A 56,966-nucleotide genomic window follows, 5' to 3' on the forward strand; every position below is an offset into this window, starting at 1 on the left:
GGTGACCCGCGGGTCGGAGACGTGCCCGGCCACGGTCTTGCGGGCGACGCCGAGCCGGGCCTCGATGTAGCCGAACTCGCGGTCGCCGTGGGCGGCCTGGTTCAGGTTCATGAAGTCCATGTCGATCGACGCCCAGGGCAGCTCGACGTTGGCCTGGGTGTGCAGGTGCAGCAGCGGGGTGCGCAGCGCGTCGAGGCCGCTGATCCACATCTTGGCCGGCGAGAACGTGTGCATCCAGGCGATGACACCGATGACCCGGTCGTCGTCGTTCGCCTGCCGCGCCGTCGTCAGGATGTCGGCCGCGGAAGTGAGCACCGGCTTCCAGACGATCTTGACGTCGAGCGTAGCACCCAACTCCCGCGCGATTTGTCCGGATTGTGCGGCAACCTGATCAAGGGTCTCGGGTCCGTACAGCCCCTGACTACCGGTCAGGAACCAGACCTCGTACTCGCTCATTACTGTCCCTCCATCAGGGGTTGGCCGTAGACGTTCTGGTACCGGTCGAACAGGCTGTCCACGGCGGTGGCGGGCAGCCGGTCGACGGGACCGAGCTGCCGGGCCAGGTGCAGGGTGCGTGCGACGTCCTCGCACATGACCGCGGCCTTCACGGCGGCCTTCGCCGTGGGGCCGATCGTGAACGGGCCGTGCTGGCGCATGAGAACCGCCGGCGAACGGGACCCGCGAAGCGTTTCGACGATGCCGCGGCCGATGTCGTCGCTGCCGATCAACGCGAACGGCCCGATCGGGATGTCACCGCCGAATTCATCGGCCATCGCGGTGATCGAGCACGGGATCGGCTCACCCCGGGCGGCCCAGGCGGTCGCGTACGGGCTGTGGGTGTGCACCACCCCGTTGACCTCGGGCATGTGCCGATAGACGTACGCGTGGGAAGCGGTGTCGCTGGACGGCGAGTGCTCGCCGTCGACCAGGTTGCCGTCGAGGTCGCAGACCACCATCGACTTGGCGGTGAGTGAGTCGTACTCGACGCCGGACGGTTTGATGACCAGAAGATCCTTCCCCGGTACGCGGGCCGACACGTTCCCGGCCGTCCAGGTGACCAGGCCCCACCGGGTCAGGTGCCGGTGCAGGTCGCACACCTCGGCGCGGATGTCCTCGATGCTCACAGGGCCTCGTTCCTGATGCGGCGCAGGCGGTGCAGGGTTCCCGACGTGCGCCCGAAGTAGTCGTGCAACTCCTCGTACTCCGCGTAGAGCCGGTCGTAGACGTCCGCGTTCGCCGTGTCGGGCGTCCACACCGAGGGCTCCATCCGGCCCATCGCCTCGGCCGCGGTCGCCACGTCCGGATAGGCCCCGGCGGCCACCGCGGCGTGGATGGCCGAGCCGAGCGCGGGCGCCTGCTCCGAGGTGGCCACGCCGAACGGGCGGCGCAGCACGTCGGCGTAGATCTGCATGACCAGCGGGTTGCGCTTCAGCCCGCCGGCTGCGACCAGTTCCGTGACGGGCACCCCGGCCGCCTCGAACGTTTCAATGATCTTCCGGGTCCCGTACGCGGTGGCCTCGATCAGCGCCTTGTAGATCTCGAACGGTCGGGTCGCCAGGGTCAGGCCCGCGATGACCCCGGACAGGTGATGGTCGACCAGGACCGAGCGGTTGCCGCTCTGCCAGTCGAGCGCGATCAGGCCGTGCGCCCCGGCCGGTTGCTCGGCGGCCGGCCGGGAGAGCTCGTCGTGACTCTGGCCGACGCTGTCGACGTACCAGCCGAAGATGTCGCCCACGCCGCTCTGGCCGGCCTCGTAGCCGTACAGCCCGGCCATGATCCCGCCGTCGACGACACCGCAGATGCCGGGGACCGCCTTGAGTTCCACCCCGTTCATCACGTGGCAGGTCGACGTGCCCATCACCAGCAGCATCTGCCCCTCGCCGACCGCCTTGGCCGCGGGCGAGGTGACGTGCGCGTCCACGTTGCCGATGGCGACCGCGATGCCCTCGGGCAGCCCGGTCCACCCGGCGGCCTCGGCGGTCAGGCCACCGGCCCGCTCCCCCAGCGCCGAGATCGGGTGGGCCAGCCGGGTGTCCGCGAAGTCGGCGAACCCGGGGTTGAGCTCGGCCAGATAGTCCTTGCTCGGATAGGCGCCGTCCTGGTGGATGCCCTTGTAACCGGCCGTGCAGGCGTTGCGGGTCTCGCGACCGCACAGCTGCCAGACGATCCAGTCGGCGGCCTCGATCCAGCGTTCGGTCGCCGCGTAGACCTCGGGGTCCTCCTCCAGCACCTGCAGCGCCTTCGCGAACTGCCATTCCGACGAGATCTTGCCGCCGTAGCGGTCGATCCACGGTTCGCCGCGGCGGTGGGCCAGCTCGGTGATCCGGTCGGCCTGCGGTTGTGCGGCGTGGTGTTTCCAGAGCTTCACGTACGCATGAGGCCTGGTCCCGAACTCCGGCGTGCGGCACAGCGGGGTTCCGTCATTGAGAACCGGCAGCACGGTGCACGCCGTGAAGTCGGTCGCGATGCCGACCACCTCGGACGGATCAATGCCGGCGGCCCGCACCGCCTCGGGCACCGCGGTGCGCAGCACGTCGAGGTAGTCCTCCGGGTCCTGCAGCGCCCAGTCGGGTTTGAGCTGCTGCCCGGTGGCGGGAAGGGTGCTCTTGATGACGCCGTGCCGGTACTCGTGCACGGCGGCGCCGACCTCTTCGCCGTCGCTGACGCGGACGACCACGGCCCGGCCGGAGAGCGTGCCGTAGTCGACGCCGATGGTGTAAGCCATGCTCACTTGGCCTTTCTCGTGACGAGTCGCTGCAGCACGATGAAGGCGAACAGCAGGATGCCGACCACGATCCGGGTCCACCACGAGTTCAGGTCACCCTGGAACGTGATGATCGTCTGGATCAGGCCGAGCACCAGCACGCCGAGCACCGTGCCCAGCACGTATCCGGAGCCGCCGGTCAGCAGCACGCCGCCGATGACCACGGCGGCGATCGCGTCGAGTTCCAGCCCCTGCCCGTGCAGGCTGTAGCCGGACGAGGTGTAGAAGCTGTACAGCACGCCGCCGAGCGAGGCGCAGAAGCCGCTGAGGGTGTAGACGGCGATCCGCGTACGGCCGACGGGAAGTCCCATCAGGAGCGCGGAGTCGGCGTTGCCACCGATCGCGTAGACGTTGCGGCCGAAGCGGGTCCAGGCCAGCACGACGGCCGCGATCACGACCACGACCACGGCGATCACCACGTTGAGCGAGATGAAGACGCCGTCGTCGAACCGGAAGCGCTTCTGGGCCATCTGGGTCCAGAAGTCGTTCGTGATCGGGATCGAGTTGCGGTTGATCAGCAGGGACAGGCCGCGGGCCAGGAACATGCCGGCCAGGGTGGCGATGAACGGTTCCACCTTGAAGAAGTGGATGACCGCGCCCATGCCGAAGCCCAGCACGGTGCCGATGAGAAGCGCCACCGGCAGCACGACGCCCGCGGGCCAGCCGGCGTTGAGCAGCGTCGCGGCGACCGTGGTGGTCAGGGCGATGACCGCGCCGACGGACAGGTCGATGCCGCCGGTGAGGATCACGAACGTCATGCCGACCGCGACCACGAGCAGGAACGCGTTGTCGACGAAGACGTTCAGGATCACCTGGGTGTCGCCGAAGCCGTCGTAGTTGTAGACGCCGACCGAGTACATGACGATCAGTAACGCGAGGGTGGCCAGCACCGGGATGTGCTTGGTGTTGGGCCGGTAGACGCGCCTGGCTGTCTTCTTCGCGGGCGTCCGCGGCGGACTCGTCACGTCGATCATGCGGGTACTGTCCTTTTCGCCGAGAACCGCCCGAACACCTTGGCCCGGAACGTGGCCGACTGGGCCAGGCAGAGGATGATCACGACGACCGCCTTGAACAGCAGCGTCGTCTCGACCGGCACACCGACGCTGACCGCGGTGATGTCAAGCGTGGTGATGATGACCGCGCCGAGCACGCTGCCCGCGATCGAGAACCGGCCGCCGGTCAGCGCCGTGCCACCGATGACCACGGCCAGGATCGCGTTGAGCTCGATCAGGTTGCCGGCCGCGTTGCTGTCGGCGCTGGAGACGTCCGAGCTGTAGATCAGCCCGGCCACTCCGGCGAACGCGGCCGCGAAGACGTACACCATGATCGTGATGCGCCGCGCCCGGATGCCGGCCAGGCGGCTCGCCGTGGGGCTGCCGCCGACGGATTCCAGGAGCAGTCCCAATGCCGTACGGCGGGTGACGGCGACCGTGAGAGCGACCGCGGCCGCCGCGATCAGGAAGCTCACGGGCACCGCGAGGAAGTATCCGGCGCCGACCACGCGGTAGGGCGCGGAGTGCACGTTGAGGATCTGCCCGTCGGTGATCAGCTGGGCCACGCCGCGGCCGGCCACCATGAGGATCAGCGTCGCGATGATCGGCTGGATCCCGAGCACCGCGACCAGGAAGCCGTTCCACAGGCCGAAGACGAGACACAGGGCGATCGCCGCGCCGACCACGAGCAGGACCGGTCCGACGGAGTCGGGGTTGCTCAGGTCGCCGATCAGCAGACACGCCAGGGCACCCGAGATGGCCATGACCGAACCGACGGACAGGTCGATGCCGCCGGTCGAGATGACCAGGGTCATGCCCAAAGCGACCAGCACGAGCGGGGCGCTGCGGCGCAGGATGTCGATCAGTGACCCGTACAGGTGGCCGTCCTGCAGGGTGATCGTGAAGAAGTTGTTGGAGAACACCAGGTTGCTGGCGAGCAGCACCACCAGGACGGCGATGGGCCAGAAGAGCCGGTGTCGGAGCAGGGCGGTCAGGTTCATGGGGTGGCTCCGCTGGCGATCGTGTGCATGATGCGGTCGGCGTCGACGTCGTCGCCGTTCTCCAGCTCCTCGACCAGGCGGCGGTCGCGCAGCACCTCGATCTTGTGGCTGAGCCGCAGCACCTCCTCCAGCTCGGCGCTGACGAACAGCACGGCCATGCCGCCGTCGGCCAGCTGGGCGACCAGTCGCTGGATCTCGGCCTTGGCGCCGACGTCGATGCCCCGGGTCGGCTCGTCGATGATCAGCAGGCGGGGCTCGGTGATCAGCCACCTCGCCAGCAGCACCTTCTGCTGGTTGCCGCCGCTGAGATCCCGTACGAGACGCTCGGGGTCGGCCGGACGGATCTGCAGTGCCTGGACGTACCTGTCGACGAGTTCGTCCTGACGGCGGCGCGGGATCGGGCGGGTCCAGCCGCGGGCGGCCTGCAGGGCCAGGATGATGTTCTCGCGGACGGTGAGCTCGCCGATGATCCCCTCGGTGCGCCGGTTCTCGCTGGAGAACGCGATGCCCCTGGTCATGGCGTCGCGCGGGCTGTGGAACTTGACCGGCTGGCCGTCGACCGCGAGGTCACCGGAGTCGGGGCGGTCGGCGCCGAACAGCAGCCGCGCGAGTTCGGTGCGTCCCGAGCCCAGCAGTCCGGCCAGCCCGACGACCTCGCCGGCGTGGATGGTGAGATCGAAGGGCGCGATCGAGCCCGTACGCCCCAGGCCTTTCGCTTCGATGATGGTGCGGTCACGGCGGGGCGCTTCCCGGACCTCTTCCTCGATCTGCTCGAGCGCCTCCAGCTCCTTGCCGATCATCTTGCTGACCAGTTGCATCTGGGGCAGTTCGGCCGTGCGGTACTCGCCGATGAGGCCGCCGTTGCGCAGGACCGTCATGCGGTCGGCGATCTCGTAGACCTGGTCGAGGAAGTGGCTGACGAACAGGATCGCCGTGCCGTTCTCTTTCAGGCGCCGCATCACTGCGAAGAGCTGTTCCACCTCTGACGCGTCGAGGCTGGAGGTGGGCTCGTCGAGGATCAGGACCCTGGTGTTCCCGATGTCGGTCGCGCGGGCGATCGCCACCATCTGCTGGATCGCGAGCGAGTAGCTGTCGAGCTGGGCGGAGACGTCGATGTCGAGATCGAGCCGGGCCAGGCTTTTATCGGCGCGTCTTCGCATTTCGGACCACTGGATGCGCCCGAACCTGCGCGGCTCGCGGCCGATGAAGATGTTCTCCGCCACCGAGAGGTTCGGGCAGAGGTTGACCTCCTGGTAGACGGTGCTGATGCCGGCCTGCTGGGCCTGGAGCGGGCCGGTGAACCGGACCCGCTCGCCGGCCAGCTCGATCTCGCCGCCGTCGATGTCGTAGACACCGGTCAGCACCTTGATCAGCGTCGACTTGCCGGCGCCGTTCTCGCCCATCAGGGCGTGGATCTCGCCGGGTAGCAGCCGGAAGTCGACGCCGTCGAGGGCGACGACGCCGGGGAAGACCTTTCTGATGCCGGTCATCTGCAGGACCATGTGCGCTCCGTTCGATGGTGGGCCGCCGGGTCACGGCGGCCCACCGGGCGGGACTCAGTACTTGCGGTCGGCCAGAACTTCCTTGGCCTGCTCGGGCGTGAAGGTGGTCTCCTCGGTGAGCACGCGCTGCGGGATCGTCTGGCCGTCCTGCACCTTCTTGACCAGGTCCATCAGCTGTGGGCCGAGCAGCGGGCTGCACTCGACGATGAAGTTGATCTTGTTTTCGGAGAGCGCGGTCATGCCGTCCTTGACCGCGTCGACCGTGATGATCTTGATGTCGGTGCCGGGCTTCTTGCCGGCCGCCTCGATCGCCTCGATCGCGCCCAGGCCCATGTCGTCGTTGTGCGCGTAGAGCACGTCGATCTTCGGCTGCGACTTGAGGAAGGTCTCCATCACGGCCTTGCCGTCGGTCCGCGTGAACTGGCCGGTCTGCGACGCGACGACCTTGAACTTGGTGTCAGCCTTGATCACGTCGGCGAAGCCGGCCTTGCGGTCGTTGGCCGGCGCCGCGCCGGGCGAGCCCTGCAGCTCGACGATGTTGACCGGGTCGGTCTTGCCCTCGTACTCCTTGACCAGCCAGTCGCCGGCCTTCTTGCCCTCCTCGACGAAGTCGGAGCCGATGAAGGTCTTGTAGAGCGAGGTGTCGGGGTCGTCGATCGCGCGGTCGGTCAGGATCACCGGGATGCCGGCGTCCTTGGCCTCCTTGAGCACCGTGCCCCAGCCGCTCTCGACCACCGGCGAGAAGGCGATCACGTCGACCCGCTGGGTGATGAAGTTGCGGATCGCCTTGATCTGGTTCTCCTGCTTGCCTTGGGCGTCGGAGAACTTCAGGTCGATGCCGGCGCTGGCGGCCGACTCCTGGATGGACTTCGTGTTCGCCGTACGCCAGCCGCTCTCGGCGCCGACCTGCGAGAAGCCGAGCGTGATCTTGTCGTCTCCGCCGCCGCCGCTGCCCGAGCCGGCGTCGTCACCACCGCAGCCCGCGACGGCCGAGGCGAGCAGGAGCCCGCCGGCCACCGCCAGAGAAAGTCTTCTGAGCACTGAATCCTCCACATGGTCTGTTAACGTTCACAGGCGCGAGCTTCGGCGCTGCGCGGGGAATCGAGCGGCCGGCTCACGTTTCTCGTCGTAGCGGCGCGTCGCTGTGAGCTCACTCTCAGGACCCGCGTTCCGGAAGTGTTACCGTTCTCAACATCCGAGTCAAGGCCTCGCCGCTGGTTTGTTACCGACGGATTGCCGAATCTGACAAGGTGCAGGAAGACCTTGTCGGGATCGATGGACACGGCCCGTCTCCGCCGTACACTGTGCGCGCTCACATCGGAGGTCGTCTTTGCCATCCAGAAAGCCCGCCGCCGACGGAGTCGACCGGCCCCGCCTCACCGTCATGCGTGACGTCGCCAAGCTCGCCGGCGTCTCGCACCAGACCGTGTCCCGCGTGCTCAACAACCACCCCAACGTGCGCGAGGAGACCCGGGCCCGGGTGCTGGCGGCGATGCAGTCGCTCAACTACCGCCGCAACCTGGCCGCCCGCACCCTGGTCACGCGGCAGTCGGACACGCTGGGCATCATCGGCTTCGAGACGACGCTGTTCGGTCCCGCGTCCATGCTGTACGGCATCGAGAGCGCGGCCCGCGACGCCGGTTACATGGTCAGCATCGCGTCGGTGCGCGACCTCGACCGGCGCCAGGTGCTCGAGGCGGTGGACCGCCTGACCCAGCACTCGGTCGACGGCGTGATCGCGATCGCCCCCAAGCAGTCGGTGACCCACGCCCTGGCCCAGGCCCCACCGTCCCTGCAGTGCGTGGCGGTCGGCGGCGCGGGCGAGTCGGACGCGGCGCCCACGGTCTCGATCGACAACGCCCTGGGCGCCCGCCTGGCCACGCAGCACCTGCTCGACCTCGGCCACGTGACCGTCCACCACGCCGCCGGGCCACCCGACTGGCCGGAGTCGTTCGAGCGCATCGAGGGCTGGCGCCGCACCCTGTACGCGGCCGGGGCCGTGGTGCCCCCGGTCGAGCACGGTTGGTGGGACGCCGAATCCGGCTACGCACAGGGTCAGGCGCTGGCCCGCGACCCCGCGGTGACGGCGGTGTTCTGCTCCAACGACCGGATCGCCCTGGGCGTGCTGCGCGCGTTGCACGAGGCCGGCAAGCGGGTCCCGTACGACGTGAGCGTGGTCGGTTTCGACGACATGCCCGACTCGGGCTTCTTCGTGCCGCCGCTGACCACGGTGCACCAGGACTTCGGCGAACTGGGCCGGCGCAGCTTGGGGCTGCTGCTGGAGCACATGACCCACTCCCCGGCCGCCGAGAGCCAGCCACCCGACCACGTGCTGGTCGCGCCCCAACTGGTGGTCCGGGCGAGCAGCGGTCCAGCCCCGGCCCGCTGACCCCGCCGGCTTGCCCCTCCCGCTCGCCCTTCCCGCTCGCCCCGGCCCGCTGACCCCGCCGACTTTGCTCGCCCTCCCGTCCGCCCCCGGCCCGCCGACTTTGCTCGCCCTCCCGCCCGCCCCCGGCCCGCCGGCCTCCCCGCCGGCGCCCCGCTGACGTACCCGGGTAGGTCTGTCCAACCGCATTACCCGCCCTACCAGGGGGATCCCCCGCCCACCAATGATTCTTCCGGGTTGGGCCGATCTTGGGATTGGCCGCTGTGGATAACCCGGGACTGTGGACAGCCGACACATCCCAACTGGCTTGTGCTAGGGAACGCAGCGGCGAGCATCCCGACCGCCGGACGCGGCACGAATCAGAGCTTGCGCCCAGCCCACCACCCGATGTTATCGTTCACACTCGCTTAACAGTGAGCCCCGTCGATACGTACGCGTGGAGGTCCTGTGTCTATGCCGCCGCTCAGCCGCCGCCGACTGCTGCAGGCCGCGGGCGCCACCGCCGTCGCGTCCGGGGTCGGCGCCGCCGCCGTCGCGCGACCGGCCACAGCGGCCCTGGCGCCCGCGCGGGCCGACATCGGCGTCTCGGCCTACCCGTTCGAGCTGGGACAGGTGCGTCTGACCGCGAGCCGCTGGCTCGACAACCAGAACCGCGCGCTCAGCTACCTGCGGTTCGTCGACGCCGACCGGCTGCTCTACAACTTCCGGGCCAACCACGGGCTCTCCACCCAGGGTGCCGCGGCGTGCGGGGGCTGGGAGGCGCCGACCTTCGAGTTCCGTACGCACAGTCAGGGCCACTTCCTCACCGCGTGGGCTCAGGCCTGGGCGGTTCTGGGCGACACCACCTGCCGCGACAAGGCCAACTACATGGTTGCCGAGCTCGCCAAGTGCCAGGCCAACAACGCGGCCAAGGGCTTCGCCGCGGGCTACCTGTCCGGCTTCCCGGAATCCGACCTCACCAGCATCGAGGCCGGCACGCGACGCGGCGTCCCCTACTACTGCCTGCACAAGACCCTGGCCGGGCTGCTCGACGTCTGGCGGTACATCGGCAACACACAGGCCCGCGACGTGCTGCTCGCGTTTGCCGGGTGGGTCGACTGGCGTACAGGACGGCTCTCGTACGCGCAGATGCAGACCGCCCTCACCATCGAGTTCGGCGGCATGAACGCCGTGCTCACCGACCTTTACCAGCAGACCGGCGACGCCCGCTGGCTGACCGTGGCCCAGCGCTTCGACCACGCCGCCGTCTTCGACCCGCTCGCCGCCAACCAGGACCAGCTCAACGGGCTGCACGCCAACACGCAGGTGCCGAAGTGGGTGGGGGCGGCGCGCGAGTACAAGGCGACCGGCGCGACCCGCTACCGGAACATCGCGGCCAACGCCTGGGGCATCACGGTCAACGCCCATTCGTACGTGATCGGGGGAAACAGCCAGGCCGAGCACTTCCGCGCTCCCAACGCGATCGCGCCCTACCTCTCGCCGGACGCGGCCGAGGCGTGCAACACGTACAACATGCTCAAACTGACCCGCGAGCTGTGGCTGCTCGACCCCGATCGCGCGGCCTACTTCGACTTCTACGAGCGGGCGCTGATGAACCACCTGCTCGGCCAGCAGAATCCGGCCGACAGCCACGGTCACGTCGTGTACTTCACGGCGCTCAACCCGGGTGGGCGGCGTGGTCAGGTCGGGCCGGCCGTGGGTGGCGGAAGCTACAGCACCGATTACGGAACGTTCTGGTGTTGCCAGGGCACGGGCATCGAGACCAACACCAAGCTGATGGACTCGATCTACTTCTTCAACGGGACCACGCTGACGGTCAACCTGTTCATCCCGTCGGTGCTGACCTGGTCGCAGCGGGGGATCACGGTCACCCAGACCACGTCGTTCCCGGCCTCGGACACGACGACACTGACGGTGAGCAGTTCGGTGGCGGGTTCCTGGACCATGCGCGTACGGATCCCCGCCTGGACCACCGGTGCGGTGATCACGATCAACGGGGCGACGGCGAACGTGACCGCCACGCCGGGTAGTTACGCGGCCATTACCCGTACGTGGGCCGCCGGCGACGTGGTCACGGTGCGCCTGCCCATGCGGGTGGCGATGCGTGCCGCGAACGACAACAGCAACGTCTCGGCGATCGTGTACGGGCCGGTCGTGCTCTCGGGCAACTACGGGAACACGGCGTTCAGCACCCTGCCCGCGCTGACGACCAGTTCGATCACCCGCACCAGCACGTCGGCGCTGACGTTCACGGCGACCGCGAACGGCGCCACGGTTCCGCTCATTCCGTTCTACGACGCGCACGGGCACAACTACATCGTCTATTGGAACGCGCCGGGTGAGGGCGGCATCGCCACGCCATCGAACTTCCGCCTGGTGAACGTGGCCAGCAATATGGTGCTCGGCATCCAGGACATGTCGACCGCCGACGGCGGGCTCGCGCTGCAATGGAGTGACACCGGAACCCTGGATCACAACTGGGAAATCGTTCCCGACGGTACGGCCGTGAAGCTCCGCAACGTCAACAGCGCCAAGGTTCTCGGGGTCGAAAACATGTCTACGGCGGACAATGCGCGCGTCATGCAGTGGGCCGACAACGGTACGGCCGATCACCGCTGGACGGTCATCGACGCGGGCGACGGAAGCCACCGGATCCGCAACGCGCACACGGGCAAAATGCTCGGCATTCTGAGCGGGTCCACGGCCCAGGGCGCGCAGGCGGTGCAGGACCCGGACAACGGGACGGCCGACAATCTCTGGCGGTTCCTGCCGGACGGCGCCCGCCGCATCCAGAATCTGGCGAGCGGTCTCGTGCTCGGGGTGCAGAACATGGCGACGGCCGACGGCGGGCTGGTCGTGCAGTGGGGCGACTCCGGGACGGCCGATCATTTGTGGACCGCGCTCGTCGACTCCGGCGGCTATTTCAAGCTGCGGAACACGAACAGCGGAAAGGTGCTGGGCGTGGAGAACGCGGCAAATGCGAACGGTGCACGAATCATGCAGTGGGCCGACAACGGAACGGCCGACCACCGATGGCGGTTGCGTTACGGAAGCAACGGCTATTTCCGGATCCAGTGCGGTAACGGCGGACGTGTCCTGGGCGTGAGCGGCGCCTCCACGACGGCCGGTGCGCAGGTCGTGCTCTGGGACGACAACGGCACCAACGACCACCTCTGGCGTTTCCTCTGAGGCCCGTTTCACTGCTGGGCCTTCGCGGCGGCGTCCCGCCGCGGCGGTGTTCCGGCGTTCCTCTCGTCGCCAGAGGTTCGCCGGGGCGCCGCGTTTCCATCCCGGTTTCTTTGTGGGAACGCTCCCGCAGCGATCGACATCGGAAATAGTTCTGTGATTTCGGCGGCGCAATCGACCCGCACGTCACAAGCGGCCGATGTGAGGGGATATCCTGCCCGCAAACAGTTGGATGCGGGGTGCGGGTGAGTGTGAAACGCGGACGGCCGCCGGGCATGATGGACGTCGCCCGGCTGGCAGGGGTGTCGCATCAGACCGTGTCCCGGGTCCTGAACGAGCACAAGAACGTCAGCGAGCAGACCCGCCTGAAGGTCCGGGCGGCGATCGCCGAGCTCGGCTACCGCCCCAACCGTACGGCCCGGGCCTTGGTCACCGGCACCTCCAAGGTGATCGGCGTGGTCGCGCCCAACACCGCGCTCTACGGCCCGTCGTCGATGCTCACGGCGTTCGAGCAGGCCGCACAGGAGAGCGGTTTCGCGGTCAACGTGGGCAGCGTCCGCAGCCTCAACGAACGCTCCATCGCCGACGCCGTCGAGCGCCACCTCGACCAGCGGGTCGCCGGCTTGGTGGTGATCGCCCCCGTGGCCAGCGCCGGTCCCGCCCTGGCCCGCCTGCCCGAAGACGTGCCGCTGGTGACGATCGACGGCGACCCCGAGCGCGCGAGCACTCTCGTCACGGTCGACCAGGTCGCCGGGGCCCGCGCCGCCACGGAACACCTGCTGGAAGCCGGCCACTCGACGGTCTGGCACATCTCCGGCCCCGCCGACTGGTTCGACGCCGCGGGCCGCGTCCGCGGCTGGGAAGAAGCGCTCAAGGCGGCCGGCGCCGAACAGCCCCCGCTGCTCACCGGCGACTGGAGTGCCGAGTCGGGCTACCGCAACGGCAAGCTGCTGGCCCGCCTCCCCGAGGTGACGGCGGTCTTCACGGCGAACGATCACATCGCGCTCGGTCTGCTGCGAGCCCTGAGCGAGCACGGCCGCCGGGTCCCCGAAGAGATCAGCATCGTGGGATTCGACGACGTACCCCAGGCGGCCTATTACACGCCGCCGCTGACCACGGTCCGCCCCGACTTCGACGCCGTGGCCACCGCGGGCGTCGAGCTCCTGCTGGCCCAGATCGAGTCCGGCACTCCCGACCTGAGCGCCCGCCGCACCATCGCCCCCACCCTGATCCCCCGCGACAGCGTCGCCCCACCACCGGCCCGCTGACCACCAGCGGCCCCGCCCCCGATCCCCGCGACGGCAACGCACCACCGCCCGCTCGATGACCGCCATCGGCCCCGCCCTGACTCCCGCGACGGCGTAGCGCCGGTGTCGCCCCACCATCCGCCCGCTGACCACCAGCGGCCCCGCCTGGACTCCCGCGACAGCGTCGCCCCATCGCCTCCTGGCTCGGCCTATGCCGCCGTGCATCGGGTGCCTCCGCATCGGCCCGCCCACCTCGAGCGTCCCGCGCCGGACTAGCTCACCCCGCCGGCGGCCCCGCGTCGGACCGCCCGCTTTCAGTGGCTCCACATCGGCCCGCTGAAAACAATTTTCCGGATTTACCTGGCCCAACGCCGCCGTTCTCTGTTAGCGTTAACAGGTCTCACTACGGGTATTCCTAGGCCTGTGGCGCTGACATCGGAAGAGAGGACCCGGTCGGGGCCATCAAGGGGAGGATGGCCCCACTGGGTGCAATCCGGAACGTCAACTCCCCCAAGTTCACTCCTGCGACGTCAACCCGGCGGCCTGCGCCAGCAGCCCCGCCTGGGTACGGTTCCCGCAGCCGAGCTTCTCGAACAGGTGCGACACGTACCCCTTGACGGTCGTCTCCGACAGGAAGAGCCTCCGCGCGATCTCCGCGTTGGACAGTCCGTCCCCGATCGCGGCCAGCACATCACGTTCCCGATCAGTCAGCTCGCCCAGCCGAGCCCGCGCCGCCTCCCGCTCCTCGTGGACAGAGGCCGAGGCCGCAACCAACCCCTCCGTGGCCACCGGCGACAACACCGTGTGCCCCTGAGCGGCCACCCGGATCAGATCAAGCAACTCCCCCGGCGGCGTCGACTTCACCAGATAACCCGCCGCCCCGGCTCGCAACGCCCGAATCACGTAGCCGTCCGTGTCGAATGTGGTCAATACCAGCACGATCGGCGGAAACGGCAACGCCCGGATCCGCTCCGTGGCCGCAAGCCCATCCACCCCGGGCATCCGCAGATCCATCAGAACCAGATCAGGCCGCTCAAGCACCACCATCTCAGCCGCCTCGGCCCCGTCCGACGCTGTGCCCACCACTTCGACATCGGCCGCAGCGGACAGAATCGCACTCAGATGCCGACACACCAGCGGCTCGTCATCAACCACAAGCACCCTGATCACGGGACCACCGGCGCGGCCACGAGCATCTCGTCCCTGATCACGACGCCACCCGCGCGGGCATGACCGTCTCCAGGCGGAAGCCGCCCGCGCCGTCCGGTCCGGCCTCCAGGGTGCCGCCGATCGACTCGACCCGTTCGCGCAACCCGGCCAGCCCCGTTCCGCTGCCGCCCACCACGAGCGCCCGCTTCCCGGCCTCGTTGTGCACCACGATGCGTATCTGATCGGGCTGATAATGCGCGTCGACCGTCACGAAGGCCCCGTGGGCATGCTTGCGCGCATTGGTCAGAGCCTCGCGCACCACTCGGTATGCCGTGCGCCCGGTCACCCTCGACAGCTCCGGCGACTCGCCCGCCTCGACGAACGTGACCTGTTGCCCGGCACGCCCGGCTGCGTCGACCAGCTCGGCCAGCGGCGGGATCGGCGGCTCGTTTAACGGGGTCTCGGCCGGCTGTCCGCCGCGCCGTAACACCCCGACCAGCTCACGCAACTCGTCCAAGGCCAGCGCGCCGTTCTCGCGCAATTCCTCCGCCGTCCGGCGTGTGCCGTCGTCGAGCGCGTTCATCGTCAACGCCCGCGCCTGCAACGTCATCAGCGTGACCCGGTGGGCGACCAGGTCGTGCAGCTCGGTTGCCAGGCGAGCCCGCTCTTCGGCCCGGGCCTGTTCGGCGCGCCACCACTGCTCGCGCTCGGCCCGCTCGGCCCGCTCCTGCAGCAGTTGAAGGCGGCGCCGGCGCGCGGCCAGGTAGAGCGCGAACAGCGGCGCCACGGCGCTGTGGAGCAGGCCGTTGATGACGATGCCGACTGTTGGTTCCCAAGGACGCACACTCGCTATGGCCAGCAAGGCGATCAATACCCAGATCCGCACCGACCAGCGCGGGGGCACACCACGCTCGGTGATGTGCTCCACGGCGACGGACAGCGCCAGCGGCGTCCACGCGTTCGCCGACATCAGGGACTCGACGGTGGCGGTCGGTTGGGTCAACAGGAGCATCGTCTGCGCGAGCGCCGACAACACGATGGTCAGCGCGGCGCCGGTGGGCCATCGGCGTCGCACGACGACGGCCGCTGAGGTCGTCACCTGCAGCCCGACGATCAGCCAGGTGGGCACCGGATCGGCGCCCTGCCCGACGACATCGGCGGTCACCACAGCGCCGAGCGCTGCGGCCGCGCTCAGCACGGTCAGCAGCACTACGTCGACAAGCAGGTCACGCCGTTTCATGGGCCTGACGGTACCCGCGGCTTCGGCGGGCCGGACCCTACCAAAGTAGGTGCTTGGCACGTACTTTCTCCGCTGCCGCCGGCCGACTCCTCTCCGGCTCAATGGACACCGACGCCAGCGAAGGGAGAAAGCCATGACGACCATGACGAGGCGCGGAGTGCTGGGACTGGCCGCCGGAGCAGCCGGAGCAGCGACGGTGGCCGCCGCACCGTCTCTCACTCGCCCGAGAGGAGCCGCCCGCCGCGATGTGACCACGATCGTGCTGGTCGCGGGTGCGAACGGGAGCGCCGGCGGCGATGCCGAGCTCACGTTGCGCGGCCACCGTACGGTCGGGGTCGAGCTGCCGGGCCACAGTCCCGGCTCGGGCCAGTTCCGCCGGTCCTATCAGGCCCCGCAGAACCTGGCTGCGCTGTCCACCGAGTGGTCACCGATGGCCGGGGTCACGCTCGACGACTACGCCGAGGCTGCCGTCGCTGTGGTTCGCCGCGCGGCCGACCTCGGCCCGGTGGTCGTCTGGGGCGGCAGCATGGGCGGCGCCACGGTCAACCGCGTTGCCAATGAGGTGCCCCGGCTGATCGAACGACTGATCTACAGCTCCGCGTTCTGTTGCACGGCCCTACCGACCATGGCCGACTATCTGCAACTGCCCGAGGCCGCGGAGAGCAGGATCCTGGAGCTGGGCGGTGCCGCCGTCGGCGATCCCGCGGTCATCGGGGCGACCCGCACCAACTTCCGCACCAGCGACCTGAAGGTGCTGGCCAAGCTCAAGCAGGTGCTGTGCGCCGGCGCGACCGACGCCGAGTTCCTGACGATGCTCAACGGCATGCACCCCGACGAGTCTCTCGAGGTGCCGATGGCCGACGCGCGCGGCCACAAGGACACGTGGGGATCCATCCCGCGCACCTACATCCGCCATACCCGCGACCAGATGATCCCGCTCGCCCTGCAAGACCGCATGATCGCCGACGCCGACCGTCTGACGCCGCGGAACAGGTTCGACGTGCGCTCGGTGGCAACGTCCCACGCCGCCGACGCCGCGGGCTGGCGCGCGTCGATCGAGATCGTGGACGAGCTGTCGCGACGATGAGAGCCTGGCAAGAGTCCCGATGCCCCGAGTGAGATGTCGACCTGAGCCCTTATGGGCCGCTCATCGGCGGGTGCGGCCCAGCGCGGCCGTACGGGCGGCACGGCTCGGACGGGCGGCAAAGCGCGTGTCCGTGCGTGCGGGGCTGGGCGCGGCGCGCGGCGGGATGCTCGGCGCGAGGCGGGGCGGGGCGGGGGCGCGGCGCGCGGCGCGAGGCGGGGCGAGGCGGGCGCGGCGCAAGGCGGTGCGGGGCGCTCAGCGCGGCGCTTGACGGGGCGCGGCGCGAACCGGGGCGCAAGGCGGGGCACGGCGCGAAGCGAGGCAGAGCGCGGCGCGCGACGCGAGGCAAGGCAGAGCGCGGCGCGAGGCGGGGCGAGGCGGGCGCGGCGCAAGGCGGTGCGGGGCGCTCAGCGCGGCGCTTGACGGGGCGCGGCGCGAACCGGGGCGCAAGGCGGGGCACGGCGCCAGGCGAGGCAGGTCGCGGCGCGCGACGTGATGCGAGGCGGACCCGGCGCACGACGTGAGGCGAGGCAGAGCGCGGCGCGCGGTGTGATGCGAGGCGGACCCGGCGCGCGACGTGAGGCGAGGCAGAGCGCGGCGCGCGACGTGATGCCAGGCGGACCCGGCGCGCGGTGTGATGCGAGGAGGGCGCGGCATGTGGTGGTGCACCTCTGCATGTGGGCTTTACGCGGCGGCAGTGGCGAGGGCGGGACGGCGCTGGGTTGCGGCGACCGCGTTCGCGGCCACGACCAAGGCGATGCCGGCCCACTGCGTCGGAGCGAGGAACTGCCCGAGCAGGAGCAGTCCGGCCAGCGCGGCCAGCACCGGGTGGATGCTCATGAACAGCCCGAAGAACTGTGCCGGGACGCGGCGCAGGATGAGCAGGTCGGCCGCGTACGGGATCACCGAGCTGAGCAGGCCGGCGCCGACCGCGAAAGCGATCGCAGCGAAGTCGAGCCGTCCGGTGGCGGCCAGCGCGACCGCGACCGGCACGTAGAGCAGCGCCGACACCGTGGTGGCCGCGGCCGGCGCCTGCAGGCCGGGCAGCCGGGCGCCGACCAGGCGGTTGAGCAGAATGTAGGAGGCCCAGCAGGCGGCGGCGAGCAGACCCATGCCGACGCCCACGAAGTCGCTCGACGGGCCGGGCTGCACGAGGGCGTAGACCCCGGCCGCCGCGGCCGCCGCGCAGAGCAGGTCGACGCGGGTCCGTGAACCGGCGAGCGCCACGGTGAGCGGGCCCAGGAACTCCAGGGTGACGGCCAGGCCCAGGCCGATGCGGTCGATCGCCGTGTAGAGGCTCAAGTTCATGGTGGCGAAGACGACCCCGAGCAGCAGCGTCGGCCACCACTGGCGCCACGTGAACCGCCGCATGTCGGGGCGGGCGACGGGCAGCAGCACCGCGGCCGCGACGAACTGGCGGACCGCGACCACCCCGGCCGGGCCGATGGACGCGAACGCGTGGGCGCCCAGCGCGGCCCCGACCTGGTTGCTCGCCCCACTCGCGAGCATCGCCACGATGCCGGAGGACACGATGCCGGAGGAGCGGTCTGCGGACGCCTTCATGGCACCCAGTCTCGGCAGCCGTGACTGATACGAAAAATGCATGACACGGCCGAGTTATACGCTGCTCGTATGGATCTGCAGCTGCGCCAGCTCCAGATGTTGGTCGCCGTGGCCGACGCGGGCACGTTCACCGACGCGGCGTCGGCGGTCGGCGTCTCGCAGGCCTCGGTGTCGCGCTCGATCGCCGCCTTGGAGAGCAATTTGGGCGTACGGCTTCTCCAGCGCACCACCCGGCACGTGTCGCTGACCGCGGCCGGCGCCAAAGTGCTCCCGGCCGCCCGACGGGTGCTCGACGAGGTCGCCCACCTCCGCCGTGCGCTCACCGAAGACGCGGGCGAGATGCGGGTCGGCTACAACTGGGCCGCGCTGGGCCGGCACACCCGTCGCCTGCAGCGCACCTGGGCCGCGGCCCACCCGGCCGTACCGCTGGTCTTTGTGCAGTCCAACACGGTCACCGCGGGGCTGAGCGAAGGCATCGCCGACGTGGCCGTGATCCGCCGCCCGCTCGACGACGACCCGCGCTTCGCGACGGCCCTGATCGGCGCCGAACGCCGTTTCGCCGCCATCGCCACCGACAACGCCCTGGCCCGCCGCCGCCAGGTGCGCATGGCCGACCTGGCCCGCTACCCGGTCGCGATCGACGCCCGCACCGGCACGACCACGCCCGCCCTGTGGCACCCGGGCCCCGCACCGGCCACCATCCGGCACACCCACGGCGTCGATGAGTGGCTCACGCTGATCGCCGCCGGGCAGGCGGTCGGTGTCACGTCCGAGGCGACCGCCCACCAGAACCCGCGCCCGGGCGTGGCCTACCGCGCCGTACGGGACGCTCCGCTCATCCCCGTCTGGCTGGCCTGGTGGTCCGACACCCCGCCCGCCGTCCTGCCCGAACTGCTGACGCTGACCCGCGAGACCTACGCCCCGCCCGGGAGACCGCATGACTGACGTGACGATCCGTCCGATGGAGGCCACCGACGCCGACGCGGTCCTGGCCCTCTATCAGGCCGGGCTCGACGGCGGGAACGCCAGTTTCGAGATCACCGCCCCCACCTGGGAGGCCTTCGACGCGGGCCGCCTCGCCGAGCACCGCCTCGTCGCCGTCGACGCCGACCGGCAGGTGCTGGGCTGGGTCGCCGTCACACCCGTCTCCAGCCGCCCGGTGTACGCGGGCGTGGTCGAACACTCCATCTACGTCGCGCCCGCGGCCCAGGGCCGGGGCGTGGGCCGCGCCCTGCTCGAGGCCCTGATCGCCTCGACCGAGCAGGCCGGAGTGTGGACGATCCAGTCCGGCATCTTCCCCGAGAACACCGCCAGCCTGGCCCTGCACCGCGCCTACGGATTCCGTACGGTCGGGGTCCGGCAGCGCGTCGGCCGCCACCACGATCGCTGGCGAGACGTCGTACTGCTGGAACGCCGCCGCGCCGACCCGTCACCGATCGCCGCGTTCTGGGCCAGCGCCGCCGCCCTGACCCCCGAGCAGGTGGTCGCCACGATGGACGACCTGGCCGGTGACGACGCGGCCGGTCTGTTCGAACGGGCCTCCGCCCGCGACTACGCCGGTCGCGAGGCCGACGCCGAACCCCTCTACCGCCGGGCCCTCGACGCCGGCCTCGACGACGACCTCCGCCCGCAGGCATTGATCCAGCTGGCCAGCACGCTGCGCAACCTGGGCCGGGCCGGCGAGGCGGTCGCGCTGCTCACCGGCGCCGGCGAGCTGCCCGGCTACGAGGACGAGCGAACGGCCTTCCTCGCGCTGGCCCTGATCGACACGGGCGAACCGGAACGGGCCGCGGCCCTCGCCGTACGGGCCCTGGCCGATCACGTGCCGCACTACGGCCGGGCGCTGAGGGCGTACGGGACTCAGAAAGCCTCGTCGTAGAGCTCGCGCAGCCCCGGGGCGTCGGCCTCGCCGCTGTAGCCGCACACGAGCACGCCGCCGTCGTTGGAGGCCACCAGGTAGTTCTTTCCGATCTCGAACTTGCCGCTGCCCATCATCGTCTCGGACGTGTCGCCCTCCTGGGCCACCCGTACCTCGTCGACCGGTTCACCCAGGTAGACCCGGGTGGCCTCCAGCGTCACGGTGCCGCCCTCGATCGCCACGACCGTGCCCGCGAACGCGAAGTCCGCGTACTCCTTCAACTTCGCGGCGGTCGGCTCGACGCATTTGGCCGCCACACCGGCCGGCGCGGTCAGGTCGGTGACGGTCGCCGGTTGCGCGGTCACCAGATCGATCGGCTCCGGCGCCGGCCGCAGCAGGAACCAGCCGCCCACCGCGACGATCAGCACGAGCACGGCCGCAGCCACCGCCAGCACGCGAATACCCGGACGGGGCCGGGCAACAGTGTCAGTCATCGACGTCTCCAGAAGTTGCGAAACACGTTCGGGAGCTGCCGGCGCCATCCGGGCCGCCGGATCGGCGCGGCGCAGGCGCGAACGCAGATCGTCGTCGTCCGTCACGGCCGTCTCCCCTCGGTCAACTCCTCATGTCCGCCCGCACCGTCCGGCTTTCGCAACGCGTCCCGGAGTTTCTGCCGGGCCCGGTGCAGCCGGATGCCGGCCGCGTTGGCGCTGATCCCGAGCACGGTCCCGATCTCCCCCGGCGACAGCTCCTCCCAGGCCCACAACCGCAGCAGTTCCGCGTCCTCCCGCCTCAGGCTGCGCAACGCCACGCTGATCCCTTCATCGGGCGTGTCCGGCGCGACAACCACATCTCGAGGCGGGTCGAGCCGCAGAATCCGCGCGAACAACCGCCCCTGCCGCCGCTGCCCCCGCTCGGCGTTGGCCAGACAGTTGCGCGCCACCCCGTAGGCCCACGGCAGCAACTCACCCGCCGGCATCTCGTCGAGCCGCCGCCAGCACACCAGCAACGTCTCCTGCAACACGTCATCGGCGGTCGCCGCATCGGTGCGCCGAGCCAGAAACCGCCCGACCGCGTCGATCACGGACGGCGCCACCGCCTCGAACCGGCGCCGTCGGTCGTCGGCATTCACAGGGTCCACCCCCACCTATGTCCAGCCGCCGCCCAGATCTTTCAACCCCACACCGCAGACGTACGCCACGTCGAGGCCCCAACCGCACCGGGACGGAACTCCGCCTTCGGCGGCTGCCACGCGCGAGCCGACCGGCCTTACAGGCCGTAGCGCGCGACCGGGATGTTCCCGGTGGTCACCCTCTCAAAGTCCCGCCGCTGGATCTCCAGATCAAAAGCCCCAGCGGCGGGGCGGTCAGCTCCAGCCGCGCCGGACCCAGCGACGGACCAGGGGCGGGACGACCCACGAGTAGATGCAGAATGCGAGCCACGCGAAACCGAGCAGGCCCGCAAGAACCGGCAGCCCCACGGCACGCAACAGCAGGATGCACCCGACGGCGACCAACCAGGTCTTGAGAGCGCCGAACCGCAGCACCGGGCGCAACGGCAGCATCAGCGGGTGGCGGGCGACCCGCAGTTCCAGCGCGGACTCGGCGAACACCTGCTCGGTCGGGCGGGCGGCGGCGGCCTGGCGGAAACCCTCGTACGCGGTGTCGATGTGGCCCCGCGCGGCGCTCGTGCCGCCCAGCAGGGCGTGGGCGACCGGGTTCTCGGGGTGCACGCCGACGAACTCGCGGCTGATCCGTTGCGCCTCGCGGTCGTCGCCCCGGGCGTGCGCGATCTGGATGCGGGTCGCGTAGACGACGGGGGCGTGCGGGGCCCGGGCGGCCGCCAGGTCGACCAGCTTGCCGGCCTTGTCGAGCTGGCCGTTGGCGGCGCACAGGTCCGCGTACGCGCAGAGCAGGTCGACGTCGTTCGGAGCCAGCGCCAAGCCGTCGAGCAGGGCCCGTTCGGCGTTCTCGTCGCGGCCCGCCTCGTGCTCGGAACGGCCCAGCCACAGCAGCAGGTCGGGTTCGGGACCGTTGGCCGCGAGCCCGGCCCGGGCCGCCTCGCCCACGTCGGCCCAGCGGTCGAGCTGGCTGAGGGCGGCGCAGCGCAGTTGTATCGCGTACGAGCCGGTGACCTCGTTGGCGGGCAGCGTCGACAGCTCGGTCAGCGCCTGCTCGGCGCGGCCGGTGGCGAGCAGGGCCTGCGCCCGGTGCAGCACGGGCGAGGGCGACGTCATGCGACCAGCCCCGGAGCGGAAGCAAGCGGCCCCGTCATCGGACCAGCCCCAGGATGAGGGCGCCCTCGAGGAGGCCGCACCCGATCGCCGCGAACAGGCCGGGGCGGATCAGGCTGGCCGGCTCGACGCCGCGCAGCATGGCCACCCGGAACGCGCGGCGCTGCAGGAGCAGGACGACGAGCCACACGAGGATGCCGCTGACCGTGCCGGAAAGCCGTACGCCGGAATCGCTCTCGACGAACGCACCCGCCACGAGCCGGGCCCCGAACCCGGCCACCCCGGCCCCCGCGATGGCGAGCAGCTGCGGGGTCGGCAGGGCGAGACGGCGACCGTTGAGCACCCCGAGCGTGGCCGCGGCGAACGGCCCGCCGAAGAACGCGGGATAGACGATCGACTCGGGCCGCCACGGACGCTTGCCGGGTGGCGCCTGATCCCGGATCGTCGGGCTGAACAGCTCGTCGTTCATGCACTTCCCCGCTCTCGATGACCCCGGCGCGCTGCACAGCCTAGCGGGGGTGCGGGTCGGTGGCGTCGGAGCATGACGCTGTGCGGCGAGGTGTCCGCGATGCCGGGGTTCATGGCATTCTCGTACGGTGGACAGCCCTGATCCCCACATTCACGTTGACGCCGGCCTGCACGCCGACGTGCGCAAGCGCTCGATGCTCGCGAGCACGTTCGGGCTGGCGGCCGACCTGCCGAGTCACGCCACGACGGGATGTCAACTGCGGGTCCCGTACGCGATGACCTCCACCGCCCCCACGAAGGTGACCTGCCTGGCGTGCCGCGACTACGCGCACCGCCGCTATCTGGAGCTGGCCGAGTTCGTCAGCAAGGTCGACGTCACGCCGGGGATGGGATTCGAGCTCGTAGGGCAGGCGGTCCGGGCCGCCGAGCAGTACCGCGAGCTGGCGAGGCAGTTCCGCTCCGACGCTCAGTGAGTCTGCTCGTGCTTGTAGACCTCGTTGGAGACTTCCGCGTACGAGCTCTGCGCGTTGTTCATGCCGTTGAGCCAGTTCAGCGTGGCCGGGCTCGCCGAGTACGTGTTGTGCAGCAGGTCCAGCGTGTTCTGCACCGCACCAGAAACACCGGGCGTGACGTCGATACCGCCGTCGCCGAGGGTGCTGACGTCGGCGAGTTCGCGGACCGTGGCGAGCTGACTGTCGATCTGCTGCATCAGGGCCGCCGTGTCACCGCTGACCGGCAGGGCCGCGTACCCACCGGCCGGGTAGTCGATGCCATTCGCGAGCGAGACGATCGGCGCCGCCTCGAGGGGTTCGACCGCGGGCACCACGTCGTCGAAGGAGTCGGGGTTGTCGAACGTGGCGTGGAACAGCTCGCTGTCGCCCTGCCCGTCCCCGTTCATCAGATCGTCGAACGGGTCCACGGAGTCGTCGTCGGCGCCACAGTCGTCGAACATGTCGGTCATGCGGATTCCCTCCTCTGGTCGCCGACGGCCTCGGCGACACCGGCATAGCGGGTGATCAGCTGGGTGAGGGCGGCCACCGTGCCCGCCTCACCGGCCGGGTGCGACCGGCCGGCCGCCTCGACCTGGGCCTTCCAACGGTTCACGTCCTCGGTCACGGCGTCACGCAACCGGTGCAGCGCCTGCTCGAGCGCGTCGTGCGCGGCCGCCGGCAGCTCCACCTCGACCTGCGCCATCACCGACGTGACGTAGCGGGCGGCGTCCTGCCGGGCCTGCGTGGCCGCGTCCTTGCGGCGGCGGCGCTCGTAGAGCAGCGCCACCGTTCCGAGCCCGACCACCGCCGGCACCAGGAATCCGCTGACCAACGCCCCGGTGACACCGGCCGCGAACGAGCCGAGCCCCATGGACGGGATGATCCGGTCGAGGGCGTTCGAGCCGGCATTTCCCGTACGGGTGGGACCGGCCAGATCCCGCAGATGCGCGGGGAATCGCACCGTCACCTCGTCGCCCGGCCCGGCCCGGTCGGCCAGTTCGCCGTCGAGCTCGGCGATTTGATCGCGCAGCCACGTCTGCTGGTCGAGCCAGATCGCGTGGACGCTGCGGGCCAGTTCGCCGGGCAGGTCCGGCTCGCCGCCGCGGGCCAGTTCGAGCAGGTCCTCGCGCAGCCGGATGATCCGGCGCCGGATCTGCAGCCGCAGGTCACGGTCGAGTGCCCGCCCGCGCTCGGCGATCCGGGACTGGCGGTGGGCGATCCACTCGTCGGCACCGGCGACGCGCTCGCGGAGCTCCGCCAGCTCGGCTGCAAGGCTCGGGTCACCGGCGAGCAGTCGTTCGTTGCGCTGCTGCACGGTCAGCTGCCGGTCGACGGCACGACCGGTCACGAGGAGCGCGTTCTGCAAGCGGATCCGGTACGCCTCGGCGGCCACCCGGCTGGTGAGCGCGGCGGCCAGCGGATCCAGGCCACTGACGGCGCGCAGCCGCTGGGCGCGTTCGGCGTTGCCGCGCACGGCCGCGCGAGCCGCGTCGGCCGCGGCGCGGTTGCTGACCGGGAACCACGGCGCGTCCGCGTACCGCGGCGCGTGTTGCCGCAGCAGCGCGACGTTGCGGCTCAGCACGGTCCGCCACTCGGGATACTTGTCGGTCTGGGTCAGCACGAACGCGACGGTCGTGATGCGCTCGGTGGCCCGGGCGAGGAAGCGGCATTCCGAGGCGGTCAGCTCGGAGCCGGCGCCCGCCACGAAGAGCAACGCGTCGGCCCGGGCGAGCGTGGCCAGCGTGACCGCGGCGTGCCCGGCGACCAGGCCACCCACGCCGGGCGTGTCGATGATGCGCAGCCCGCGCAGCAGTGCGTCGGGCAGTCCGACCTCGACCTCGAGCACGTCGAGGTGCCGGGGCCGCCCGGTGGCCGGGTCGAGCGCGGCGTACTCCCCGATCTCGTCGAGGGTCACCGACCGCCCGGCCGGTTCGTCCACGGTGCGGACCAGCGCTCGCGGAGAATCGGCGTGCCGCACCACGACATGCACGTCGGTCGCGACGTCGGCGTCCACCGGCAGCAGCCCCGCGCGGCCGAGCAGGGCGTTGACGAGGGAACTCTTGCCACTGTTGCGCTCCCCGACCACGACCACTGTGGCCGCACCCCCGGCCAGCCGGTCCACTTCCCCGCGGATCGCCGTGACCGCCGCCTGATCCCCGAGCCGGTCCAGCACGAGCGCGGCATCCGCGATGAACCGGAGCGCACCCGCCCGCGGCGGCGCGGACTCGTGAGGTGGCGCGCTCATCGGCCGGACCCCCGGTCTCGTCGGACCACAGTCCGCGACGCCGGCCCGGAGCTCGGCGCGCTTCCGGCGGGTGGCGCGTCCTCGACGGCCCGCACAGCTTCGACGAGCCACGCACCCTCGACAGCCCGCGCACCGTCAACAAACCGCGCACCATCGACGAACCGCGCACCTTCGACGAGCCAGGCATCCTCGACGGCCCGCGCACCTTCGACAAGCCAGGCATCCTTGACGGCCCGCGCACCGCCGACGAGCCGCGCACCATCGACGAGCCGCGCACCCTTGACGGCCCGCGCACCGTCGACGAACCGCGCACCTTCGACGAGCCGCGCACCGCCGACGAGCCGCACACTTTCGACGAGCCACGCACCCTTGACGGCCCGCGCACCATCGACGAGCCGCGAACCGTCGACGAGCGGCGCTCTTACGGCGGGCGGGGTGGTCATGAGGCCAGCATCCAGCCGCTCTCGTACCACCAATCGCCGGCCTTGGTGGGCGAGCCGTCGGTGATGCTGATGACCACCATGGCATCGCCGTGGCTCCAGACGATCCGGAACTTGTCCCCGCCGTCGTATCGGTAGCAGATCAACTCGCCGACGGTGTCGCCGTTGGAGTTCCAGGTGCCGACCGAAGGGTCGCCGTCCCGGCACGAGCCCTGGTCGGTGACTCCGGCGGCCTCACCCCGGAGGTAGCTGTTCATCGCCGACAGGGTCTTGAACTGGAGGTATCCGACCTTGTGATCGAGTGACGGATCCCCGTCGCACTGGATTCCGGCTTCCACGCCGGCGGCGCCCGGTGACCACTCCTCGCAGGTCTCCTCGTCGATGCTCGACTTGCTGATCTTGTCGTAGAGGTCCTGCTGGCTGGGGCTCAGGTTGTCGCGGGCGCTGCTCTCCTCCGGCTCGGGCGTCGTCGGCTCGGGCGTGGTCGGCTCGGGCTCGGGGGTCGTCGGGTCGGGCTCGGGCGTGGTCGTGTCGGGGGTCGGCTCGACGGCCCGGCCCCAGAGGTCCGTCTCGGGCGTGGTGGTCGCGGGCTCCGGGGTTGTCGTGGTGACGACCGGCGCCGGTGTCGGGTCGGCGCTGGAGCCGCCGTTGCGGGACGTCGCCGCGACCGCGGTGGCCGTGGCCGCCGCGACAAGCAGCGCCGCCACGCTCGACACGAGCACAACCCGCCGCCGCGTGCCGCCGAGCCGCCCGCGCAGCCCTTTCTTCGGCGCCGGCCGGGGCGCGGATGCCGTCCCGTCCCCTGCCGTCGGCGCGTCGACACGCGCGGCATCCGAAGGCGGCGGCGTGGCGGCACGCCCGGACTCGGCAGACAACGGCCCGTCGACACGCGCAGGACCCGAGGACGGCGGCGTGGCGGCACGCCCGGACTCGGCAGACAACGACGCGTCGACACGCGCGGGACCCGAGGACGACGGCGTGGCGGCACGCCCGGGCTCGGGGGACGACGGCGCGGTGACGGGCTCGGACTCGGGGGCGGTTGCTCCCCTGGTGATGGCGGTCAGCGCGCCCTGGCAGACGACCGCCTTGGGATCGCCCTCGGCGACCGGCAACCGGCCGATCCGGGCCGCCACCAGCTCCGACACACGCGGGATCCGGCTCGACCCGCCGGTCAGGTAGACGGCGGCGAGATCGTCGACGCGGAGACCGGCGTCCTCGACCGTACGGACCAGTTCGTCGACGGTCGGTGCGAGTTGCCGCTCGATCGCCGTCTCCAGCTCGGCCCGGGTGATCCGCACCTGCGCGTCGGCCGCATGCACCGGAACCACCACGACCGTCCGCCCGGACAGCGACTCCTTGGCCTGCGTCAGATAGGTGAGCTGGCTGGCCCGCCGCTGCTGCCCCTTGGTCGACTCGTCCGACCAGAGCCGCTCCCACTCCTCGGGCGCGTCGTGCCGCACCTGCTCGCCGACGACCTCGCGCAGCGCCTCGCTCACGTCGTCGCCGCCGAAGTCCGGATCACCGCCGGGCGGTCCGCAGATCTCGAAGCCGTCCCCCGTACGCCGGAGGACCGCCGTGTCGAACGTGCCGCCGCCGAGGTCGTAGACCGCGATGTGCGCGCCGGCCGGGATCGGCGTGGCGCCCGCCGACGTGGCGTAATGGATCGCGGCCGCGACCGGCTCGGGCACGAACGTGGGTGTCGGCAGCCCGGCCAGCGCCGCGGCCTGCGCGAGCCGGTCGATCTCGGTGGCGGTCCACGCGGCCGGGTGGGTCAGCGCGACCTTCTCGGGCGGGCCACCGAACCGCCGCACGGCTTCGTCGGCGACGCGGCGCAGGGTGGCCGCCGCGATCTCGACGGTGCTGATGTCGCGGTCACCCAGACGGGTCTCGGTGTCGCTGACGAGGGCGCGCTTGGGCTGCAACTCGGCCCGGTCGGGATAGATCGCCGCCTCCTGCGCGGCGTCGCGACCGGTGAGCAGATGGCCGTCCTCGTCGAGGCAGACCACGGACGGCAGATACCGGCTGCTGTCCAATTCGAGGATCTCGGATGAATTGCCGTCGGAGGACATCGCCGCACAAGTGAAACTGCTGCCGTAATCGATCGCTATTGACCAGCCACCCACGGGCGCAGCATAACGGAATGACGGGTGCCCGAAAGGTTGAGAATAGTCAGGCGAACGGCGGTTCCCGGCGACCCCTATGTGGACCGGTTCGCGAAGAAGGCAGTTTCGGTCAATTCCCGGGCGGACCGGGCGTGCCGGGCGGTGAGGCGGGACGGGTTGCCTTCGAGGCGCCGCCAGCGGGTCACCCAGTCGCCCGCGACCGCGGCCACCTCGCCCGCCGCCGCGTCCGGAGGCAGGCCGAGGCGTACGGCGTCGGTGTTGCCGGTGGCCAGGCTGATCAGCGCCCGCGCGTGGTCGTCGGTGAGCTTCAGCTTGCCCGCCGAGAGGTCGCGCAGGGCCGGCACGAGGGCGGCCTGGCGCAGCACCGGGTCGCGTTTCAACTCGCTGAGATTCGCCCGCAATCCGGCCAGAACCGTCGCGGAATTGCCGTCGCCACCGAGCCAGGAGGCGCGTTCGAGAATAGCGACCGCGGACGACGCGCGAAGTCTGTCCGCCGAACGAATGAAATTCTGCTCCACATATCCGTTGAGTTCCGCGATGCCGGAGCTTTTCGCCAGGGCCCGCAGCAACTCGTCACTCCGGCCGATTCCGGCGCGGAGGTGCGCGGCCGCCTCCCGCAGCCCGTGGACGCCGAGCAGGCGCAGCAGGCGGGCCCGGTCGGCCGATCCGAGCCCGGCGGCCCCGGACGCGTCGGCGCCCAGGAACTCGGCCGGGGCGTACAGCAGGTCCTCGAGGTCGTCGGGGTCGAGGGCCGCGAGCCGGCGCAGGAGGCGGAAGTCGGACTCGGTGAAGGTGTCACCGGAGGCGGTCTCGGCGAGCAGGCCGATCACGGGGACGACGTCGGCGACGAGGCCGCGCAGTTCGCCCGCGTAGCGTGCCGCGATGCGACGGGCAGCCGGCCACGGGTCGTCCCCGTCGCCGAGAGTGTCGACCCGGCTGAGCACGCCGAGCACGTTGGCCGCGCTCAGGCCGGCCTGACCCGAGGTGCCGCGCAGGGCCTCCAGGGCCTCCCGGTCGCGCTCGCCGGGATGCGGCATCACGTAGAGCAGCGCGTCGGCTTCGGCCAAGGCGGCCATGGCCGGGTCGTCGAGCCCGGTCAGCGAGTCGAGGCCGGGCGTGTCGACGAGGTTGTAGCGGTCGGCGAGACGCGCGTTGGCCGTCTCGACCACGACCGAGGCGATGCTGCCGGTCGGCACCGGCAGGTCGGCCGGGACGCCGCCACCGGGCGCGGCCGCCACGTACACCGACTCGCCGTTCTTGAGGACGAGTTGCACCCGGTTCTGGTGGTAGTGGCGGAACCACGTGACCAGGGTGGTGGTCTCGGTCGCGCCGGTGGCAGCCAGCCGCTGGCCGAGCAGCGCGTTCACGAGCGTGGACTTGCCGGCGTTGACCCGCCCGCCGACGGCGATCCGGAGGGTCCGCTCGGCCAGCCGCTCCCCGACCGCGGCGACCGTGTCGCGGGCCGGGCCCGGCGGCAGGTTCCCGGCGATCTCGGCGCACAGGGCCTGGACCCGGTCGCTGACCGGCCTCAACGACCCTCCGCCACGTCCCGGGCGGTGCGGGCGGCGATCCGGGCCACCTCGTCCACGGTCATCGCGATGATCGGCTCATCGGGGCCACCGTCGGCCATGCCCCGCTCCACGTGACCCACGTTGAAGTCGGTGGCGACCCGCTGGTCGAGGGCCTCGTTGAGGGCGTCGGCGATCCGCTGGGCGAGTTCGGTCATCATGAGCGCCAACCGTAGGCCATGACCGGGTGGCGGCCGCGCCGAAGGTGCCGGCGCGGCCACGGGCGGAGTGACAGATCAGTAGGCCATGACCGGGTGGTGACCGCGCCGAAGGTGCCGGCGCGGCCACGGGCGGAGGGACAGATCAGGCGGGGTCGAGTTCGCGCTCGTCACGGCCGGGCTCGCGGGCCTCGGCCTCGGCGATCAGGCGGCGGTCCTCCTCGGCGTTGCGGCGGTACTCGCGGATCGAGTACGCCAGCGCGGCCGCCCAGACCACATAGATGATCGCGTAGATCGTGTAGCGGGTGGTGTCGCCGGCGTCGATCCAGTCGGACTTCAGCAGCGTCCGCGAGTTGGTGAGGATGATGACACCGCCGACGGCAGAGCCGAGCACGCGCGGCGGGATGTGCCGGACCAGCCAGGCCGCGATCGGCGCGGCGATCACACCGCCGATGAGCAGCGCGCCCACCCAGGCGAAGTTGATGTTCTCGCTGCCCAGGCCGAACAGGAAGCCGAGGCTGGCCGCCACCGCGACCAGGAACTCACTGGTGTCGATCGAGCCGATCGTCTTGCGGGGTTCGAGGCGGCCGCTGGCCAGAATGGCGGGCGTGCCGACCGGGCCCCAACCGCCACCACCGGTGGAGTCGACGAAGCCGGCCACCACGCCCAGCGGGGCCAGGAACCGCTTGCGCAGCGGCAGGCCGAGGCGACCCTTGGGCAGGCCCATCGTGGTGAAGCGGATGAACACGTACAGGCCGAGCGCCAGCAGGATGACCGCCATCAGCGGGGCCGCGGTCTCGGTGGAGAGCCCGGAAAGGAACGTCGCGCCCGCGAACGCGCCCACCGCACCCGGCACACCGATCTTCCAGACGACCTTCCAGTCGACGTTGCCGAACTTCCAGTGCGAGACACCTGAGACGAGCGTGGTGCCGATCTCGGCCAGGTGGACCGTGGCCGACGCCGCCGCCGGGTTGGTGCCGATGGCCAGCAGCAGCGTCGTCGACGTGACGCCGTACGCCATGCCGAGGCTGCCGTCGACGAGCTGCGCTCCGAGGCCGACGAGGGCTAGGAGGATCAGTTTCCTCATGGTCGCTCCAGTCCAGGCGGTGGGGGATACTTGACCGCGCCCATCATGCCTACCATTTCGATAGGAGAACAGCAAGACCGGTCCCACCAACCGCGCGTCGTCCGGGGGCATCGACTTAAGACGTACGGGAAATAGACTTCTTGCCGCAGCGCGGGCTGGATGACCGTCGTCACACTCGGGACATGGACCGCCGCCGGCCACCCCATGTCGTTGCCCGCATCGCGATCGTCTTCACCGCCGCCACCCTGATCTGGCTGGCCGTGTTCGCCCTGTCCGACGCGCTCTGGGGTCGCGGCTACGACCGCGGCCGGCACGTCGCTTCGGCCTTCGCCATTTCGGCGCTCGTCGTGCCGATGGTGCTGCTCGCCTACCGCCGCCTCGACAGGGTTCCGTGGGAGAAACTGCGCAAAGCCCGTTCCCGTACGGCGTCACGCCTGTTCGGCCTCGGCGCGGCCGGCTACCTCATCCCCGCCGCGGTGGCGGTCACGGCCTGCGTGCTGCTCGGCTGGCTCACCATCGAACCGCGCGGTTCGGTGCCGGTGACGATCCTGTCCGCGCTCGCCCTGATCGGCCTGGTCTTCCTGTACGAGGCCCTGCCCGAGGAACTGGTCTTCCGCGGTTACCTCTATCGCACCCTGGTCTCGGTGATGCCCGCATGGGTGGCCGTCTTCGCCCAGGCCGCCCTGTTCACCCTGTTCGGTGTCATCATCGGCGCCGCCGGCAGCGTCGACCGGGTCGTCCTGTTCTTCGGTTTCGCCGTCGTGCAGGGCTTCATCCGCCAGGTGACCGGTTCGTTGTGGGCCCCGATCGGCTTCCACGTGGCCTTCCAGGCCTGCGAGCAGTTGGTCGGCGATGCCTGGAACCGTTTTGTCGTCGACGACCTGGCCCTGTTGCAGCAGTTCGCTCTGGGCCTGATCCCCCTGGCCACGGCGGTCGGGGTGATCCAGCTCCTGCAGCGCCGCCGCACGCCCGTCGCCGCCGACCGCTAGCCTCCTCCGGCGCCGCCGTACGCCCGTCCGCGCCGCACGCCCGTCCGCGCCGTACGCCCGTCCGCGCCGTACGCCCGTCCGCGCTGCACGCCCGTCCGCGCTGCACGCCCGTCCGCGCCGCACGCCCGTCCGCGCCGCACGCCCGTCCGCGCCGCACGCTAACGTCCTCACCATGGCTGCGGCGGTGGCGAGGGTGCTGATCCTGGGCGGCCCCGGCAGTGGCAAGACGACCCTCGCCCGTACGGTGGCCGCGGACCTTCGACTCCCGCACACGGAACTCGACCGCATCGCGTACGACCCGCCCGCCGACCGCGACGAGGCGCCGTTCTGGCAGTGGACCCGGTCGCCCGACGCCTCGCGGTGGGAACGCGCATCCGCCCTCGCCGCCACCGGCCGCTGGGTGACCGACGGCCTGTACGCCGGCTGGACCACACCGTTGCGGGACGCCGCCGACGTCATCATCTGGCTCGACCTGCCCGCGACGACCTCACTGTGGCGCGTTCTCAAGCGGGCGGTCCGGCACCGGTGGCAGGGCGGCTCCGACTGGGATCTGCGGTCGGTCCGCCGCGTCGCGCGCGGGGCCCGCGACTTCCGCCGCCGCCCGGCCGCCACCACCGACCAGCTGCGGGACCGCGACGGCGCGAACGGGACCCGCACCCTCGAGGCGTTCCTCGACGGGGCCGGCGACCGCGTCATCCGCTGCCGCAGCGCCCGGGAAGTTCGCCGGGTCACCGATGAGTTCGGCCCGCCCGCCGAGTCTCCACCAGGACAGTGACACCTGATGGAAGGGTCGAACCCATGACCGAGCTGACCACGGACCAGACCCGCCGGGCGATCGTCGAGCACACCCGCCGCCTCGCCGACGCCGCCGCCACGGCCGGGCCCGGCGCCGCCGTGCCGACCGCGCCCGACTGGACCATGTCCGAGCTGGTCGCCCACCTGGGCCAGACCCAGCACTGGGTCGCCCAGATCGTCGAAGGGCGCGTCACCGACCCCAGCCAACTGCCCACCGAGATGCCCGAACTCCCCGCCGACCCCCGCGATTGGCCGGCCTGGCTGGCGGAGTCCTCCCAGCGCGTCGCGGACGCCTTCACCGACGAGGCGATGGACGCACCCGTCTGGAACGCCGCCGCCGACGAGCGGACCGGCGCCCAGTTCTGGATCTCCAGCTCCCTCAACGAGGCGGTGGTCCACGGCTTCGACGGCGCGAACGCGGCCGGCCACCCCTACCCCGTCGCCCCCGACGTCGCGGCCGCGCTGATCACCAACCACCTGAAGATGCTGACCTCCCCCACGTGGGCCATGATGCGCTCCGAGTCGGCCCAGGCCATCCGGGGCAGCGGCGAGACCCTGCAGTGGCAGGCCACCGACGGCCCCGACGCGTGGTTCGTCGAACGCCATCCCGACGGCGCCACGTGGCAGCCCGGTTCTCACAAGGCCGACGTCACCGTGACCGGCCCCGCCGGCGCCTTGCTGCTGGTCCTGACCCGCCGCATCCCCTTGGCGGAGGCCCCCGAAGTCACCGTGGACGGCGATGTCACCCTGGCCCAGCAGTGGCTCGACAACACCGCTCACATCGCCGGCTGACGGTTTTCAGCGCTTCTTCGCGGGCGTCTCGCGCCAGATCAGGCGCGCCCTGTGCGACGCGGTACGGGCCTGCTCCAGACCGCCGAAGGAGAGCATCAGCCCCAGCACGACCAGGATGGCGAAGGCGCCCCGCTGGAACCAGGCCGACGTGGTCGCGGAGAACACGAATTCGGGCGACCGGTTGCTGATGTCGGAACCCGCGATCGCCGCCGCTACGGTCAGCACGAGCACGGTCGGGGGCGCAGCCGTCCGCGAGAACCGGCGGACCAGGGGCGGAACGTTCTGCGCTCCCGGGTGAAGCGACAGCGCCGGGATGACCAGGGCGCCCGCGCAGAGCACCAGCCCCTCGGTCGAGGCGGCGACGGGGACGCATGTGCCGTCGAGCTGGGCCCGCGCCCGTTCGATGTCGGTGAGCCCGGTCAGCACGAAATACAGCCCCAGGCACGGCAGAAGCGCCACCGTCGAGAAGCGGGCGACCCCGATGGTGGCCCGGTCGTGCCCCGCCTCCTGGATCAGCAGAGTGATGCCCTGCAGGAGAACAGCGATGGACAGTCCGAACGACAGTCCGTTGATGACCTGAGCGCTGGCCGCCCGGGGCTGGGCGCTATCACCGGCCAGAACCGAATACATGACCGTGTTGATGATGAGCGTCAGGAACGCCACGAAAAGGAGCAGCGGAACCCCACCGCGAACGGCGTGTCGCCGCTCGCGGTCACGGCTCAGGAGAAGGACCAGAGCCGTGAAGGCAAACCCGGCCAGCACACCGCTGAGCTGACCGTAGTTCTCAGCCACAGCGGTGATGCTGATCAGGCCGGGACAGTCGGGAGATGGTGGAGACACCCGCATCAGGCTCCCCGGCCGATCCACAGTGGCCCATCCACTTCGGGGTCGCGGGCGATGTCTGAACGGCCGGGGCGGGTCGGATGATCGGGTTCGGACGCCCCGGTCCCGGTGCGGTGCGGCAACCGTGGAGGTGTCAGAGCGGTGGTCGCGAGCGCCGGAATGAGCAGGGCGGCCCCACCCAGCAGGCAGGCCTCGATCGAGGCGGCGACCAGGGGAGCGCGGGCCTTCGAGGTGGGTCTCTTAGGGGTTGCCTAACGCATTACCCGCCCTACCAGGGGGCCTCCACCCTAGTCCCCATTGTTTCGTGGAAGGGCGATTTTTGCGGGGCAGCCTGTGGACAACTTGGGAATGTGGACAACGCCCTGCAGGCGCGCCCACCGCGGAGAATGTCAGGGGTGGCGGGTCGGATGATCTGCGTGCGGGGGTCCAACGGCCCTGTCGCGGGGCGGTGCGGTGGGGTGACCGTGGAGGAATGAGAGCGCTGGTCTTGTATGAGTCGATGTTCGGGAACACCGCCACCGCGGCGAAGGCGGTCGCGGCCGGGCTGGCCGATCTGTTTGACGTGAGCGTGGCCGAAGTTGGTGAAGCGCCGTCGCTGGTGGGAGTGGATCTGCTGGTGGTGGGGGCGCCGACGCACGCGTTCGGGCTCAGCCGCACCGCCACGCGAAAGGATGCGGTCAGGCAGGGCGCCACCGGGAAGGCCGAACGGGGGCTGCGGGAGTATCTGGGCGCGGTTGAAGGGCTTGACGGGCTCGCCGTGGCTGCCTACTGCACGAAGATGAACCGGCCCTTCACCGGGTCGGCGGCCCGCAAAGCCGACCGGCTGCTGCGGCAACGTGGGGCGCGGCCGGTGTGCCCGCCCGAGAACTTTCTCGTGACGGGCGTGTCGGGGCCGCTGGTGGACGGTGAGGTCAAGCGGGCCGAATACTGGGGCGCCCGCCTCGAAGTGCCGGCCGATGCCACAACGGCCTGACCACCCGCGCGAAGCACACGACGCCGCGAGGCGACAGCCAACACGACCCCGGCCAGCGCAGCCGCACGAAACGCACGGCGCCCTGGCGCGACGGCCAGCACGACCGCGATCAGCACAGCCAGGCGACGCCCTGATGCGGCAGGAAACACGACCGCGGCCGGCACAGCCGCACGAACTCCTCAGCCGCGGCCACAGCTGCCGAACGAAGCACGCCGCGCCCTGACCAGCTGCATGAAACACCACGCCCCCTAAGGCGGCAACAGGCTGTTGCACGGGGCAAACGGCGCGCCCGGCTGCGGCCACAACGGCCGGGGAGTAAAGGGGTGGGTCAGCTGGCTCGGCTGCGCCAGAGGAGCCAGACGAAGTAGGGGGCCCCGATCAGAGCGGTCACCAAGCCCGCCGCCAGTTGGCTGGGGGCTATGACTGTGCGGCCCAACGTGTCAGCGACCGAGACGAGCACCGCGCCCAAGCCGATCGCGACGGGAATCGAACGGCTGTGGCGGGCGCCGACCAAGGCCCGCGCCGCGTGTGGGGCAACCAAACCCACGAAACCCAGGGCGCCGACCGCGGTGGCCGCCGCTGCGGTCAACACGGCGGCCAGGGCGAGGAAACCCAGCCGGGCCCGGTTGAGCGGGACGCCCAGCAAGCGGGGCACGTCCTCGTCCAAGGCGACCAGATCCAGGCTCCGGCTGCCGATCAGGGCCGCGGGCACGGCTACGATCAGCACCAGCAGGACCGGTACCACCTGGCCGAAGCTGCGCCCGTACGTGGAACCGGCCAGCCATGTCAGGGCCACGCCCACGTTCCACGGGGAGACCACGACCACCACCAGCGTGGTCAGCGCGGTCGCGGCGGCGCTCACGCCGACACCGACCAGCACGATGCGGTCGGACGACAGGCCCCGGCTCGCGGCCAGGCGGTAGACCAGGGCGAACGTGGCCAGGGCGAAGACGGTGGCCACGCCCATCACTGGCCAGCCGCCGACGCCGGGCAGGAGCAGCACCACCGCCACCGCGCCGACGGACGCGCCGGGGGTTACGCCCAGCAGGCTGGGCTCGGCCAGGGCGTTGCGGCACACGGCCTGCACGATGATGCCGGCCAGGGCCAGGGCGGCGCCACCGAGGATGGCGGCCAGCACCCGGGGCCAGCGCTGGTCGAGGACGAACGAGACCTGGCGGCCCGCGTTTCCGCTGATCCAGTTCATGACGTCGCCGAGCAGGATCAGGCGGTCGCCCAGCAGCAGGGCCGCGATGAAGGCGGCGACCAGCGCCACCGCGAGAACCACGGCGACGGTGGTCACCCACGTACGGGATCGGACCGAACCCTGCGCACCCCGCGCCGGAGCCGCCGCCGGGCCGCCGTCGCGCAGGCGGCGGGCCAGCCAGACCAGCAGGACCGCGCCGGCCAGAGTGGTGACCACGCCGGTCGGCACCGAGATGGCGGTTCCGGCGGGGATCGCCAGGCGCAGCAACACATCCGCGGCCACGACGGTGAGCGCGCCGGCGATGCCCGCGAACGGGAGCAGCAGCAGATGGGCGCCGAGACCGGGCACGCGGCGGGCGACGAGCCGGGCGATGACCGGCGCGCACAGGCCGACAAAGCCGATCGGGCCGGCCACGGTGACGGCGGTCGCGGAGAGCAGCACGGCGAGACCGACCGAGACGACCCGCGTACGGCGGACGTCGACCCCGAGCACACGGGCCGAGTCGTCACCGAGGCCGAGCACGTCGAGCCGGTGGGCGAGGACCAGGGTGAGCGCGACACCGACGAGCATGACCGGCGCGGCCATGGTGACGTTCTGGCTGCCGCTCTGGACCGTCGTGCCGCTGCCCCACGCGAACAGGCCGATCGTGTTCTGCTGGAACAGCATCAGCAGCACGGTGGTGAGCGAGTTGAGGGCCAGCGCCACGGCTGAGCCGGCCAGCACGAGCCGGGTCGGGCCGGCCGCACCGCCGCGCGAGACGAGCAGCACCAGGCCCGAGGCGAGCAGGCCGCCGGCGAAGGCGACCGTGCCGCCGACGAAGAACGGCAGCGAGATGCCGAACGCGGCGACGGCGACCACCGAGACGTACGCGCCGGCGTTGACGGCGAGGGTGTCGGGCGAGGCCAGCGGGTTGCGGGCGACCGACTGCAGCACGGCGCCCGCGATGCCGACGCCGAGGCCGACCAGCAGGGCGGCGAACAGGCGGGGCAGGCGGCTGGCGACGAGAACGGCGACAGCCTGCGTACGGGAATCGTCGCTCTCGCCCCACGGGTTGAGCGCGCGCATCAGCTCGCCCAGGCCCACGCTCGCGGTGCCCTGCGTGAGGTGCACCGCGGCGAGGACGAGGAGCAGCACGACCGCCGCGACGAAGACCGCGATGATCCCGTACGTCCGGGGACCGTCGCTCTTGATCTGGGGCGGTGTGACGGCCGGGGCGGTCGTGCTGGTCGTCATGACGTCAGCGCGGCGGTGAGCGCGTCGATGTACTTCGAGGCCGAGGCCGGGCCGCCGAACATCCAGATGCCGTCCGGGATGCGCTTGACCTTGTTCGCCTTGACGAACGGGAGCTGCTTCCAGACCGCGTTGTTCTTCAGGTTGTCGGTGAAGTCGCCGCCGTCGGCGTCGTTGGCGACGTAGATGTAGGTGGTCTCGGCGTTCTTGATCTTGGTCAGGCCCTCGACGTCGTTCTGCGCGAGGCCGTAGTCCTTGTCGCCACCGTCCGGCCACTGGTTCTCGAGGCCGAGTTCCTTGGCGATGCCGCCGAAGAACGAGGTCGGCGTGTACATGCGCAGCGAGACGTTGCCCGACTCGACCCAGCCGTCGGTCATCACGAACGGCGCGCCGGCCTTGCCCGCCGCCGCCAGGGCCTCCTTGCCCGAGGTGACCTTGGCGTCGAAGTCGGCCAGCAGCTTCTCGCCCTGGGCCGTGGTGCCGGTGGCCTGCGCGAGCGTGGTGACCGTCTTGCGCATGTAGCCGATCGGGTCGGAACCGTCCGAGCCGCGCAGCGCGAGCACGGGCGCGGTCTTGGCGATCTGCGCGAGCACGTTCTCGGGCACGTCGGTGACCGAGACGACCAGGTCGGGCTTGAGCGCGGCGATCGCGTCGAGGCTGGGCTCGCCGCGGGTGCCGACGTCGGGGGTGGAGGCGTCGATGGGCGCGCTCTTGTCCCAGGCGTTGTAACCCTTGACGTCGGCCTGGCCGACCGGCTTGATGCCGAGCGCGACCAGGTTCTCGGTGAGGCCCCACTCGAGCGACACCACGTTCCTGGCCGGGGCGTCGAGCTTGACCGTGCCCCGCTCGTCGGTGATCTCGACCGGGCCGCTCGACGGGGCGGCGGAACCGGCGCCGGCCTCGTCGGCCGGCTCCTCGGTGGTGCCGCAGGCCGCGAGCAGCACGGCGGTCAGTGCGGCCGCGGTGGTGGCGGCGAAGGCACGGCGGGTGACCATATTAATGAAGAACCTTTCAGGGGGTGAGTTGCCGGCTGGTGTGCCGGCCGATCGGACGCGTGTGGAGATGGCCGTCGTCGCCGACGCTCACCTCGATACGCAGGCCGTAGATCTCGCTGAGGAAATCGGCCGTGAGGACCTCGGCGGGCGTTCCGGCCGCCCGCACGACGCCCTCGCTCATGAGCACGACCCGGTCGGCCACGGCCGCGGCCTGGTCGAGGTCGTGCAGCACGACACCCACGGCGACCTGGTGGTCGTCGGCGAGTTCGCGCACGATGTCGAGGATCTCGACCTGGTAGCGCAGGTCGAGGAAGGTGGTGGGCTCGTCGAGCAGGACGACGCCGGTGTCCTGGGCCAGGCAGGTGGCCAGCCAGACCCGCTGCAGCTCGCCGCCGGAGAGCTCGTCGACCGCACGCTCGGCCATCGTGTCGACGCCGGTCAGCCGCATCGCCTTGTCGACGTGCACATGCCCGTCGGTGTCGCCCGAGCCGAAGCGGCCGCGGTAGGGGTGCCGGCCGTAGGCGACGACGTCCCGCACCCGTACGCCACCCGGGGTGGGACGCGACTGGGTGAGCAGGGTGACCTTGCGGGCGAAATCCTTGGGCCGCAACGCGAAGGCGTCACCGTCGCCGTCCAGGGTCACCGTGCCGGACTGCGGGGTGTGCAGCCGGGCCAGCGAGCGCAGCAGCGTCGACTTGCCGGAGCCATTGGGGCCGACCAGCGCCACCACCTGTCCGGCGCGCAGCTCGAGGCCGGCGCCGTGCACGACGGTGCGGCCGTCGTAGGCGAGCGTCAATGCGCTGCCGGCGAGCGCGACTTCGTTCATTAGCTGAGGCTAACCTAACGTGGGCCCTGATCAAATGCGGGGCGTCGCTGATCCGACATGCGGCCGGGCCGTCACGCGGCGTTAGCCTGAGGCATGTCCGTACGCCGTGTGGCAGACCTTGATTTCGGTCAGTTCGAGGGCCGGGAGTTCCACCCCTCCCCGGCCGCGATGGAGGACGAGGTTCTCTACTTCCTGATGCTCGACCGGTTCTCCGACGGCCGGGAGCGTGACTATCTGGATGTGGACGGTCAGCCGGTCACCGACGGCACGACGCCGCCGCTGCGGCCGGGCGACCACGGCAACGCGGTGACCACGCCCGAGGACAAGGCCCGCTTCGAGGGCTCGGGGGTCAACTGGCTCGGCGGCACCCTGGCCGGGCTGCGCACCAAGCTCGGCTACCTGCGCCGGCTGGGCGTGACGGCGGTCTGGATCAGCCCGGTGCTGCGGCAGGCGCCCGGCACGAACAGCTACCACGGCTACGCCACGCAGAACTTCCTCGACGTCGACCCGCATTTCGGCACCGCCGGGGAGCTGCGTGAGCTGGTGAAGGCGGCGCACGACGAGAACATCCGGGTGATCCTCGACGTGGTGCTCAACCACGCCGGCGACGTGTTCGGCTACGACCCCGACCGCTACCGCACGCCGCAGGGCTTCTTCGACGCGCGGTGGGACGGGAACCCGTACAAGATCGAGGGTTTCCGCGACGCGAGCGGCAAACCCCTTCTCCCGTACGGTCCGGATCTCCCCGATTCGGCCTGGCCCGACGGCGCGGTCTGGCCGGCCGAGCTGCAGCAGCCCGGCACGTTCACCGGCAAGGGCCGCATCAGCAACTGGGACTGGTTCCCCGAGTTCCTCGAGGGCGACTTCGAAGGGCTCAAGGACGTCAACCTGGGCGCGGGACCGGTCGACGCGTACCGGCCGTCGGCGGGGTTGAAGGCGCTGACCCGGGCCTACCAGTACTGGATCGCGTACGCCGACCTGGACGGCTTCCGGGTCGACACGGTCAAGCACATGGACCCCGGCGCGGCCCGCTATTTCGCGTCGGCGATCCACGAGTTCGCGCAGAGCATCGGCAAGGACAACTTCTATCTGATCGCCGAGATCACCGGCGACCGCGGTTTCGCCTACCGCACGCTGGAACAGGTCGGCATGGACGCCGCGCTCGGCATCGCCGACGTGCAGGACCGTCTCGAAGGCCTGGTGAAGGGCTACCGCGACCCGGTCGAGTACTTCGATCTGTTCCGGAATTCGTACGAGGTCGGCAAGGACTCGCACACCTGGTTCCGCGACCGCGTGGTGACCAGCTACGACGATCACGACCAGGTCCGCAAGGGGCAGTCCAAGGCCCGTTTCGCGTCCGGCGCCGGCAACGACCGTCTGGCCCTGGCCGCGCTCGCCCTGAACGCGACCACGCTGGGCATCCCGTGCGTCTACTACGGCAGCGAGCAGGCGTTCGACGGCCACGGCGACAACGACCGCTACATCCGCGAGGCCATGTTCGGCGGCGACTTCGGCCCGTTCCGCAGCCGCGGCGGCCACGCCTTCGACGAGACCAACCCGATCTACCGCGACCTGTCCCGCGTCCTGCGCCTGCGCCGCCGCCTGCCCGCTCTGCGCCGCGGCCGGCAATACCTGCGCGAGATCTCCGGCGACGGCGACTCGTTCGGCCTCCCCCGCATGCTGGGCGGCCGCATGCTGTCGGTGGTCCCCTGGTCCCGCCTGCTGGCCGGCGCCGAGGTGGTCTGCGCGATCAACACCGACCCCGACCATTCCCGTACGGCGTGGGTCACCGTCGACAACGAGCTCCACACTCAAGGCGACAGCCTGACCTGCCTGTTCAGCACCGACCAGGCGGCCGAGGGCGAGCGGGTGCGGGTCGAGCCCCGCAACGGCAAGGCCGTCCGGCTCACGGTCCCGGCCGCCGGATTCGTTCTGTACGCCTGAGGTTGCGACCTGGTAGCTGATCCGGCCGGGCGCTCAGTCCGCCGCCCGGGTGCTCCGATGCGAAGTCTGTGCTGAAGATTCTCGTCCCCGTGGCCGTGCTGGCCGGAAGCATCCTGATACCCGCGGCCGCCCCTGCGGCGGTCCCCGCGAAGCGGGTCGTGGCCAAGCTCACCGGCCAGACCCGCACCGTCAAGAGCGTGGCACACTACCGCTCGCTGGCCGCCGTCCACGCCGACCTTCAGGTCACGCCGCGCCGCGCGGGCCGGGTCACCGTGGTGCTGCAGCACCGCAGCGGCGCGAAGTGGGTCACCGACCAGACCGCGACGTTCCCCACCGACGCCAAGGGGCACGCCTGGGTCGGCCTGGTCAGCGGCAACCGCAAGTGGACCTACCGCTACGCGGTCCGAGCCGTCGGCGACACCGCCGCGGCCACCTCCCCCTTGGCGACCACGGCGTCGTTCACGGTCGACTGACGATCAGCGGCGCCGGCGGGGCAGCTTGCGAGCCCGGTCACGCCGGGCCGGAGTGGCCGGGTCGGTGACCGCGCCCGCGGTCTGGCGGCGGGACTCCGGCTGGTGCAGCGGGTCGAGGCGGGCCCGAACCGCGGCCAGGGTCGTGTCGTCAGCCGGCACGGCGATGTGGAAGTGGCCCGCCTTGGCCGGGGTGAGGTCGCCGCCCCAGGTGGCCACGCCCTCGACGTCGAGCAGGATGTCGCGGACCACCAGCTCCTGGTGGGGCCACAGCTTCTCGCGGCCACCGAGCGGATAGGAACGGGGATAGAGGGCGATTCCCGTACCCGAGCGGTAGTGGGATTCGAAGCCCGCCTCGACCGGGGCGTCGGCCCGCCAGCCGGTGACGCCGCCCTCGCCGGTGTCGAGCGGGGCGATCTCGTAGTGCCAGCGGCGGGCGATGTGCAGCAGCACGGCCGCGGCGTCGCGGTGCAGGGCGACGGTGGCCCGCGCGCCCGCGATCGGATAGGTGGCGATCGCCCCGGCCGGCCAGGGGGTGGCGGCCCGGGCGGGGGCGGCGAACGGCACCAGGCCGGCCGCTCCGGCCGCACCGAACAGGACTCTCCGGGTGACCATCAGTTGACCTCCAAGCTGGTGACACCGGGATCGCCGTTGTCGCGCCACACGTCGTGGTCGAGGCCGAAGCCGGGCTGGATCTCGTACTCGCGGATCTGGTTGAACGACCAGTTGGCCGGCAGCGGGAAGCCCAGGTTGCCGGAGTAGCCCCACGACATGCCGGAGACCAGCGACCACGTGGCACCGGTCTCGCGGGACACCCGCGTGCAGACGTTGCGGGAGCCGTACACACCGAACTTGTAACGCGAACCGAGATCGCGCAGGCCGTCCCGTACACCCTCGAAATAGGGTTTGACGTTGCTGTCGATCTCGACGTCGAGCGCGTCGTAGTCGACCGCGAAATAGATGCACACGCCGGCCGGAATGCCGTACCCGATCGACTTCTGGTGGGCGATCTGCCCCTGCTCGTAGCCCTTCTGATAGGTGAAGTTGCCGAGCTGGGTGCCGTTGTACTGGAAGAGCGGGAAGAAGCGCAGCCCGTTGGCGAGAATCGTCTGCGGCTCGCCCGGCTTCAACGCCTTGCCCAGGTAGTAGGGGTCGGTCGGCGGCAGATGTTCGTCGAGATAGCGGCCGACGATCCGGTAACCGGCCGCCTTCAGCGCCTGCGCGCGGGCCGCGGTGATCTCGGTGATGCAGTCGCTGCCGGTCGCCGGCCGGTCCACGTCACCCGACGAGACGAGCAGCTGGGCCCAGGTCGTGTAGTCGTTGTTCAGCGTCGCCGGGATCTGTGAGAACTGCTGGAAGGCGCGCAGCCAGTCGGTGTGGCTGCTGGTCTGGGTGTCCGTGCCGAGATCGCTCGCCAGGTAGGCCAGCCCGTTCACGGGCGAGTTGAAATAGCAGGCGGCCCGGAACAGATAGCGCAGATTGCCGAACAGCGGCTGCGATCCGCGTCCCTTGAGAGCGGCCTGCGTGCCCGGCCCGAAATAGCCGTTGATCGAGGCGAGGGCGATCCCGAGTTCGTACTGCAGGCCCATCATGAAGCCCTGCTGCACGTCGCGCGAGTAGTAGCCGTCGCACGGAACCAGCGACATCGCCGGAATGCCGATGCCGGCCACGTAACGGCGGTTGAGGAACTGCTGCACGCTCCGGATCGTCGCGTCTCCGCCGGGTACCGCCTGGAACTGGTCCATGCGCATCATCGCCTTGCAGATGTGCGGCCACATCTTCAGGCGGATCGTGTCGTCGGTGTATTCGAGGCCGGCGTCGCCGTAGAGCCGGGCCAGCGCGCCCTGGGAATCGAACGTCCACTTGCTCTGATCGGTCGACGTCCAATAGCCCTTGCACCACAGGGCGCCGTTGTAGAGCCGTACGAGATTGGTGTTGCTCTCGAGGCCGGGCAGCGTACCTCGAGCCTTGACAGCGTTGAACGTGCCCTGCCCGAAGTTCTGCACGGTCGGCGTGATGCCGTGCTCGACCTGCAGACCCTGCGTCAGCGAATAGACGGTCGACCATCCCGTACGGCCGTTCTCCGGGCATCGGATGTAACCGGCCGCATTGGCGTACGTCTGGTTGACCCACTTCTGCGCGGCGTAGACGTAGATGTCGGCCAAGCCGGTCCACGGGGCGGCCGGATCGATCGTGGAACCGGGCTGGGCGTACATCGACAGGTTGCCCGGGCATTCGGTGCCGAACTCGAAGGAATGCGGCAGGATCATGGTTCCCGTACGGCGTGGGGCCTCCTCGCGCAGATGGCGGATGAGCTCCCGGTACGACCGCAGCATCGCCTCGCCGGCCGTCTGGTTCGACCGCATCAACGCGCAGATCGAGTAGAAGTTGGAATTGCGCCCGAGGTCGGTGCCGCTGATCTTCGCGCCGTAATTGGCCTCACCGCGCTCGTATCCGCGCCCGGTGAAGATGTCGCCGTGCGGGCAGATGAAGAAGTTGTACGCGATGTCGCCGTTGAACTCGTTCCCGCCGGTGTGCTCGTCGTAGACGTCGGCGATGTCGCGCTTGCACTCGGTGTGCGAGTCGTAGTCGTAGGCGAGGTCCTGGGCCGGGCCGCGGTGGTGGATGAACACCCCGGCGTGCGGATTCCAGTCCGGATTGAGGCTCGGCTGCGGCGGCGCGGACGCGTGTGGCTGCTTGCTCGGCACCACGAACGCGGCCCACTCCGAGCGCGGCAGGATGGTGACCATCGTGCTCTCCCCCGTGTGACGCTGACTTGTGTCGGCGGCTGAGCATCCGTGCCCGCGACCCCGTACGGCAAGTCGTTTCATCTATATCTAAAGAGTTCGATCTCGTACGCGATGTGATCTAGGCAACAAGGGCGTAGCGTCGGTGGTCGTCGCCGCTGGGGAGGTCGCGCCCATGACCGCCGTGCAACCGAAACCGATCGAGACGCGCCCCTGGCCGGTGCGCCAGCAGGTGCGCGGCAGCTTCCTGGCCCGCACGATCCGCACCACCGATGCCAAGCAGATCGGCATCATGTACCTGGCCACGGCGTTCGGTTTCTTCATGGTCGGCGGCCTGATGGCGCTGCTGATGCGGGCCGAGCTGGCCCGGCCGGGCATGCAGTTCCTGTCGCCCGAGCAGTACAACCAGCTGTTCACCATGCACGGCACGATCATGCTGTTGCTGTTCGCGACGCCGATCGTGTTCGCGTTCGCCAACTTCGTGGTCCCGCTGCAGATCGGCGCCCCCGACGTGGCGTTCCCGCGGCTCAACGCGTTCGCATACTGGCTCTATCTCTTCGGCGGCAGCATCGCCGTGGCCGGTTTCCTGGTACCCGGCGGCGCGGCCGACTTCGGCTGGACGGCCTACACGCCGCTGAGCGACGGCCCGAACACGCCCGGCGTCGGCCCCAACATGTGGGTGGTCGGGCTGGCCATCAGCGGCCTCGGCACGATCCTGGGCGGCGTCAACATGATCACCACGATCCTGACGCTGCGGGCGCCCGGCATGACCATGTTCCGGATGCCGATCTTCACCTGGAACATCCTGCTGACCAGCCTGCTCGTGATCCTGATCTTCCCGTTCCTGGCGGCCGCCCTGTTCGCGCTGGCCGCCGACCGCATCCTCGACGCACAGGTGTTCGCGCCCGAGACCGGCGGCCCGATGCTGTGGCAGCACCTGTTCTGGTTCTTCGGCCATCCCGAGGTCTACGTGGTGGCGCTGCCCTTCTTCGGCATCGTCACCGAGGTCATCCCGGTCTTCAGCCGCAAACCCGTGTTCGGTTACAAGGGCCTGGTGTCGGCCACGCTGCTGATCTCCGCGCTGTCGTTCGTGGTGTGGGCGCACCACATGTTCGCCACCGGCCAGGTCCTGCTGCCCTTCTTCAGCCTGCTCAGCTATCTCATCGCCGTACCGACGGGAATGAAGTTCTTCGTCTGGATCGGCACCATGTGGCGAGGTCAGGTCAGCTTCGAGGCCCCGATGATGTTCGCGATCGGGTTCCTGGTGACGTTCCTGTTCGGCGGGCTGACCGGGGTGCTGCTGGCCTCCCCGCCGATCGACTTCCACGTGCACGACAGCTACTTCGTGGTCGCCCACTTCCACTACGTGCTGTTCGGCACCATCGTGTTCGCGGTGTTCGCCGGCATCTACTTCTGGTTCCCGAAGATGTTCGGCCGGATGCTCGACGACCGCCTCGGCAAGGTCCACTTCTGGCTGACCTTCGTCGGCTTCCACACCACGTTCCTGGTGCAGCACTGGCTCGGCGCCGAGGGCATGCCCCGCCGCTACGCCGACTACCTGACCGGCGACGGCTTCACGACGCTCAACACCATCTCGACGATCGGCTCGTTCATCCTGGGCGTCTCGACTCTGCCGTTCCTCTACAACGTCTGGCACTCCTACCGCGCCGGCCCGGTCGTCACCGTCCAGGACCCGTGGGGCCACGGCAACTCGCTGGAGTGGGCCACGTCGACCCCGCCGCCGCTGCGCAACTTCGACAAGATGCCCCGCATCCGCTCCGAGCGGCCCGCCTTCGACGCCAAGTTCCCGTCGCTGGCCGCGGGCAGCCAGTCGAAGCAGGGCCCACCCGAGGGCGGCGCCCGGCCGCTCACGCCGGAGTCGTCGGGCGGGGCGACGTATCAGGAAGACGCTTGATCAACCGTCGGACGATCACCAGCGGGACGAGGCCGAACACGCCGAACGAGATGTCGACCGGCAGCCACCACCAGGGCAGCCCGCGGATCGGTCCGGCGATCAGGGCGAGCGGGATGATCGCCAGGCAGCACAGCATGGCCCACTCGATCACCCAGACGTTGCGGACCGGGTCGCGCCACGGCCCGACGAACGCCATCGCGATCACCAGATGCGCAAAAGCCAGCCAATCGGTCCCGTACGCCAGGAAGGGGTAGTTCTCGCCGGTCACGATCAGCCCCTCACGCACCTGATCGATGAACGTGACGAGCGCGTCCGGGGCCGGCACGCGGTGCAGCACCCAGGCCAGCAGCCGGACCTCGCTGACCAAGGGGAACGCCGTCACCCCGCTGAGCACCAGCCCGACGACGAAGACCACCAGCCACGCGCGGATCGCTTTCACGATCGTGAACCTAGGCGGCCTCCCGGTCGGCCGGCCACCCCGCACACAACACCTTCACCTTTTATGCGCGATACCCGTCGAACAGCGGCCCGCCCGCCCGGTCGAGCACCTCACGGGCAAGATCTTCCGGGCTTTCCCGTACGCGCACCCACCGCTCGGCCAACGCAGGATCAAGCCCCCGGAGCTCGCGCAGCAGCCACTTGCCCTGACTGACCCAGCCCCCACCGAGCAGCAGCGCCGCCTTCGCCGTCTCCGTCCACAGCGCGGCCGCGATGAGCGTCCGCTCCCCCGGATCGGTGGCGTGCACATAATCGTCGAGGCTGTCCGTCAACGCGTACCGCAGCCGTTCCCGCTCGCCCTCGCTCAACGGTTCCGGCCCGCCCGCGAGCACTTCCGCGCATCGGGCTGTCCATTCACTCGGATCCCCGCGCAGCGCCACACCGGTGGCGAGCATGCGGTGGGTGCTCGGTTTGCGCTTTTCCCGCTCACTGGCGAGAAATCCTTCCAGCGCTTCCCGCGTATGCACGAACAACTCAACCGGCCACCCGCGAAACCGCAGGCTCTCCCGATACCCCGGCCCTTCCGGGATGAGCACCACAATGTCCAGATCAGATCCCGCCGTACGGGCCGGGCCGAGCACACTGCCGGTCAGGATCGCCCAGACCGCCCGCGGAAAGCGTTCGTCAACCAATGCCCGGGCGTCGCCGATCGGATCCATGCGCCCATACTGGCATCCCCTGCCGTCTCCTTTGAGGATGCGCCGATGCCGACCTTCGCGTCGTACGACGGGACGACCCTCGCCTACCACGTCCGGGGCGACGGACCCGTTCTCGTGTGCCTGCCCGGGGGTCCTGGCCGCGCCACCCCGTACATGGGCGACCTCGGTGGGCTGGACATTCTCCGCGCTCTGGTGATGCTGGACAACCGCGGGACCGGTGAGTCCCAGGTCCCGCACGACAAGGGCAGCTACCGCGTCGACCGGCTCGTGGAAGACGTCGAGGCGTTGCGCGAGCATCTCGGCCTTCCCATGCTGGACCTGCTCGCGCACTCCGCCGGGACCAACGTCGCGACCCTGTACGCGGCGGCCCACCCGTCCCGGGTCAGCACGTTGACGCTGGTCACGGGCCTGCTGCGAGTGGCCGGCCTGACGTGGGAGGACGTGGAGGAGGGCATCGAGAAGCGGTCGGGCGAGCCGTGGTACGCCGCCGCCATGGAGGCCGACGCGCAGCTCGAAGCGCTGGACGACGACGCCGACCCGGCTCTGGTCAAGGAGCTGGAGGATCGCACCGTGCCGTTCAGTTACGGGCGCTGGGATGCGACGGCTCAGGCGCATGCGGCGGCCGCGCCGGAACAGTTCTGCGAGCCGGCCCGCAAAGGCTTCTGGGACGGCTACGACAAGGACCCGGCCGCGCTGGCCGCGCGGCTGAAGCAGCTCACCGCGCCCGTGCTGGTCGTCGTCGGCGGCGTCGACCTCGTTCCCGACCTCGCGGCGTCCCGGGCCGGCGCGGCGTTCTTCCCGAACTCCAGCGTGGTGACCATCCCCGGCGCCGGCCACTTCCCCTGGCTCGACGACCCATCGGCGTTCGTCTCCGCAGTCACCCGATCATGAGGTCGGCAGCCCCGCCTCGGGCCGTACGGCATCGGGGTCGTCCCGCCCCGAGTCAAGGAATCTGACCGCCATCGCCACCGCCTCCCCGAACCCCTCGGCCAGAGAGTCGTCGGTCTCTGCGGACGAGGTCATCGACGAGGCACTGCGCTATCGGCCCTTCATCGGCTGACGGAGAAGTCATCTCGCCGGCTACGTAAAGGGAAGCGCGATGACCGCCCGCTCGTCGAGGCTGTCCGTCAGCACGTACCGCAGCCGATCCCGCTCGCTCTCGCTCAACGGTTCCGGCCCGCCCGCGAGCACTTCCGCGCACCGGGTTGTCCATTCGCTCGGATCCCCGCGCAACGCCACCCCGGTAGCGAGCATGCGATGGGTGCTCGGTTTGCGCTTTTCCCGCTCACTGGCGAGAAAGCGCTCCAGCCCGGACGACGTCACTCTCGCCGAGACCCTTGCTCAGGGTGCCCCTCGAGGGGCAGGCCGGCGGCGGCGCGCAGCGCCTCGGGGTCGTCGCGGCCCGAGTCGAGGAACCGCAGCAGCATCGTCACCGCGTCGCCGAACCCCTCGACCAGCGTGTCGTCGGTGCCGACGGCCCAGTAGCCCTCCTGCACGTCGTGGGCGTTGTGGTTGACCGGGCACCAGCAGGCCACCTCGACCGACGCCCGCACCGCCAGCCGCGGGCACCAGGCCACGTCGAGGCCGGCGCTCAGCCAGTCGACCCCGGTGGAGAAGAGCATGACCGATCCGCCGAGGACCAGCCGGTAGAGATCGTCCTCCGGGTCCGGCCGTTCGACGTTCTCGCTCAGCCACAGCCAACCGGTGCGGCCGGCGGCGGCCGGGTGGGCCTCGAGCCGGGCGCCCAGCCGGCGCAGCTCCCCGAGGACAGCCCGGTGGTCGGGCAGCAGCGCATCGAGGGGCACTTCGGCAAGGGACGCGACCGGCTTGGCCATGCCGCCATCGTGACAGACCCGCGAAACCACGGCCATCATGTGCCCGGTGACCATGCCGAGGAGCGGTTGCTACCGTGCCGACGTGGCCGACGATCAGCACTCACCTGTGACCATGGACCGTGCGACGGGGAGCGCGAACGGATGAGGCGGAACGAGGCCGACCGGGACCGGGCGTCACTGCGACGTCGCCTGGAGGTGCTCCGGTTACCGGTGAGCACGCTACGGCGGGCCGGCCATCTGCTTCCGTCGTCGACCGATCGGGACTGGGAGCGGACACCGCAGTCGGTCGGCGTCGGGCCGGACCAGCAGCCCGTCGCGGTGTGGAACGACCACTCACGACCGCAGCGCCGGCTTGTCACCGCTCATGATGACCGCGGGCGCGCTCTCCGATCGGTGGTTCTGGACGGCTGCCTGCTCCCCACTTTTGTCCAGCCGCTGCCCGGCGACCGGATCCTGCTGGTGTCCGCCCGGCGCCGGGAAGGGTCCAACGCCGAGGTCTGGGACTTTGACGGGCACCGTCACCACGCCGGCGACCTCGGCGACGCCGTCGAGCAGGTGCTGACCACCCCCGCCGGCGACATCTGGGTCGGCTACTTCGACGAGGCGAAGAGCGGCAGCGGTCCACAGACCCACGGCCTCGCCCGCTTCACCGGCGACCTGCGACCGGCGTGGCTGTACCCGGCGGGGCCGGACTCACCGCTACCGTCGATCTTCGACTGCTTCACGCTGAACGTCACCGCGGAAACCGCATGGACCTGCGCCTACACCGACTTCCACCTGGTCTCGGCGAGCGGCACCCAGGCCACCGACCACGGCCGCGCGCCCTACCAGGGCGCCCACATGCTGCTGGTCGACGGTCGTCGCGGAGCCCTGATCGGTGGGTACGCACCCGAGTACGACCTGATCACCCGCTACCGGACAACCCCCGACGGACCGGTCACCGACGGCCCGCCACGACGGCTGGTGCTCCCGGACGGCATGGAACTCCGCGACTTCCGCGCCACCGCCCGCGGACCCGAGCTGCACATCTTCATCAGAACAACGTGGTACCGCGCCGACCTCGACTCCCTCGGTGCCGACAGCACCTGACCATCGGCTTCGTGACGCCCGCCCCGGTGCACGACCAAGGCCGTGTCCGGCCCCTTGTCGCCCGCGCCGAGAAGCGGGTCGTAACGGCTTTTGCTTCATGCCGTTCCCCTCATGTCATCCTGTTTTCATGGACGGTCACGACGCTCGCGGCGACGTCGTGCGCCTGCTTTCCCTCGTTGAGCGGGCGCCGGAGCAGCCGATGCCCGGAGGCGTGAGCGACCACGACCTTGCCGATCTGCAGCGACGACTCGGCTGTCCTCTGCCGACCGAACTGGTCGAGTGGCTTCGAATCTGCAAGGGCGAGGCCATCGGCGCCGGCGGCGTCTTCGGTGCACGGCCCGACCAGGACCACCTCGATATCGCCACCTACCTCACGTTGTACCCACGTTGGCGAGAGCTGAGCTGGCTGCCGGTCGCCGGCGACGGCTGCGGCAATTACTACGTACTCGTCGGCAGCGGCCCTCTCGCGGGCAAGGTGGCATTCGTCGACACGATGTCTGATCCGGACAGCGTGGAAGTGATCGCGGGCGACAGCTTGTGGACTTTCCTGCAGTCCTACCTCATACGTGGATGAGCGGATGGCGACATGCCCGGACGCCGCGCTCCGTCAGCCAGGCTCAATGTCCGGGATCGGGGTCCCGAGTTCCCAGAACCGGTTGATCGCTTCCCAGTACTTCGCTGACAGCGGGCGCAGCCAAGGCCGGAACGCCTCGGGGTCAACGCCACGCGACGTGACGGTCTGCATCTGCATGCCTTCGAGATAGCCGATCACACCCAGCTCGGAGACGTACGAGTCGCCATGAAGGATCAGATGCTCGATGTAGTCGAAGGCGGCATCGAACTCGCTCGTGTCGCTCGCAGCGAGACGGTCGGCGAGGTGTCCGACCACCCAGGCCGCGTCCAGGTAGCCGAGACGACCGCCGGGAGAGCCCGGGTCGGCGTTGTCATCAGCAATCTCAGCCCACTCGTCCGACAGTGACGGAAGCGCAGTGAGTAGCAGCGTGGGGACCTGCTCGGCGGTGACACGTGCTTCGGTGGACCCCACGCCCGCCAGCCTAGCCAGGACGCTAGGTGCGGCGCAGGACGGACTGGACGCCGGCCAGGAGCTGGTCCCGGGTGTAGGGCTTGGCGACGATCATCGAGTCGGGTTCGAGGTTGTTGCCGGACTCGTCGATCAGGGCCTCGGCGAAACCCGAGACGAAGACCACCCGCAGGCCGGGGCGGCGCTGTTTGGCCACCCGGGCCAGCTGGCGGCCGTTCATGCCGGGCATCACCACGTCGGTGATCATGGCGGCGATCGGGTCGGTGTGGCCGTCGAGCAGGCGTAGCGCCTCGACGGCGTCGGCCGCCGACAGCACGCGGTAGCCGGCCCCGCCCAGGTAGCGGGCGGTCACCTCGCGCAGGTCGGCCTCGTCGTCGACCAGCAGCAGCGTCTCCCCGCCACCGGCGCCGACGTGGCCGGGGGCGACCGGGACAACAGGCGCCGCCGAAACACCGGGCGCAGCCGGAACGGGAGCGGTCGGAACGGGCGCCGGCGGGACGGCGGCAACGGCCTCGCCACCGGCCGTCGGAGGAGCAACGACAACCGAATCCCGTACGGCGGGAAGGGTGATCGTCGCCGTCGTTCCGTCACCGGGGTGGGAAGTGAGCGCGATATGCCCGCCGGCCTGGCTCACGATGCCGTGGGCGGTGGACAGGCCGAGCCCGGCCGTGCCGGTCGAGCGCTTCGTGGTGAAGAACGGCTCGAACGCCCGGTCCAGCACGTCACCGTCCATGCCGCGGCCCGCGTCCTGGATCGTCACCACCGCGTCCCCCTCCGGCGAGGTGGCGGTGGCGATGACGATCGGGCCGCCGTCCGGCATCGCGTCGGCGCTGTTGCTGACCAGGTTGGCCAGCACCTGGCTGATCTGGCGGGGGTCGGCCCGCACCTCGGACAGGCCGGGCGTCAGGCGCAGCTCGACCGAGGCCGTGCCCGCCGACTCGCGCAGCCCGCCGATCAGGTCGCGCAGCAGGGCGTTGAGGTCGAACGTCGTCGGCTGGGTGATCTCGCGCCGCCCGAACGCCAGCAGTTGCTGGGTGAGTGCCTTGGCCCGTTCCCCGCCCTTCACGACCTGGTCGAGGTCGGCCAGCATCGAGGCCGCCATCTCGGGCGGCACGGCGCCCTCGGCGTCCTGCAGCGTCTCGATCGCGAGCGTGGTGTAGCCGAGGATCGCCCCCAGGATGTTGTTGAAGTCGTGCGCCGCTCCCCCGGCCATGCGGCGCAAACTGTCCAGACGTTCCGCGTCCCGCCGCCGGGCGTCCTCCTGGCGGCGCCGGCTCTCGTCGCGCAGCCGTTGCTCGGCCGCCACCAGGTCGGAGACGTCGTCGACCATGAGGACGCCGCCGGCCAGTTCGGCCTCCTCGTCGTCCTGGATGCGCCGCAGTTGCAGCCGCAGGTAACGCTCGGTGCCGTCGGGCAGTTCGAGGCGGTGGGTGAACCGGCGTTCGGACGCTCCCCCGCGCAGCAGGTCGAGGGCGTCGCGGCGCGACGACGCGTCCAGGCAGGCGAGCCAGCCCCGGCCGAGCAGACCCGGGATGGGCGTACGCATGATCTCGGCCAGCCGTGGGTTGATGTAGTCGGCCTCCCCGTCGGCGTCGAGCAGCGCGATGCCGACCGGGGACGCCACCGCCATCGCCTCGAAGCGCTGTTCCGTGTGGTGCAGCGCGCGGACCTTCTCGATCAGCTTGGCGTTGACCGCCTGCACGTGGGCCTGGGCGAAGTCGCCGGAGGGCACGGCGTCGATCGAGACCGGCCCCTCGGCCAGCGCGGCGTCGATGGCGTCGAGCAGTTCGTCGGGGCTCTGCGAGCGCAGCACGACCTGGCTGACCCCGCACGCCTCGGCGATCGGCCGGGTCTCGGGCTCGAGGTAGTTGGCGGTGTAGAAGATGACCGGGGCCTGCGCGGCCAGCTCGTCGGGGTCGGTGCGCAGCCGGTGCACGAGTTCCAGGCCGTCGATGCCGGGCATCAGCACGTCGGAGACGACGATGTCGGGATGGTGCTCGTGGGCGAGGCGCAGCGCGTCGGCGCCGTCGTGGGCCTCGATCACGTCGTGGCCCCGGTAGCCCAGCAGCAAACGGACGATGTCGCGGTTCGCGGCGACATCGTCGACGACCATCACCGTCGCCACCGGCGGCTCCTCATCCTCATGTCCGTTACAAGACTAAAGCACGATAATTCCCTTGTACGGTTATTGACCGTGAGCAGCCGACATGTCGCCGCAGCCGCGGTCGCCGCCGGGGGCATCGTCCTGACCTGGCGCAAGCTCGCCCACCGGCGCGACCGCCGCCGTGTGGAGCGCTACATCCACCTCGCCGCGATCCTCGAGGACACCGCGGCGCCCGCCTTCGTGAAGACGCTCGACGGCTGCTACCAGATCGTCAGCCCCGCGTACGAGAAGCTGCACGGTTTGCGCGACGCGGCCGGCCACTACGACCACGAGGTGCACCCGCCCGAGCGGATGGCCGAGATCTCCCGCCACGACCGCGACGTGCTCAGCGGCAACGGCCCGGTCGCGTACGAGGAGGAGTTCGACGGCCGCTGGTATGTCACCACCCTGCACGCGCTGCGCGACGGGCGCGGCCGCACGTACGCGATCTTCGGGGCCGGCGTCGACGTGACCCAGCTGCGCCTGGCCGAGAGCAAGTTCCGCAGCCTGCTCGACGCCTCCCCCGAGGCCATGGTGTGCGTGAACAGCGACGGCCACATCGTGCACGCCAACAGCCGGGCGGTCGAGCTGTTCCGCTACCCGCGCGACGAGATGATCGGCGCCGCGATCGAGACGCTCGTGCCCGGGGCGAGCCGCAAGATCCACGTACAGCATCGGAACCGGTATTTCTCGACGCCGTCGGCGCGTCCGATGGGTGAGGGCATGCTGCTCACCGCCCAGCGCAAGGACGGCAGCGAGTTCCCGGTCGACGTGAGCCTGTCCCCCGTGCAGGCCGAGGGCAAGACGATGGTGCTGGCCGCCATCCAGGACGTCACGGGCCGCCGCCTGCTGCAGCACACCAACGCCCGGCTGGCCGCGATCGTCGAGTCGTCCAACGACGCCATCGTGAGCAAGGCCCTGGACGGCACGATCGAGACGTGGAACTCGGGCGCCGAGCGGCTCTACGGCTACAAGGCGGCCGAGATGATCGGCCACGACGTCACCCGGCTGCTGCCGCCGGACCGGCTCGACGAGGAGAAAGACCTGCTCAACCGGGTCAACCAGGGCGAGACACTGCCGCAGCACGAGACCCGCCGGATGCGCAAGGACGGCCAGATCATCGAGGTCTCGCTGAGCATGGCGCCGATGCGCGACGACGACGGGCGCATCATCGGCGCCTCCACGGTCGCGCACGACATCACCGCCCGCGTGTCGGCCGAGAAACGGCTGCGGGTCGAACGCGAGCAACTTCAGATGATCATGGCGGCGGCCGCCGACCCGTTCTTCACGATGGGCCCGGACGGCGTGATCCGCGAGTGGAACCGCCGGGCCGAGCAGGTCTTCGGCTGGCCGCGCGACGAGATCCTGGGCCGCGACGTCACCGAGACGGTGCTGCCCGGCCGCTATCGGGCGGCGCTGGGCCGCTTCCTCGACGGCGAGTGGGACTGGCTGCTGAACCGGCCGACCGAGATGGCCGCCCGGCGCCACGACGGGCGCGAGATGCCGATCGAGCTGACCATGTGGCGCATCCGGCACGACGGCGCCGCCCACCTGCACGCGTTCGCGCGCGACATCAGCACCCGGCTCGAGACCGAGCAGGCGCTGGCCCAGGCCCGGGACCAGGCCCTCGAGACGGCCCGGCTCAAGTCGCAGTTCCTGGCTTCGATGAGCCACGAGATCCGTACGCCCATGAACGGGGTCATCGGCCTCACCAGCCTGCTGCTCGGATCCACCCTCGACGAACAGCAGCGCCGGTACGCCGAGGGGATCAGCACCGCCGGTTCCGCGCTGCTGTCGGTCATCAACGACGTGCTCGACTTCTCGAAACTGGAAGCCGGCAAGGTGCTGCTCGACGACACCAACTTCAAGCTGCGGCGGCTCGTCGACGACGTGGTGTCGCTGGTGGTGCCGCCCGGCACGTCCAGTTCGGTGTCGGTCGCCGGCGAATGCGACCCGCGCCTGCCCGCGACCGTCAGCGGCGACGTGGCCAAGCTGCGCCAGGTGCTGCTCAACCTGGCCGGAAACGCGATCAAATTCACCGCGTACGGGCGGGTCTCGATCTCGGTCATTCCGGACCCGAGCCCGACGGCGGGGCCCGATGCGGTTCCCGTACGGTTCGAGGTGCGCGACACAGGCATCGGGATCGACCAGCACGAGCAGGAGAAACTGTTCGAACCGTTCACGCAGGCCGACGCCGGCACCACACGCCGTTTCGGCGGCACCGGCCTGGGCCTGGCCATCTCGCGCGACCTGGTCGAGCTGATGGGCGGCCACATCGGCGTGCACAGCGAACCCGGGCAGGGCAGCACGTTCTGGTTCACCGTCCCGCTGCGGGCCGCGCGCGAAGGGGCGAGCCTGTCGGAGAGCCACGCCCTGGACGGGCTGCGCGTGCTCATCGTCGACCAGGACGAGACCGACCGGGCCGTGCTCACCGACCAGCTGGCGGCGTGGTCGATGCAGGCCACCGGGGTCGAGACGGGCAAGGAGGCGTACGACATCCTGCGGGACGCCGCCGCCACCGGGCGCCCGATCGACCTGGTCATCCACGACGGCGTCTTCCCCGGGGTCCCGGACGGCACGCCCGAACCTCGCACGATCCTGCTGACCGACGAGGACCAGCCGGACGCCTTCACCAAGCCGCTGCGGCAGTCCCAGCTCTACGACGCGCTCGTCGGGGTGCTGGCCGCCGAGTCGGAAAGGGCGCCCGCGCCCACGCCCGCGCCGACCGGCAGCGGACACGTGCTGCTGGTCGAGGACAACGACATCAACCGCACGGTGGCGCTGGGCATCCTGGCCACCCTGGGCTACAGCGCCGACATCGCCACCAACGGCCGCGAGGCGGTACGGATGGCGGCCGAACGCCCGTACCAGCTCATCTTCATGGACTGCCTGATGCCCGAGATGGACGGTTACGCGGCCACGGCCGAGATCCGCCGCCGGGAAGGCGCCGACCGGCACGTCCCGATCATCGCGCTCACCGCGAGCGCCCTGGCCGAGGACCGGGCCCGCTGCCTGCAGGCGGGCATGGACGAACACATCGCCAAGCCGCTCGTGCCGGCCGACGTGGCGGCCGCGCTGGCCAAGTGGGCCCGGCCGTCGGTCGTCACCCAGATCGAGGAACGCCTCGACCAGTTGCGAGGCCCCGACCCGGCCGAGAGCGCCCCCGTGATCGAACGCCTGCTGCGCACGATG

General features: G+C 70.6%; 52 protein-coding genes and 1 pseudogene (2 of these 53 running past the window's edge). 19 read left to right on the top strand and 34 right to left on the bottom strand.

Annotated elements, in window-relative coordinates; translation table 11 throughout:
* From araA to JIG36_RS45405, 7 genes are all read right to left on the bottom strand, one after another.
* Positions 1–456 carry the start of an L-arabinose isomerase gene (gene araA, locus JIG36_RS45375; protein ID WP_203383110.1) on the bottom strand. The gene continues 1,020 nt to the left of window position 1, outside the view, so only the first 456 of its 1,476 coding nucleotides appear in the window; the start codon lies at positions 454–456; the stop codon falls past the left edge of the window.
* Positions 456–1,124: an L-ribulose-5-phosphate 4-epimerase gene (locus JIG36_RS45380; protein WP_203383111.1), complete on the bottom strand. Its 669-nt coding sequence runs from the start codon at positions 1,122–1,124 to the stop codon at positions 456–458. Before JIG36_RS45380 ends, araA begins: the two co-directional genes overlap by 1 nt.
* Positions 1,121–2,725 (bottom strand): ribulokinase, encoded by a 1,605-nt coding sequence (gene araB / locus JIG36_RS45385; RefSeq protein ID WP_203383169.1) that lies wholly within the window; start codon positions 2,723–2,725, stop codon positions 1,121–1,123. Before araB ends, JIG36_RS45380 begins: the two co-directional genes overlap by 4 nt.
* Before the next feature lie 2 nt (positions 2,726–2,727).
* Positions 2,728–3,738, bottom strand: a complete 1,011-nt coding sequence (gene yjfF, locus JIG36_RS45390; RefSeq protein ID WP_203383112.1) for a galactofuranose ABC transporter, permease protein YjfF — start codon at positions 3,736–3,738, stop codon at positions 2,728–2,730.
* Positions 3,735–4,757 carry an ABC transporter permease gene (locus JIG36_RS45395; RefSeq protein WP_203383113.1) on the bottom strand — a complete coding sequence of 341 codons (1,023 nt, stop codon included), beginning with the start codon at positions 4,755–4,757 and terminating at the stop codon, positions 3,735–3,737. Before JIG36_RS45395 ends, yjfF begins: the two co-directional genes overlap by 4 nt.
* Complete coding sequence (locus JIG36_RS45400; protein ID WP_236049618.1) at positions 4,754–6,247, bottom strand: sugar ABC transporter ATP-binding protein; 1,494 nt, start codon at positions 6,245–6,247, stop codon at positions 4,754–4,756. The genes JIG36_RS45395 and JIG36_RS45400 overlap by 4 nt, the downstream gene beginning before the upstream one ends.
* 66 nt (positions 6,248–6,313) lie before the next feature.
* Positions 6,314–7,300, bottom strand: a complete 987-nt coding sequence (locus tag JIG36_RS45405) for an ABC transporter substrate-binding protein (protein ID WP_203383115.1) — start codon at positions 7,298–7,300, stop codon at positions 6,314–6,316.
* Positions 7,301–7,643: 343 nt separating this feature from the next.
* On the opposite strand from JIG36_RS45405, the gene JIG36_RS45410 reads away from it, so the two are divergent.
* The 3 genes from JIG36_RS45410 to JIG36_RS45420 all read left to right on the top strand — a co-directional run bounded on the left by JIG36_RS45410 (position 7,644) and on the right by JIG36_RS45420 (position 13,099).
* Positions 7,644–8,648, top strand: coding sequence for a LacI family DNA-binding transcriptional regulator (locus tag JIG36_RS45410; RefSeq protein ID WP_203383116.1), 1,005 nt, complete (start codon positions 7,644–7,646; stop codon positions 8,646–8,648).
* 444 nt (positions 8,649–9,092) lie between these two features.
* Positions 9,093–11,834, top strand: a complete 2,742-nt coding sequence (locus JIG36_RS45415; RefSeq protein WP_203383117.1) for a beta-L-arabinofuranosidase domain-containing protein — start codon at positions 9,093–9,095, stop codon at positions 11,832–11,834.
* 272 nt (positions 11,835–12,106) lie between these two features.
* Positions 12,107–13,099: a LacI family DNA-binding transcriptional regulator gene (locus JIG36_RS45420; RefSeq protein ID WP_203383170.1), complete on the top strand. Its 993-nt coding sequence runs from the start codon at positions 12,107–12,109 to the stop codon at positions 13,097–13,099.
* A 495-nt stretch (positions 13,100–13,594) separates the two neighbouring features.
* On the opposite strand, the gene JIG36_RS45425 is transcribed toward JIG36_RS45420, so the two are convergent.
* Positions 13,595–14,248: a response regulator gene (locus JIG36_RS45425; RefSeq protein ID WP_203383118.1), complete on the bottom strand. Its 654-nt coding sequence runs from the start codon at positions 14,246–14,248 to the stop codon at positions 13,595–13,597.
* Positions 14,249–14,285: 37 nt separating this feature from the next.
* A complete protein-coding gene (locus JIG36_RS45430; protein ID WP_203383119.1) occupies positions 14,286–15,467 on the bottom strand; it encodes a sensor histidine kinase in 1,182 nt (393 codons plus the stop codon).
* A gap of 133 nt (positions 15,468–15,600) precedes the next feature.
* Here JIG36_RS45430 and JIG36_RS45435 point away from each other — a divergent pair, with 133 nt between their 5' ends.
* On the top strand, positions 15,601–16,554 hold the full coding sequence (locus JIG36_RS45435; RefSeq protein ID WP_236049620.1) for an alpha/beta fold hydrolase: 954 nt from the start codon (positions 15,601–15,603) through the stop codon (positions 16,552–16,554).
* A 681-nt stretch (positions 16,555–17,235) separates the two neighbouring features.
* Here the strand turns inward: JIG36_RS45435 and JIG36_RS45440 are convergent.
* Positions 17,236–18,114 carry an EamA family transporter gene (locus JIG36_RS45440; protein WP_203383120.1) on the bottom strand — a complete coding sequence of 293 codons (879 nt, stop codon included), beginning with the start codon at positions 18,112–18,114 and terminating at the stop codon, positions 17,236–17,238.
* Between the two features lie 69 nt (positions 18,115–18,183).
* Here JIG36_RS45440 and JIG36_RS45445 point away from each other — a divergent pair, with 69 nt between their 5' ends.
* The 3 genes and pseudogenes from JIG36_RS45445 to JIG36_RS45455 all read left to right on the top strand — a co-directional run bounded on the left by JIG36_RS45445 (position 18,184) and on the right by JIG36_RS45455 (position 19,993).
* The gene (locus tag JIG36_RS45445) at positions 18,184–19,059 is read left to right on the top strand and encodes a LysR family transcriptional regulator (RefSeq protein WP_203383121.1); all 876 of its coding nucleotides are present in this window, start codon (positions 18,184–18,186) and stop codon (positions 19,057–19,059) included.
* A pseudogene (locus tag JIG36_RS45450) lies at positions 19,052–19,531 on the top strand (GNAT family N-acetyltransferase); the annotation flags it as partial. The gene JIG36_RS45445 and the pseudogene JIG36_RS45450, both read left to right, overlap by 8 nt.
* Before the next feature lie 75 nt (positions 19,532–19,606).
* Positions 19,607–19,993 (top strand): tetratricopeptide repeat protein, encoded by a 387-nt coding sequence (locus tag JIG36_RS45455; protein ID WP_203383172.1) that lies wholly within the window; start codon positions 19,607–19,609, stop codon positions 19,991–19,993.
* Here the strand turns inward: JIG36_RS45455 and JIG36_RS45460 are convergent.
* The 4 genes from JIG36_RS45460 to JIG36_RS45475 form a co-directional block, all read right to left on the bottom strand.
* Positions 19,975–20,466, bottom strand: coding sequence for a hypothetical protein (locus tag JIG36_RS45460; protein WP_203383122.1), 492 nt, complete (start codon positions 20,464–20,466; stop codon positions 19,975–19,977). The two genes, JIG36_RS45455 and JIG36_RS45460, sit on opposite strands and share 19 nt — an antisense overlap.
* A 101-nt stretch (positions 20,467–20,567) precedes the next feature.
* Positions 20,568–21,104, bottom strand: a complete 537-nt coding sequence (locus JIG36_RS45465; protein WP_203383123.1) for an RNA polymerase sigma factor — start codon at positions 21,102–21,104, stop codon at positions 20,568–20,570.
* 234 nt (positions 21,105–21,338) lie between these two features.
* Positions 21,339–22,208, bottom strand: coding sequence for a tetratricopeptide repeat protein (locus tag JIG36_RS45470; RefSeq protein WP_203383124.1), 870 nt, complete (start codon positions 22,206–22,208; stop codon positions 21,339–21,341).
* Between the two features lie 34 nt (positions 22,209–22,242).
* Entirely contained in the window at positions 22,243–22,674 is a 432-nt protein-coding gene (locus JIG36_RS45475; protein WP_203383125.1) for a hypothetical protein, read from the bottom strand.
* A gap of 127 nt (positions 22,675–22,801) precedes the next feature.
* Here JIG36_RS45475 and JIG36_RS45480 point away from each other — a divergent pair, with 127 nt between their 5' ends.
* Positions 22,802–23,146 (top strand): hypothetical protein, encoded by a 345-nt coding sequence (locus JIG36_RS45480; RefSeq protein ID WP_203383126.1) that lies wholly within the window; start codon positions 22,802–22,804, stop codon positions 23,144–23,146.
* On the opposite strand, the gene JIG36_RS45485 is transcribed toward JIG36_RS45480, so the two are convergent.
* The 7 genes from JIG36_RS45485 to JIG36_RS45515 form a co-directional block, all read right to left on the bottom strand.
* Positions 23,140–23,634: a hypothetical protein gene (locus tag JIG36_RS45485; protein ID WP_203383127.1), complete on the bottom strand. Its 495-nt coding sequence runs from the start codon at positions 23,632–23,634 to the stop codon at positions 23,140–23,142. The two genes, JIG36_RS45480 and JIG36_RS45485, sit on opposite strands and share 7 nt — an antisense overlap.
* A complete protein-coding gene (locus tag JIG36_RS45490; RefSeq protein WP_203383128.1) occupies positions 23,631–25,409 on the bottom strand; it encodes a dynamin family protein in 1,779 nt (592 codons plus the stop codon). Before JIG36_RS45490 ends, JIG36_RS45485 begins: the two co-directional genes overlap by 4 nt.
* Positions 25,406–25,852: a hypothetical protein gene (locus JIG36_RS45495; RefSeq protein ID WP_203383129.1), complete on the bottom strand. Its 447-nt coding sequence runs from the start codon at positions 25,850–25,852 to the stop codon at positions 25,406–25,408. The genes JIG36_RS45490 and JIG36_RS45495 overlap by 4 nt, the downstream gene beginning before the upstream one ends.
* On the bottom strand, positions 25,849–27,882 hold the full coding sequence (locus JIG36_RS45500) for an Hsp70 family protein (RefSeq protein WP_236049621.1): 2,034 nt from the start codon (positions 27,880–27,882) through the stop codon (positions 25,849–25,851). The genes JIG36_RS45495 and JIG36_RS45500 overlap by 4 nt, the downstream gene beginning before the upstream one ends.
* A 164-nt stretch (positions 27,883–28,046) precedes the next feature.
* Positions 28,047–29,504: a dynamin family protein gene (locus tag JIG36_RS45505; RefSeq protein WP_203383131.1), complete on the bottom strand. Its 1,458-nt coding sequence runs from the start codon at positions 29,502–29,504 to the stop codon at positions 28,047–28,049.
* On the bottom strand, positions 29,501–29,701 hold the full coding sequence (locus JIG36_RS45510) for a hypothetical protein (RefSeq protein WP_203383132.1): 201 nt from the start codon (positions 29,699–29,701) through the stop codon (positions 29,501–29,503). Before JIG36_RS45510 ends, JIG36_RS45505 begins: the two co-directional genes overlap by 4 nt.
* 142 nt (positions 29,702–29,843) lie before the next feature.
* The gene (locus JIG36_RS45515) at positions 29,844–30,785 is read right to left on the bottom strand and encodes a sulfite exporter TauE/SafE family protein (protein WP_203383133.1); all 942 of its coding nucleotides are present in this window, start codon (positions 30,783–30,785) and stop codon (positions 29,844–29,846) included.
* Between the two features lie 182 nt (positions 30,786–30,967).
* Here JIG36_RS45515 and JIG36_RS45520 point away from each other — a divergent pair, with 182 nt between their 5' ends.
* The 3 genes from JIG36_RS45520 (at position 30,968) to JIG36_RS45530 (ending at position 33,361) form a co-directional block, all read left to right on the top strand.
* Positions 30,968–31,774, top strand: a complete 807-nt coding sequence (locus JIG36_RS45520; RefSeq protein ID WP_203383134.1) for a CPBP family intramembrane glutamic endopeptidase — start codon at positions 30,968–30,970, stop codon at positions 31,772–31,774.
* A gap of 172 nt (positions 31,775–31,946) precedes the next feature.
* Positions 31,947–32,549 carry a P-loop NTPase family protein gene (locus JIG36_RS45525; RefSeq protein ID WP_203383135.1) on the top strand — a complete coding sequence of 201 codons (603 nt, stop codon included), beginning with the start codon at positions 31,947–31,949 and terminating at the stop codon, positions 32,547–32,549.
* A 23-nt stretch (positions 32,550–32,572) separates the two neighbouring features.
* Positions 32,573–33,361, top strand: coding sequence for a maleylpyruvate isomerase family mycothiol-dependent enzyme (locus tag JIG36_RS45530; protein WP_203383136.1), 789 nt, complete (start codon positions 32,573–32,575; stop codon positions 33,359–33,361).
* Between the two features lie 6 nt (positions 33,362–33,367).
* Here the strand turns inward: JIG36_RS45530 and JIG36_RS45535 are convergent, their stop codons facing one another.
* Positions 33,368–34,153: a hypothetical protein gene (locus tag JIG36_RS45535; RefSeq protein ID WP_203383137.1), complete on the bottom strand. Its 786-nt coding sequence runs from the start codon at positions 34,151–34,153 to the stop codon at positions 33,368–33,370.
* Between the two features lie 523 nt (positions 34,154–34,676).
* Between JIG36_RS45535 and JIG36_RS45540 the strand changes: the two genes are divergently transcribed.
* Positions 34,677–35,177, top strand: coding sequence for a flavodoxin domain-containing protein (locus JIG36_RS45540; protein WP_203383138.1), 501 nt, complete (start codon positions 34,677–34,679; stop codon positions 35,175–35,177).
* A gap of 328 nt (positions 35,178–35,505) precedes the next feature.
* Here JIG36_RS45540 and JIG36_RS45545 read toward each other — a convergent pair whose 3' ends face one another.
* Genes JIG36_RS45545 through JIG36_RS45555 form a run of 3 tightly spaced genes read right to left on the bottom strand, consistent with a single transcriptional unit; the run spans position 35,506 to position 39,432 of the window.
* Positions 35,506–37,614 (bottom strand): iron ABC transporter permease, encoded by a 2,109-nt coding sequence (locus JIG36_RS45545; RefSeq protein WP_203383139.1) that lies wholly within the window; start codon positions 37,612–37,614, stop codon positions 35,506–35,508.
* Entirely contained in the window at positions 37,611–38,606 is a 996-nt protein-coding gene (locus tag JIG36_RS45550; protein ID WP_203383140.1) for an ABC transporter substrate-binding protein, read from the bottom strand. Before JIG36_RS45550 ends, JIG36_RS45545 begins: the two co-directional genes overlap by 4 nt.
* Positions 38,607–38,622: 16 nt before the next feature.
* Entirely contained in the window at positions 38,623–39,432 is an 810-nt protein-coding gene (locus tag JIG36_RS45555) for an ABC transporter ATP-binding protein (protein WP_203383141.1), read from the bottom strand.
* A gap of 93 nt (positions 39,433–39,525) precedes the next feature.
* On the opposite strand from JIG36_RS45555, the gene JIG36_RS45560 reads away from it, so the two are divergent.
* Positions 39,526–41,376 carry an alpha-amylase family glycosyl hydrolase gene (locus tag JIG36_RS45560; RefSeq protein ID WP_203383142.1) on the top strand — a complete coding sequence of 617 codons (1,851 nt, stop codon included), beginning with the start codon at positions 39,526–39,528 and terminating at the stop codon, positions 41,374–41,376.
* Positions 41,377–41,444: 68 nt separating this feature from the next.
* Positions 41,445–41,849, top strand: coding sequence for a hypothetical protein (locus tag JIG36_RS45565; protein WP_203383143.1), 405 nt, complete (start codon positions 41,445–41,447; stop codon positions 41,847–41,849).
* A 3-nt stretch (positions 41,850–41,852) separates the two neighbouring features.
* Here the strand turns inward: JIG36_RS45565 and JIG36_RS45570 are convergent, their stop codons facing one another.
* Together JIG36_RS45570 and JIG36_RS45575 are read right to left on the bottom strand one after the other, a co-directional pair.
* Complete coding sequence (locus JIG36_RS45570; protein ID WP_203383144.1) at positions 41,853–42,461, bottom strand: hypothetical protein; 609 nt, start codon at positions 42,459–42,461, stop codon at positions 41,853–41,855.
* Positions 42,461–44,596: a glycoside hydrolase domain-containing protein gene (locus JIG36_RS45575; RefSeq protein WP_203383145.1), complete on the bottom strand. Its 2,136-nt coding sequence runs from the start codon at positions 44,594–44,596 to the stop codon at positions 42,461–42,463. Before JIG36_RS45575 ends, JIG36_RS45570 begins: the two co-directional genes overlap by 1 nt.
* A gap of 172 nt (positions 44,597–44,768) precedes the next feature.
* Here JIG36_RS45575 and ctaD point away from each other — a divergent pair, with 172 nt between their 5' ends.
* A complete protein-coding gene (gene ctaD / locus JIG36_RS45580; protein ID WP_203383146.1) occupies positions 44,769–46,508 on the top strand; it encodes an aa3-type cytochrome oxidase subunit I in 1,740 nt (579 codons plus the stop codon).
* Here ctaD and JIG36_RS45585 read toward each other — a convergent pair.
* Together JIG36_RS45585 and JIG36_RS45590 are read right to left on the bottom strand one after the other, a co-directional pair.
* Entirely contained in the window at positions 46,462–46,947 is a 486-nt protein-coding gene (locus JIG36_RS45585; protein WP_203383147.1) for a hypothetical protein, read from the bottom strand. The genes ctaD and JIG36_RS45585 overlap by 47 nt on opposite strands.
* Positions 46,948–47,008: 61 nt before the next feature.
* Positions 47,009–47,665 (bottom strand): nucleotidyltransferase domain-containing protein, encoded by a 657-nt coding sequence (locus JIG36_RS45590; RefSeq protein ID WP_203383148.1) that lies wholly within the window; start codon positions 47,663–47,665, stop codon positions 47,009–47,011.
* A gap of 45 nt (positions 47,666–47,710) precedes the next feature.
* Between JIG36_RS45590 and JIG36_RS45595 the strand changes: the two genes are divergently transcribed.
* Positions 47,711–48,556, top strand: a complete 846-nt coding sequence (locus JIG36_RS45595; protein WP_203383149.1) for an alpha/beta fold hydrolase — start codon at positions 47,711–47,713, stop codon at positions 48,554–48,556.
* Here the strand turns inward: JIG36_RS45595 and JIG36_RS45600 are convergent.
* Genes JIG36_RS45600 through JIG36_RS45610 form a run of 3 tightly spaced genes read right to left on the bottom strand, consistent with a single transcriptional unit; the run spans position 48,551 to position 49,500 of the window.
* A complete protein-coding gene (locus JIG36_RS45600; protein WP_203383150.1) occupies positions 48,551–48,688 on the bottom strand; it encodes a hypothetical protein in 138 nt (45 codons plus the stop codon). The genes JIG36_RS45595 and JIG36_RS45600 overlap by 6 nt on opposite strands.
* Before the next feature lie 57 nt (positions 48,689–48,745).
* Positions 48,746–48,988 (bottom strand): hypothetical protein, encoded by a 243-nt coding sequence (locus JIG36_RS45605; RefSeq protein WP_203383151.1) that lies wholly within the window; start codon positions 48,986–48,988, stop codon positions 48,746–48,748.
* Entirely contained in the window at positions 48,985–49,500 is a 516-nt protein-coding gene (locus JIG36_RS45610; RefSeq protein ID WP_203383152.1) for a hypothetical protein, read from the bottom strand. Before JIG36_RS45610 ends, JIG36_RS45605 begins: the two co-directional genes overlap by 4 nt.
* Before the next feature lie 210 nt (positions 49,501–49,710).
* On the opposite strand from JIG36_RS45610, the gene JIG36_RS45615 reads away from it, so the two are divergent.
* On the top strand, positions 49,711–50,589 hold the full coding sequence (locus JIG36_RS45615) for a hypothetical protein (protein WP_203383153.1): 879 nt from the start codon (positions 49,711–49,713) through the stop codon (positions 50,587–50,589).
* 127 nt (positions 50,590–50,716) lie between these two features.
* A complete protein-coding gene (locus tag JIG36_RS45620; RefSeq protein ID WP_203383154.1) occupies positions 50,717–51,163 on the top strand; it encodes an SMI1/KNR4 family protein in 447 nt (148 codons plus the stop codon).
* A 33-nt stretch (positions 51,164–51,196) separates the two neighbouring features.
* Here the strand turns inward: JIG36_RS45620 and JIG36_RS45625 are convergent, their stop codons facing one another.
* Complete coding sequence (locus JIG36_RS45625; protein ID WP_203383155.1) at positions 51,197–51,634, bottom strand: DUF7674 family protein; 438 nt, start codon at positions 51,632–51,634, stop codon at positions 51,197–51,199.
* A gap of 22 nt (positions 51,635–51,656) precedes the next feature.
* On the bottom strand, positions 51,657–53,756 hold the full coding sequence (locus tag JIG36_RS45630; RefSeq protein WP_307873178.1) for an ATP-binding response regulator: 2,100 nt from the start codon (positions 53,754–53,756) through the stop codon (positions 51,657–51,659).
* Positions 53,757–53,825: 69 nt separating this feature from the next.
* Here JIG36_RS45630 and JIG36_RS45635 point away from each other — a divergent pair, with 69 nt between their 5' ends.
* Positions 53,826–56,966: the 5' portion of a PAS domain S-box protein gene (locus tag JIG36_RS45635; protein ID WP_203383156.1), read on the top strand. 279 nt of this gene lie beyond the right edge of the window; only the first 3,141 of its 3,420 coding nucleotides appear in the window; it begins with the start codon at positions 53,826–53,828; its stop codon lies off the right edge, out of view.

Origin of the sequence: Paractinoplanes ovalisporus, assembly GCF_016834655.1 — a bacterium.
Taxonomy (GTDB): Bacteria; Actinomycetota; Actinomycetes; order Mycobacteriales; family Micromonosporaceae; genus Actinoplanes; species Actinoplanes ovalisporus.

Bases quoted from the DNA above. Each gene is read 5' to 3' on its own strand.
- JIG36_RS45445 (WP_203383121.1), top strand. From the start codon at position 18,184: ATGGATCTGCAGCTGCGCCAGCTCCAGATGTTGGTCGCCGTGGCCGAC.
- JIG36_RS45540 (WP_203383138.1), top strand. From the start codon at position 34,677: ATGAGAGCGCTGGTCTTGTATGAGTCGATGTTCGGGAACACCGCCACC.
- araB (WP_203383169.1), bottom strand. From the start codon at position 2,725: ATGGCTTACACCATCGGCGTCGACTACGGCACGCTCTCCGGCCGGGCC.
- JIG36_RS45470 (WP_203383124.1), bottom strand. From the start codon at position 22,208: ATGACGTCGCCCTCGCCCGTGCTGCACCGGGCGCAGGCCCTGCTCGCC.
- JIG36_RS45435 (WP_236049620.1), top strand. From the start codon at position 15,601: ATGACGACCATGACGAGGCGCGGAGTGCTGGGACTGGCCGCCGGAGCA.
- JIG36_RS45550 (WP_203383140.1), bottom strand. From the start codon at position 38,606: ATGGTCACCCGCCGTGCCTTCGCCGCCACCACCGCGGCCGCACTGACC.
- JIG36_RS45410 (WP_203383116.1), top strand. From the start codon at position 7,644: ATGCGTGACGTCGCCAAGCTCGCCGGCGTCTCGCACCAGACCGTGTCC.
- JIG36_RS45485 (WP_203383127.1), bottom strand. From the start codon at position 23,634: ATGACCGACATGTTCGACGACTGTGGCGCCGACGACGACTCCGTGGAC.
- JIG36_RS45545 (WP_203383139.1), bottom strand. From the start codon at position 37,614: ATGACGACCAGCACGACCGCCCCGGCCGTCACACCGCCCCAGATCAAG.
- JIG36_RS45495 (WP_203383129.1), bottom strand. From the start codon at position 25,852: ATGACCACCCCGCCCGCCGTAAGAGCGCCGCTCGTCGACGGTTCGCGG.
- JIG36_RS45610 (WP_203383152.1), bottom strand. From the start codon at position 49,500: ATGGCCAAGCCGGTCGCGTCCCTTGCCGAAGTGCCCCTCGATGCGCTG.
- JIG36_RS45590 (WP_203383148.1), bottom strand. From the start codon at position 47,665: ATGGATCCGATCGGCGACGCCCGGGCATTGGTTGACGAACGCTTTCCG.
- JIG36_RS45600 (WP_203383150.1), bottom strand. From the start codon at position 48,688: ATGACCTCGTCCGCAGAGACCGACGACTCTCTGGCCGAGGGGTTCGGG.
- JIG36_RS45395 (WP_203383113.1), bottom strand. From the start codon at position 4,757: ATGAACCTGACCGCCCTGCTCCGACACCGGCTCTTCTGGCCCATCGCC.
- JIG36_RS45400 (WP_236049618.1), bottom strand. From the start codon at position 6,247: ATGACCGGCATCAGAAAGGTCTTCCCCGGCGTCGTCGCCCTCGACGGC.
- JIG36_RS45490 (WP_203383128.1), bottom strand. From the start codon at position 25,409: ATGAGCGCGCCACCTCACGAGTCCGCGCCGCCGCGGGCGGGTGCGCTC.
- JIG36_RS45570 (WP_203383144.1), bottom strand. From the start codon at position 42,461: ATGGTCACCCGGAGAGTCCTGTTCGGTGCGGCCGGAGCGGCCGGCCTG.
- JIG36_RS45520 (WP_203383134.1), top strand. From the start codon at position 30,968: ATGGACCGCCGCCGGCCACCCCATGTCGTTGCCCGCATCGCGATCGTC.
- JIG36_RS45530 (WP_203383136.1), top strand. From the start codon at position 32,573: ATGACCGAGCTGACCACGGACCAGACCCGCCGGGCGATCGTCGAGCAC.
- JIG36_RS45595 (WP_203383149.1), top strand. From the start codon at position 47,711: ATGCCGACCTTCGCGTCGTACGACGGGACGACCCTCGCCTACCACGTC.
- JIG36_RS45525 (WP_203383135.1), top strand. From the start codon at position 31,947: ATGGCTGCGGCGGTGGCGAGGGTGCTGATCCTGGGCGGCCCCGGCAGT.
- JIG36_RS45440 (WP_203383120.1), bottom strand. From the start codon at position 18,114: ATGAAGGCGTCCGCAGACCGCTCCTCCGGCATCGTGTCCTCCGGCATC.
- yjfF (WP_203383112.1), bottom strand. From the start codon at position 3,738: ATGATCGACGTGACGAGTCCGCCGCGGACGCCCGCGAAGAAGACAGCC.
- ctaD (WP_203383146.1), top strand. From the start codon at position 44,769: ATGACCGCCGTGCAACCGAAACCGATCGAGACGCGCCCCTGGCCGGTG.
- JIG36_RS45560 (WP_203383142.1), top strand. From the start codon at position 39,526: ATGTCCGTACGCCGTGTGGCAGACCTTGATTTCGGTCAGTTCGAGGGC.
- JIG36_RS45420 (WP_203383170.1), top strand. From the start codon at position 12,107: ATGATGGACGTCGCCCGGCTGGCAGGGGTGTCGCATCAGACCGTGTCC.
- JIG36_RS45430 (WP_203383119.1), bottom strand. From the start codon at position 15,467: ATGAAACGGCGTGACCTGCTTGTCGACGTAGTGCTGCTGACCGTGCTG.
- JIG36_RS45555 (WP_203383141.1), bottom strand. From the start codon at position 39,432: ATGAACGAAGTCGCGCTCGCCGGCAGCGCATTGACGCTCGCCTACGAC.
- JIG36_RS45475 (WP_203383125.1), bottom strand. From the start codon at position 22,674: ATGAACGACGAGCTGTTCAGCCCGACGATCCGGGATCAGGCGCCACCC.
- JIG36_RS45620 (WP_203383154.1), top strand. From the start codon at position 50,717: ATGGACGGTCACGACGCTCGCGGCGACGTCGTGCGCCTGCTTTCCCTC.
- JIG36_RS45510 (WP_203383132.1), bottom strand. From the start codon at position 29,701: ATGATGACCGAACTCGCCCAGCGGATCGCCGACGCCCTCAACGAGGCC.
- JIG36_RS45460 (WP_203383122.1), bottom strand. From the start codon at position 20,466: ATGACTGACACTGTTGCCCGGCCCCGTCCGGGTATTCGCGTGCTGGCG.
- JIG36_RS45455 (WP_203383172.1), top strand. From the start codon at position 19,607: ATGGACGACCTGGCCGGTGACGACGCGGCCGGTCTGTTCGAACGGGCC.
- JIG36_RS45575 (WP_203383145.1), bottom strand. From the start codon at position 44,596: ATGGTCACCATCCTGCCGCGCTCGGAGTGGGCCGCGTTCGTGGTGCCG.
- JIG36_RS45515 (WP_203383133.1), bottom strand. From the start codon at position 30,785: ATGAGGAAACTGATCCTCCTAGCCCTCGTCGGCCTCGGAGCGCAGCTC.